Genomic DNA, 55,578 nt, shown 5'->3' with positions numbered 1-55,578 from the left:
CTTCGACTTCGAAGGCCCCCACATGATCATGGAGAGCCGCCAGCTCTTTCCCAGCTCCGGTGGGCCGGTGGAAGGCACCCTGAATACTACTACCACCGGTTTTGGCTGGGCAGTGGTGCGCTACAACACCCTGATCGAGGTGTGCATGCTCACCACCAACGCCCCCATCGACGAGGACACCGTGGTGCAGTACTTCCACGTCTCCTGGCGCAACCCGCAGCGGGACCCGAAGATCGACCGCATCGGCGCGGCCTTCGACAAGGAGGTCAACCGACAGATTGGCGAAGACATCCCCATCTGGGAAAACAAGATCTACCAGCCGCGGCCGCAACTGTGTGACGGCGATGGCCCGATCGCCAAATTCCGCCGCTGGGCGACCCAGTTCTACGATGCACCGGAGGCAGCCGCCTGACGCCATGAATCGACTCGACTTCAGCCAGCCGGGAAACCGTGTACTGGGCAATATCCTGCGCCAGCACGCCAGCCAGATTCCCGAACAGCGATTCCTTGTCACCGAAGATGAGGCGATCACCTACCGCGAGGCCTACGAGAGGGCCTGTCGCCTCGCTGCGGGCCTGCAGGGGCTGGGCCTTGCACGGGATGACCGCGTATGCATTTTCATGGAAAGCTGCCCGGACTTCGTCGTCCTCAGCCTGGCCTGCAACCTGATCGGCGCCCAGTGGATACCGGTCAACACCGACTACCGCGGCGCCTGGCTGCAACAGACGCTGGCGGACAGCGCAGCGAAAGTCCTGGTGACCGACCGCGACCACCTGGCGCATATCGAGGCCCTGGAGACGCGTCCCCCTGCACGCCTGATCCTGCGGGAGGATGACGACGAACACACCAGCCTGGCCGAGCTTGCGGAGCGGGATGCCGGCGCCTTCGAGCCCGCGGCGATCGACCGGGGCGAGGTCGCCTCAGTGATGTGGACCTCGGGCACCACCGGCCGCTCCAAGGGCGTCATGCAGAGCCACAACGCCTGGGTGCGCAGCGCCATCAGTGCTGCGGAGATGGGCGAAGTGCAGGCCGGCGACGTGTTCTACAACTGCATGCCCCTGTACAACTCTGCGGCCTGGGTATCCAGCGTCTACCCCGCCCTGGTCAGCGGCGTCACCGTGGCCATGGACCCGGCCTTTTCTGCCAGCCATTTCTGGGAACGAACCCGCCGTTTTGGCGCCACCCATGTCTTCACTCTGGGCGCCATGCACATGTTCCTGTGGAGTGCTCCCGAAACCCCGGAGGATGCCGACAACCCGGTACGCAGCGCCAACATGGTACCCATGCCCAACGAGATTCATCGCCCCTTCTGCAAACGCTTTGGCATCAAGGGCATCCACCAGGGCTTCGGCCAGAGCGAGATCATGCTACTCACCCGCCGCTACGACGACGGCGAGTGCGAGTTCGTGCCCAACGCCCTGGGAGAACCCGCCCCTGACCTGGAGGTCGCCCTGCTGGATGACAGCAACCAGCCAGTGCCGGTGGGCGAGGTGGGCGAGTTCTGCGTGAAACCGAAGGGCGAGTTCATTTTGTTCAACGGCTACTTCAACAACCCGGAAGCTACCGAGGAAGCCTTTACTGGCGGCTGGTACCACACCGGCGACCTGGGCAAGCAGGATGCCGACGGCAACTATTTCTTCGTGGACCGCAAGAAGGACGTCATTCGCTACAAGGGCCGCAGCGTCTCCTCGGTGGCAATCGAATCCGTGGCACGCAATCACCCCGCGGTGAAGGATGTTGCGGCCTACGGCGTCACCTCGGACGAGCTGGCCTCCGAGCACGAGATCATGCTGGCCGTGGTTCGCAAGCCCGAGTCCCACTGCAGTGAAGAAGAACTGGCCCGCTTTATCAACCGGAATGCGCCCTACTTCTTCGTGCCCCGCTATATCGAGTTTGTCGACGCCCTGCCCATGACACCCACCCAGAAGGTGCGTAAAGTGGCGCTGCGGCAACGCGGCGTCACCCCGGCTACCTGGGATGCCCGGGCCGCCGGATTCCAGGTGGAGCGCTGAGATGCAGAGTATTCAACAGATCGCCCGACGGGCGGGCCCGTCGGACTGGGGCAGTGCCGCGCCGCTGGAAGATATTCGCGGCCAGGTGGCCATCGCCGGGGTTGGCGAGACCCGCTACAGCGGCCCCTCGGACCGCAATGCCAAAGACCTCTGCCTGGAGGCCATCGCCCATGCCATCGAAGATGCCGGGCTGAAGCCAGCGGACATCGATGGATTGATGATCTCCGCCGGCGTCGCCGACCAGGTCACCCCCGAGGATTTTCATGCGCACTTCGGCACGCATCAACCCCTCTGGTTCAGCCAGGAGGGCGGCGGCATGATCTGGGCCGCCACCTCGGCGCACACCGCCGCCCGCGCACTGAAGGCTGGCGAGGCAAGGCATATCGTCAACGTCTTCGCGGTGGACTGGGCCACCCGGCGCGCCGCGGGCACCGGCACCCCCGGCGACTGGCACGCCAGCGAGCCGATGAAGGCACACTTCGAGCTGCCCTTCGGCTGGTTCCCCCAGCCGGTCTACTTCGCCACCTTCGCCCATCGCTACATGCACGAGTACGGGCTGACGCCGGCACAGCTGGCGGCCCTGCCGGTCACCTTTCGCGCGCACGCCAATCGCCATCCCGGGGCGGTGATGCGCGAAAAAACCCTGACCGTCGAGGACTACCTGGGACGCCCCCTGTTGACTGACCCGCTGCGGGTCGAGGACTGCTGCCTGATCTCCGACGGCGGCGCGGCCTATGTCTATACCACGCCCGAGCGAGCCCGGGACTTGCAACAGACACCGGTGATCGTCGAAGGTGTGGGCCGCGGCATTGTCGGCGGCGCCCCCTACATCAGCCAGCAGCGGGACATCACCGCCACGCCGCAAACGTTCTCCGCGCCCTGGGCCTTCGCCATGGCGGACCTGGCACCCGCCGACCTGGACGTGATTGCGGTCTACGACTGTTTCTCGATTACCGCGCTGATGCAGATCGAGGACATGGGCCTTTGCCCGAAGGGGGAAGGCGGCAACTTCATCCAGGACGGACGGCTGCGCTTTGATCGCCCGCGCAGCCAGGGGGGCATCCCCTGCAACACCCACGGCGGACTGCTCTCCCACGCCTATGTACTGGGCATCGCTCACGTGGTGGAGCTGGTGAAACAGCTGCGCGGCAGTGCCGTGAACCAGGTGGAGAACGCCGAACTCGCCGCCTACGCCGGCTTTACCGCCGACGAAGGCTCCACCCTGATTCTGCGCCGAGGCTGACATGCTGCAACCCGATTACGACGACGCACTCACCGGCCCCTTCTGGCGCGCTGCCCGCGAACAGCAATTAGTGATCAGCTGGTGCGACGCCTGTGACCAGGCCGTGTGGTACCCGCAACACGATTGCCCGGCGTGCCGGAGGGGGCTGAGCTGGAAGCCACTGAGCGGGCGCGCCACCCTGCTCTCCTGGAGCGTGGTGCGCATGCCCCTCAACCCGACTTTCAAGACACCCTACATCCCCGCTCTGGTGGTGCCGGAGGAGGCCCCCGGCGCACGGCTGGTCACCCAGCTGGTGGACTGCGAGCCGGAGGCGCTGCGCTGCGACATGGCCCTGCAGGTGTGCTTCCGGAGCCTGGAGCCCAAAGGGGCTGAGCCCTTCGTGGCGCCGGTGTTCTTGCCGACCTGAGGGGATTGGCAGGATTCATCCCTCCGCGGCGAACTCGGGCTGCCCTCAGCTCGTCAGTAGCTGCCGATCCAGCTCCCGCACCAGCGCCGGCTCCAGCGCCATCTCGGCGGCGAGCTGGTCCAGCCAGGCGCGCTCCATCGGGTTCTGCTCGTCGATGATCGCGGCGCTGACCAGGTAGATCTCCCGCCGCGCCTGGGGTGAATCGGCACTGCGGGCGACTGCCGCGGCATCCAGCGGCGCATCAAACTGCTGCTGGATCCAGGCCTGCAGTTCATCGTCGGGGCCCAGCCGCTCGATTTCACGACCGAGCAGTGCGCGCTCCTCACTGTCGATATGCCCGTCCGCCCGCGCCGCCATGATCATGGCCTGCAGGATTTCCAGGCCACGCCGCTCCTGGGCCTGACCCTGCAACTGCTCCAGGGGCTGCCCCTGCCCGGCATCCGGGGCTGTGGGTGCCGTCGCCTGGCCGGCGCCCGACTGGGAGTTCTGCCAGGCCTTCCAGGCCAGCATGCCAACGCCGGCGATAGCCCCATACTTGAGGGCCTTGCCACCCATCTTGCGGCCACGGCGTGAGCCCAGCATCAGCCCCAGGGCACCGCCCCCGAGCAGGCTCTTCATGTCGATGCCGCTGCCGCCAGAGCTCTGTCCACCACCCAGTTGCGAGCCCAGCTGACCCAGCAGGTCCTTGCTACTGCCACCGCCGCCTCCAGAGCCGGACTGGCCACCGGAGGCCTGATTCATAAGCTGGTTCAGGACGGACATCACGTTCATGGGGAATCCTCTGTGTGAGACTGCTGCTTTTGGATCGCGTGGGCGGCCCGGAGGTTCCGCATGCTACGCACGATTCTCGCGATGATGCCAGACGCGGAGCACCACGATAGTCTCCGTATGGCGGGAATAGCGCACGATATAGTCATCAAGTATCAAATCCCTGACAGTATCCGGATCGGGAGCGCGGCTGACCGGTATCCCGAGGCGGGGGAAGTCCACCAGTGCGGCCATGCGCTCCACCAGTTTCGCCGCCACCCTGGCCGCCGCACCGGGGTCGTGCTCGGCAATAAAGTTGCGCAGTCGCCGCAGGTCCTCGACAGCCGGCTCGGAGTAAACCAGCCTCACCCATCGACCTCGGGAGCGGCCTGTTCCTGTTCGGTCCCCCAGCTTCGCAGCCAGTCGTGCACATCCTCGGCATCGACAACACGCCCTTTCGCGACGGCCTCCATGGCCTCCAGGGTTTCCCGCCAGCGTACCTGCTCCTGCTTCTGGCGTTCCAGGTATTCACTAAGCGCCTGATTGATCAACCATCCCTTGCTGCGATCCAGCTTGCCAGCCAGCGCCTCCAGCTCCCGCTCGGTTTCCGGTGAAAGCCGGACTGTGGTTACACTCATGAGCCCACCCAAACTACCATCGAATACAATGTATTAGACCACCGCAGCTAGCGGAGATTCAACCGGGCAGATTGGCCAAATACTCCGCCACCTGCGCCTCGGCCTCCTCGCCAAACAGGATCTCCGCCACCCGCCGCAGCCCCGGGGCCTCGGCGATTTCTTCAGGGCGCAGCACCAGCTCGATCTTCGAGCGCCTGCGCATGAAGTCCGCGAGTTTCACGATCATCTCGCGCTGCGCGGTCAACTCCATCTCGCAGCGGGTGTATTCGGCGCGCCGGAACAGCAGCCGGGCGCAACTGCGATCCTCGCGGATGCGCTCCAGCAGGTGGAAGGCCGCCTGCCCGTAGCGACGCCAGAAGCGCTGGGACAGGGGCTCGGAGGACGCCGGGTCGGTCAGGGCATCGAGCTCCATCAGCCGCGCCTGGCGCAGGAACTCCGCATGCAAGGCCGCCGGCGGCTCGCCATACCAGCTGGCGTCGGGGTCGGGAATGTCGATGCCGAGCTTCGCCAGCGCCACGACCACTTCATCGCCCACGTTCAGGCAGTCCGTCAGCTTGCCACCGAGGATGCTCAGATGCCGCCGCGGCGCGTCCACCTCGATCACGTGCTTGCGCGACAGCTGCACCCAGTCGGTGGTGCCATTCTCACCCCGCACCGCCAGGGGGCGCACGCCGCAGCGCTCGGCGATGATGCTCTCCCGGGTCAGGGGCGGGTCCATGTCCAGCAGGCTGTTGATATTGTGCAGGACAAAGTCGCGATCCTCGTCGGTGACCCCCACCTCGGGAGTGTCGACCCGGGTATCGGTGGTGCCGACACAGGTGCGCGGCCCCATGGGAATCAGGAAGAACAGGCGGCCATCGCTGGCAAAGAAGGTCAGCACGCGGCGGTGTTCGGTGACCCGATCGACAATCAGGTGAATGCCCTTGGACAATACATGGTGATGGTCCGTGGGCACCTGGGCATCGCGATTGAGCGCATCCAGCCAGGGACCGGCGGCATTGACCAGGGCCTTCGCCGCCACGGTAAAACGTTCTCCGGAGATGCTGTCCCGGGCCTCCACCAGCCAGCGGCCATCCTCGTGACGCAGGCTCTCGGCTGCGACGTAATTGGCCGCCACACACCCGTAATCCAGCGCCTTGCGCACAAAACCAAAGACGAAGCGGGCGTCGTTGTCGTATAAATAGCAGTCAGAGTATTCCAGCCCGCCGGCGGCATCGCGGGTATCAATGATCGGCTCACGGGCCTCCAACTGGTGAGCGCTGAGATAGCGCGGTGGACGGGTCTTGAAGCGCCCCATCACCCAGTACAGCAGGCTGCCCAGGAAAATGACCCAGGCGGGCCAGCGGAAGCCCTTCTGGATGGTGGTCAGGAAGCGGATCTCCTTGACCGTGGAGGGGTAGGCGCGCATCAGCTCGTTGCGCGACCGGCACAGCTTGTTGACCAGCAGGAACTCCCAGCTCTCCAGGTACTTGATGCCGCCCCAGGCGAGATTGGAGGACTGGGAGCTGACCCCGCTGGCAAAGTCCGCGCGCTCGATCAGGGCCACCTTGACCCCGCGCCCGGCCAGGGCCGCGGCGGAGACCGCGCCGTTGATACCGCCGCCGATCACCAGCACGTCGAAGGGCTGGCCGGCGAGCCGGGTCAGGTTGGTCTGGCGCAGGGTACTGGTCATGCAAACTCCCCCTTTCGGTCAGGTAAAAGCCGCGTTTACCTGAAACAGCCTATTGCAGATCCAGCCCCACCACCACCGGGTCGTGATCGGAACTGCGGAAGGCATCCTCGGCATACAGCGCTGCCTGGGCACGACGCTTGTAGCGCAGTCGGTAATCGACCAGGTCCGGCTCATCGGCGTTGATGTGCCATACGGCGACACCCCGGACCTGTGGTGCGAGCGACTCGCTGGCCAGGGCGTAGTCCAGGGTGCCCGCCTGACCGTCGTGCACGTAGGTGTAGGCAAGATCACCGAGGTGCGTGGCGAGCAGGTTGTGGTAACCCCCCTCGGCGAGGATCTGCAGCGGATCTTCCCGGGCGTAGGCATTCAGATCTCCCAGGACCAGCACGTCCGGATCGCCGCTGCCGGTGGGGTCGCTGGCCAGCCAGCGCAGAAGCACGCCCGCGGCGGCACTTCGCGTGCCGTTGCAGTTGGCCTGGCCGTCCCCGCGGTCGGGGTCGCCGATGGCGTCGCAGTCGGAGCCCTTGGATTTGAGGTGCAGCACGGCGGCGGTGAAGCGCGCCCCGGCGGGGGTCTCGAAGCTCTGTGCCAGCACCGGGCGGTTGTAGCGATCGCGGAAATCCGGGTCAAAACCATTGTCGAGGATCGCGTGCCCGCCTAGGGGACTGAGCCTGTCCCGACGGTAGATCAGTCCCACACGAATGGCGTCACTGCCCATCACACCGGTGGCTACTGCCGTCCAGACCTCGCGCCCTTCCCGGGCGTTCAGCCCGGCCACCAGGTCCGCCAGGGCTGCCCGATTGTTTTCCAGCTCCACCAGTCCGAGGATATCCGCGTCGACACCGTGCAGCGCCGTCAACAGCTTGGCACGCTGGCGCTCCCACTCCGGGTGGTCGGCCGCACCCCGGCAGTCGCGGCCACCCCGGGACCCGCACACCCGACCCGCCTCGCGCAGGGTGGTGAAATAGTTCAGGACGTTGAAGGTGGCCACCCGCAGCTCACCGGCTACCCGAGGCGGTGACGGGCGCGGATTTCGAGGTGTGTATTCGATCGTCGCGGTCGGGTGGATACGGTAGTGACCAAAAGCCTCGACCAGTACCCCGGTCACGCCGGTGAGCGTGTCCCCGACGCGAAAGCGGTGCTCCAGGGTAAACTCGCCCCCCTCCGGGTGGCGCGGCGGGTCGGGGTTCTGCCGGTGACTGCCGTCGTCCAGCAGAATGCGCGAGAGCTTCAAGCGGTCTCGGCGAGACGCTTGCTCCTCGCTGCCTGGCGCCGCCAGCTGGGTGGGCACATGGGGACGCGTCTCCCCCTGTCCCGGCAGCGCCAGCCAGATTTCCCCGTAGCGGTCGTAATTGGCGTGGCCAGCGATCACCAGTGGCTGGGGCAGGTGTACCCGCATGCCCTCCAGGGCCTCCAGGTCCGCCGTCGACTGCAGGGGGAATTGCAGTCTTCGCGGAGCCGGCAGCACCTGGTCCCGCGCCAGCATCGACACCCGCGCCGCGCTCACCTGGGTCATGCCGGAATACTCCGCGACCGTGCCCAGCACCCGCACCCGGTCACCCACCCGCACATCGACCGTCCCCCGGTTATCAAAGATAAACAGGCCCTCGCTGAGGCCCGCCTGCGGTAGCCGCTCGGCTGCAGCGGTTTCGATGAAAAAGCCCCTGAGGTCACCGCGATCCGGCTGGCCATTGGACTGGAAATCGCCGGTAACCACCCCCTCGACCACCACCTGTTGCCCCTGCAGTGTGGACTCCGCGGCGCTGCCCTGAACGCTGGCAATACGGGTCGCCGGGGCGGCCCAGGCGCCCGCCACTGGAAGGCACGCCAGCACTGGCAGCAAGCATGCAGCCAGCCGCTTGCGCCAGCTCTGCAAACCCGTGTGCGCGGCGAGAGGTTTTCCTGATCGCCAAGCAAAGCCCCGGCGGGTATCCATAGTTATACTTCCCCGATTCACTGTCACGCCGCAGCCGTTATGCTGGGCGACCCAATACCAAGATCGCCCGAGGACACTGCGCATGCGCTACAACATTGACCCTGAGCTCCGCCCCATCCTGGACATGCTGCCCCCCCTTGACCTCAAGGACTACCAGACGGCTCGGGCAGCGATGGATGGCATGGCTGCCCAGATCAACCCGACGATTGACACCAGCGGCGTGATCATCTCGGACCGCAACATCCCCGGCGCCAGCACCGACATACAGGTCCCGGTGCGCATCTACCAGCCGGAAAATGCCAGCGGCAGCGTTCCCGGCCTGATGCACTTCCACGGCGGCGGCTTCGTTTTCGGCAACCTGGAAAGCGAATACGCCATGTGCGTGAACCTGTGTCGCACCCTGGGCATCGTGGTGGTGTCGGTAGACTACCGCATGCCTCCCGAGCACGCCTACCCGGCGGCGGTGGATGACTGCTACGCGGCCCTCTGCTGGACCCACGCCCAGCGGGAAACCCTGGGTATCGACGGCAACCGCCTCGGAGTCATGGGCCAGAGTGCCGGTGGCTGCCTCTCCGCCGTCTGCGCGATCAAGGCCCGCGACCTGGGCGGCCCGCGCATCTGCTATCAATTCCTGGGCATTCCGGTCACCGACGATCGCCTGCAGACCAAGAGCATGCAGGATTTTGTCGACGCGCCCATCTGGTACACCGAGAACGCGCAGCGCAGCTGGGACTTCTACCTCGGCGAGCAATACCAGCGCGGCGCGGATAACGTGCCCGAACTGGCGGCCCCGGCGCGCGCGAAGAACCTGGAGGGCTTGCCCCCGGCCTGCGTGACCGTCATGGAGTTCGACCCCCTGCGGGACGAGGGCCTGGCCTACGCCCAGCGCCTGCTGGACGCCGGCGTGTCCACCGAGATCCACTGCTATCCCGGCACCTTCCACGGTTCCAGCATGGTGACCACTGCGGCGGTGAGCCAGCGCGAGGCGGCGGACATGCTGGACGCCCTGCGCCGCGGCCTCTGCGTCAGCCCGGCCTGAGCAAGCGCCGCCACTGGCGCAGGGCGCCCGTGGCGATGGCGGTGCCGGTCAGGGTTGCCGCCATCCCCAGCCACATCTGCACGGTGACCGTCTCCCCGAGCAGGAGATAGCCCCACAGCAGGGCACTCACCGGCACCAGGAAGGTCACGGTGGAAGCGGCGGTGGCACCGGCGCTGGAGAGCAGCCCGAAATACACCAGCAGTGCGGCGGCGGTACACAGCAAAGCCAGGCCGAGGGCACTGCCCCAGGCAAGAAGGCTCAAACTGCCGGCGGGCCAGAACCAGAGTCCGGGCAGCACCAGCAGGAACGCGGCCCCGGCACTGGTGCCCGCGGCCTGCACGCGCACCGGCAGGTGGGACAGGTGCAGGCGGCTGTAGTTGCCGGCGAAGCCGTAGCTCAGGGTCGCTCCGAGCGCGGCGAGAATAAACCAGCCGTCACCGCCCGCGGAAAAGTCCAGACGGTCGCCGGAGAGAATGGCCACGCCGGCGAAGGCCAGTGCCATGCCCAGGTACTGCTGGCGCAGGATCGGTGTCGCGAACAACAGAGCGCCAAGCAACGCGGTAAACAGCGGCGTGCTGGCATTGATCAGGGAGGTGAAGCCCGCCTCCAGGCGCGTCGTCGCCAGGGCGAGCAGTGAGAAAGGCAGGGCATTGGCCGCCAGCCCCACGACCAGCAGGGGCCAGCGGTGCTGCCAGATCAGGCGCAGGTAGTCACCCCGCAGCAGCAAGGGCAACAACAGCAGGGTACCCAGGCCCATGCGCACGAAGATCAGCGGGACCGGGCCGAACTCCGGCGCGGCGACCCGCATGAAAATGAAGGACAACCCCCACAGGGAGGCGAGAAACAACAGTCGCAGCGTATCGGCGCCAGACATCGGATATCCTTGCGGCAAGCGGGTCTGAGTGGCGTTGCCGCCGGGATGGCCTCCCCCGCAAATACCTTGATTAAAAGAGCGAGAATAACAGCTATGACGGACCAGAGCCTCTATCACCCTCCCCTGATGCCCCATCTGTTGATCGAGGGTCTCAATCGCTACCACGACGAGCCCTGTTTATTCCTGGGCGACAAGGTCGCCAGCTATCGCGATGTGCGCGAGCGCACCAGCCAGATGGTGCAGGCATTGCAGTCCCTGGGCCTCGGCAGGGGCAGCCGGGTGGCCGTGATTTCCGGCAACCGCCCCGAGGTACTCGCCAACATCGCCGCGATGCAGCTGGCCGGCTGCTGCGGCACCCCGCTACATCCCCTGGGCTCGATCGACGATCACGCCTACGTACTGGAAGCCGCGGAAATCGACGCCCTGGTCTTCGACCCCGGCCCCTTCGCTGAGGTAGCTGCGGCCCTGCAGGCCAGAGTACCGGGTCTCAAGCACCTGCTGGCCTTCGGCCCCTGCGAGCAGGGCACGGACTACCTGGCCCTGGCGGACAGTTTCCAGCCGGTTCCACTGGTCGCGCCGGAGGTCCATCCGGAGGACATCTCCTCGATCAATTTCACCGGCGGCACTACCGGCAAGCCCAAGGGCGTGATGAGCAGCTACCGGGTCACCGCGGCGATGACCGCGATCCAGATGGCCGAGTGGGAATTTCCCGACGAGCTGCGCATGCTGATTGCCACGCCCCTGTCCCATGCGGCGGCGGCCTTTTTCATTCCGGTACTGCAGAAAGGCGGCGCTTTCTATGTGATGCAGGGCTTCAGCCCGGATGACTTTTTTGACATGGTGGAGGAGCATCGCATTACCGCCACCATGCTGGTCCCGGTCATGCTTTACTACCTGCTTGACCATCCGCGCAGCCAGAGCGCCGACCTGTCCAGCCTGGAAACCGTTTTCTACGGCGCCTCGCCGATGAGCCCATCCCGCCTGCAGGAAGGCATCGAACGCTGGGGGCAGGTGTTCTACCAGTTCTACGGCCAGTCCGAGGCGCCCATGGTGATTGCCAACCTGCGCCGTGGCGATCACGACCTGGCAAAACCCGAGCGGCTGTCCTCCTGCGGCCGCCCGACCCCCTGGATCCATTTTGCCCTGCTGGACGCGGACGGCAAGCCAGTGCCCCGCGGGGAGGCCGGCGAGATCTGCGTGCGCGGCCCCCTGGTCATGAGCGGCTACAAGGACCTGCCCGAGGTGACTGCCGAAACCTTCGCCGGCGGCTGGCTGCACACCGGCGATGTTGGCCGCCTGGACGAAGACGGCTTTCTGTACATTGTCGACCGCACCAAGGACATGATTGTCAGCGGCGGCTTCAACGTCTACCCGCGGGAAGTCGAGGATGTTCTCTCCCGTCACCCGGCCGTGCAACAGGTGGTCGTGGTCGGCGTGCCCGACGAGCGCTGGGGTGAGGCGGTCAAGGCGGTGGTTGTGGCGAAACCCGGTATTGAGACAAGCGACAACCTGGCGGCGGAACTGCAGCAGGCCGTGAAGGAAGCCAAAGGTTCAGTGCAGACGCCAAAAAGCGTGGATTTTGTCGACGCCATTCCCCTCACCCCGGTGGGCAAGCCGGACAAGAAGGCGGTGAAAGCCCGCTATTGGGGGGACCAGGCGAGGGGGGTCAACTGAAACAGCTGGAGCAGCCACAACCCACCTCCCGCTGGACATTCACCCGGCCAGCGCCGATCATTGGGGGTTTCCGAGCTGTTCTGGACCCCGCATGCTGACACCCAATCCCGAAACCTGGCGCGGCCTCGTCTACCCCTGGTCGCGCAAGGCCAACCCCGAGCACGGCGTTCCCGAGAAGATCGCCGAAGGCGTCTACTGGGTGCGCTTCCCCATGCCCATGTCCCTGGACCACATCAACATCTGGCTGCTCGAGGATGGCGAGGGCTGGACTGTGGTGGATACCTGCCTGGACCTGCCCAAATCCCGCGAGGTGTGGGAAAACCTGTTCGAGGGCTTCCTGCAGGGCAAACCGGTCACCCGGGTGATCTGCACCCACATGCACCCCGATCACATCGGTCTCGCGGGCTGGCTGTGCGAGCGCTTCGGCGCCACACTCTGGATGACCCGCGAGGAATTCCTCATGTGCCGTTCCCTGGTCGGGGACACCGGGCGACCGGCACCCGAGGTGGCCCTGCGCCACTACCGTGCGGCGGGGTTTACCGAGGAGCAGCTGGATGCCTACCGGGAAATGTTCGGTGGCTTTGGCCGCGCGGTGTATCGGCTGCCTGACAGTTTCCGGCGCATCAAGGACCGCGAGACCCTGACCATCGGCGGCCGCTACTGGCAGGTGATTGTAGGCAGTGGACACTCTCCGGAGCACGCCTGCCTCTACTGTCCGGCGCTGAAGCTGCTGATCTCGGGGGACCAGGTGTTGCCGCGGATCACGCCCAATGTCAGCGTGTTTCCCACCGAGCCCGAGAGCGACCCCCTGCAGGAGTGGATCCAGTCCTGCGGCCGCATTCGCGAGATTCTCCCCGACGATCTGCTGGTACTGCCCGCCCATGAGGCCCCTTTCCGTGGTCTGCACGTGCGCCTGACCCAGCTGATCGAGACCCACAAGCGTGAGCTGAACCAGCTCTACGACTATCTCACCGAGCCCAGGCGCGTGGTGGATTGCTTCCCGGCCCTGTTCAAGCGGGAAATCACCGAGGGTCACCTGATGCTGGCGACCGGCGAGACCCTGGCGCACCTGAACTGTCTGCGCAAGCGACAACAGGTGACCCGGGAGACCGATGCCCAGGGTGTAGACTGGTACCGGCAACAGGCGGACTCGATCGCCTACGACTAGCAGGAGGCACAATATGGCGGAGCAGGTAGACCTGGTGATCTTTGGCGGCACGGGTGACCTCTCCACCCGAAAACTGCTCCCGGCCCTGTACCAGCTACATCGCCACGGCCTCGCGGATGACCTGCGGCGCATCGTGGCAACCGGCCGCGCGGAAAAGGATCGCGAGACCTTTCTCAGCGAAGCGCATGCCAATACCCGGCGTTTTGTCCCCACCGAAGATTGGGACAGCGCCGTCTGGGAAAGCTTCTGCCAGCACCTTCACTACCATACCCTGGACGCCGCCGAAGCCCCACACTACCAGTCCCTGCGTGAGCTGCTGGATACCGCCGCAGCCCCGCTACGCCTGTTTTACCTGGCCACCCTGCCCGCCCTCTACGGCGATATCTGTGCACATCTGCAAGAGGCCCGCTGCGTCAGCCCGCAGAGTCGCGTGGTGCTGGAAAAACCCCTGGGGCACGACCTGACCTCCTGTCGCGACATCCACCGTCGTGTTGGCGAGGTGTTCCCGGAGGAAGCCACCTTCCGCATCGACCACTACCTCGGCAAGGAAACCGTGCAGAACCTGCTGGCGGTGCGCTTCGGCAACCCCCTGTTGCAGCCGCTGTGGAACAACAGCTTCGTCGACAACGTGCAGATTACCGTCGCGGAATCCATCGGCGTGGAGGGACGCGGTGACTACTACGCACACACCGGCGCCCTGCGCGACATGGTGCAAAACCACCTGCTGCAGGTACTGTCGATGGTCGCCATGGAGCCGCCGAGCAGCCTGGACCCCTGGGCAATTCGCGACGAGAAGGTCAAGGTGCTGCGCTGCCTGCAGCCAATTACCGCTGCAACCATCAAGGCCTGCAGCGTGCGTGGCCGCTATGACGCCGGGGCGGTGGATGGTCAGGCCGTCAGGGGCTTCCTCGAGGAGGCCGACTTTGAACAGGCCTCGAATACCGAGACCTTCGTCGCCCTGCGCGCCCATATCGACAACTGGCGCTGGGCCGGTGTTCCGTTCTACCTGCGCACCGGCAAGCGCATGAGCCGGCGCTACTCGGAAATCGTCATCGAATTCCGCCGCCCTCCCTTCTCGCTGTTTGCCAACGACCCCAACGAGCTGAGCAACAAACTGGTCATTCGCCTGCAACCGGAGGAAACCATCAGTCTGCACACGCTGAACAAGAAGCCGGGGCTGACCCGCAAGTTGCGCCTGCAGCCGGTGGAGCTGCACTTGACGGAGGACGCCTGGCAGAAGGACCACAGCTACGATGCCTATGAGCGCCTGCTGCTGGATGCCATCAACGGCGACCAGACCCTGTTCATGCGCGGCGACGAAGTGGAAACCGCCTGGCGCTGGGTGGACTCCATCATCGCCGCCTGGGAGGAAACCGGGCAGCCCGTGAAGCCCTATAACGCCGGCACCATGGGCCCCTCCGCTGCCACCGCGCTGGTGGCGGTGGATGGACGCAACTGGTACGAATAGGGGGGCCAATGCGCAAGCACGACTTCAGCCACAGGCTAGAACTCGACCAGTCCCTCGCACGCACTCTCGCCGCAGCCCTGCGCGTGGATCTGGCACAGCAGCCCCGTGTCTCGCTGGCGCTGTCGGGCGGCAGCACGCCGCGCGGCATGCTGCAGCAACTGTCACGGCACGACCTGGACTGGCAGCGCGTGGATATCACGCTGGTGGATGAACGCTGGGTGGCCCCGGACAGCCCGGAGGCCAATGAGCACCTGTTGCGCGAATGCCTCTTGCAGGGCCCAGCTGCGGCCGCACAGCTGTATCCGTTGCTGCGGCCGCAGCACAGCCCGGAATCCGCCCTGCCGGCCCTGGAGGCCATGCTGGCCGGCCTGCCGCGCCCCTTCACCGCGGTGGTGCTGGGCATGGGCGCAGACGGCCACACCGCGTCCTGGTTCCCCGGGGCAGAGAACCTGGCCAGCCTGCTGGACGCGGAAAGCCAGCAGCGCGTGGCCGCCACCCGCCCGGCCTCGGTTCCCCAGGCGCGTGTTACCCTGACCCTCGCCGCGGTACTGGACAGCCGCAACATCCATCTGCACCTGACCGGCATCGACAAGCGCACAGTGCTGGACGACGCCACCGAACTCAAGCTGCCGGTGGCACAGGTCCTGCAGCAGACACATACCCCCCTGCACATCTGGTGGTCTCCCTGACATGACTGATACCCGACTCGACGCCATTACCGACCGGATTCGCGAACGCAGCACCGACTCACGGCGCGCCTACCTGGAGCGTATTGACCGCATGCGACGTCAGGGCCCCCAGCGCGGCAGCCTGTCCTGCAGCAACCTGGCCCACGGCTTTGCCGGCTGTGGCAGCGACGACAAACAGGTTCTGCGTCTGACGGAAGCCGCCAACCTGGGCATCGTCACCGCCTACAATGATATGCTCTCGGCCCATCAACCCCTCGCAAGCTATCCCGACGTGGTCAGAGAGGCCGCGCAGTCCATCGGCTGTACCGCCCAGGTAGCCGGCGGTGTGCCGGCCATGTGCGACGGCGTCACCCAGGGAACGGCCGGCATGGAACTCTCCCTGTTCAGCCGCGACATCATCGCCGCGGCCACCGCGATCGCCCTGTCCCACAACATGTTTGACGCCGCGCTGTGCCTGGGGATCTGTGACAAGATCGTACCGGGCCTGCTGATAGGCGCTCTGAGTTTCGGCCACCTGCCGGTGATCTTTGTGCCCGCGGGCCCCATGCCCTCGGGGCTCGGCAACAAGGAAAAAGCCGCGATCCGCCAGCAGTACGCCGAGGGCAAAGTCGGTCGCGATGCCCTGCTGGAGGCGGAATCGGCCGCCTATCACAGTCCCGGCACCTGCACTTTCTACGGCACCGCCAACAGCAACCAGATGCTGATGGAGGCCATGGGCATCCACATTCCCGGGGCCGCCTTCGAGAATCCGGGCACGCCCCTGCGCGATGCCCTGACAGCCGCCGCGGCCCAGCGGGCCTGCCAGATTACGGCCCTTGGCAGCGAATACACACCGCTGGCCGAGGTGGTGGACGAGAAGGCGATCGTCAATGCGCTGGTGACCCTGCTGGCCACCGGCGGCTCCACCAATCACTGTCTGCACTGGGTGGCCATTGCCCGGGCGGCGGGCATCGTGATCGACTGGCAGGACTACGCTGACCTGTCTGCCATCACGCCACTGGTTACCCGCATCTATCCCAACGGCAGCGCCGATGTAAACCATTTCCACGCGGCCGGCGGCAGCGCCTATGTGATCCGCACCCTGCTGGAAGCCGGGCTGCTGCACGAGGACGTGAAAACCGCCTGGGGCGAGGGCCTGACGCACTACACCCGGGAGCCGAAACTGCAGGACGGTAAACTGGTCTACGTCGAAGGCGCCGCGGTGAGCGCGGATACCAGCGTTCTCCGCCCGGCCCTGGAGCCCTTCTCGCCCGAGGGCGGGTTGCGCCTCCTGGAAGGCAATCTCGGACGGAGTGTCATCAAGGTTTCCGCCGTCGCCGAGGCGCATCACGTCGTGGAGGCTCCGGCCCGGGTCTTCGAGAGCCAGGAAGCGCTGAAGGCTGCTTTCGAGGCCGGCGAGCTGGAGGGCGACCTGGTTGCGGTCGTACGCTTCCAAGGGCCCCGGGCCAACGGCATGCCGGAGCTGCACAAACTGACGCCCTACCTGGGCATTCTGCAGGACCGCGGTTTTCAGGTAGCCCTGGTAACCGACGGTCGCATGTCGGGCGCCTCGGGCAAGGTGCCGGCAGCGATCCATGTGACCCCGGAGGCTCTCGCCGATGGGCCGCTGGCCCGGGTTCGCAATGGCGACATCATCCGGCTCGACGCGCACAAGGGGGAGCTGCAGGCACTGGTGCCCCAGGACGAGTGGCGGACCCGCAAGGCCGCGCGACGCAGTTCACGGGACAGCGAGTTCGGCACCGGACGCGAACTATTCGCCTTCATGCGCGGCGCGGCCGGGGCCGCAGAGTCTGGTGCATCGGTATTCTGGGGCCCGGATTGAACGATGGGCAAGCGCTGGCCAACCACCGGTGGTTGGCCCGGTCACCCCTTGGTTGCGGAGGAACGTGACCTCCCTCAGGGGGTGATGGCCCGCAGTATCGCCAGGGTCGGCTCCCGTTCCAGCAGTTTTGGCACGGGGTAGCCCTCGCACTCCTTGAGCGCCAGATCGGTGAGATAGTCATAGTCTTCGGCCCGCAGCGACTCCGCCTTGTCGGGAATACCGACATCAGACCGCAGCTGTATGACTGCCTCGATAAACTTGCCCGCCAGGCTGTCTTCAGACTCTCCCGGCTGGCCAATACCTGCAAGCTCCGCCAGTTCGGCCAGCGCGGTGCGCGCCGTGTCGCGGCAATACTCCAGCACATGCGGCAGCACCAGGGCATTGGCCAGACCGTGGGGGATCCCGTACTTGCCTCCCAGCTGATGGGCGATTGCGTGGACATTGCCGACGTTTACCTGGTTGATGGCAATGCCGGCATAGTAGGCCGCCAGGGCCATGGACTGACGCGCCTCGCGGTTACTGCCGTCGGCGACGGCATCGCGCAGATTCTGGAAGATCATGCGGGTCGCCATCGCGGCGTGCTCCTTGCGCGTACCGCGGTCCCAGACACAGATATAGGCCTCTATCGCATGGGTGAGCGCATCCATGCCGGTCGCCGCGGTAATCGCCGGGGGCATGCCCAGCAGGAGGTCGGAGTCCAGCGCCACTGCTGAAGGCAGCAGACCGGCACCGGAAATAATCCCTTTTTCATGGGTAACATTGTCTGAGATGACCGAGCCCATGGTGGCCTCGGAGCCCGTGCCAGAGGTGGTGGGGATGGCATAGATCCTCGGCACCTCGTGCCGAACCTTGCCAAAGCCCACCCAGCCGGTGGGATCCTCGGTGCTGCTGGCGGATGCCGCGATGATCTTGGCCGCATCAATCGAGGAGCCACCGCCCACGGCCAGAACCGCCTCGCAGCCCTGGTCCAGCATCACTGCCCGGCCCTCGGCAACCTGGGCATAGGTGGGGTTGGGCTCCACCCCGTCGTAGAATGCCAGCTCCACCGCACTGTCGGCGAAACCGGCCGTCGCGGCGTCCACGACGCCAAGCTCGCGCAGAGGTCGGTCGGTCACCACGAGGAGCTTGCGCACGCCACTGCGGGCAATGTGGCGGCACAGCTCGGCGGCGCTGCCGCTGCCGGTATAGGCCATGTAGGCCGGGCTGGGCCCCAGCCCGGCCAGGGTTTTCATCAGGAAAAGGTTGGTGGCGTGCTTGAGCTTGCGGAATGACATTGATGGCTCCCGTCGCGGGTTTTATGGTTATGATTGCGGCCTGTTTCGGGCAGGTCACAGCAGAGTATGAACATTTCAGGCCCGCGACACCATCCTCGGCGGCGCCGGACCGGGCGCGATTACCAGCGTATCGCGGCCCGCACCCTTGGCCCGGTAGAGCGCTTCGTCAGCCCGCATTAGCAGGGTCTCTACCGACTCCTCGCCCGAGCGTTGGGCAACACCAAAGCTGGCTGTCAGCAGAATCCTGCTACCACCCTCCTCGAGAGGATGTGCACGCATGGCCTCGCGAAGCCGGTCGATCAGGGTGCAGGCATCGGCCTCCTCCCCCGCCAGCAAGACGGCGAACTCCTCGCCGCCGATACGGGCGGAGACTTCCTCGCTGCGCAGGCAACGGGCCAGGGTCCGGGCAAAATGTACCAAAGTGCGATCCCCGACACTGTGACCGTAGCGGTCATTTATCCGCTTGAAAAAGTCCAGATCCGCCAGTACCAGAGTCAGGGGCTGATCCTGGCGGCGCGCCAGCCCGAACAGGCGCCCCGCAAGCTGCATAAACCCTCGCCGATTGCTCATGCCGGTAAGGCTGTCGGTCACTGCCTGCTGGCGCAGGCGCGTGGCAAGATCGGTGGCGAGCAGGAAAATCACCGTCACCCCCATTGCCACGAAGAAAGTCGGCATCAGGGCGAAATTGACCAGGTTGTACAGATCGCGTTGTTCCTGTGTCGCCTCGGTACCAAACTGCAACGCGATCAGTGCGGCGAGCCCCTGGGCGAGCGCGAACAGGAGGTTGACCACGGCCGCGACCTGCTGGGCGAGACGCGGTTCCGGGCCATGACGGAGCAGAATCCAGGCCACGTGGCAGAAAGCCAGGCAGGCAAAGCCCGGCGCCAGTGCCACACGCACATCCATGCGCGGCACGAGCAGGGTAAACAGCACCTGGGCAAGCAACAGCGTCCCCGCTATTGTCACCAGAGCCAAGGGAGAGGAGGACAGCCCCAGGCGGTTGCGATGCCCCACGGCCGCCGTCAGCACCAGCAGGCAGGACAGCGTGTTGACACTGACCCACCACCACTCGTAGCTCGGGGAGAACTCCCGCAGCAGATTGAAGGTGTACTGCAGCGCTGCAAGGACAAAGGCGAGAGACCAGATCAGCGCATGCCGCGGGTGGTCAAACAGGCGCCATCCCAGATAGCACGCTCCGGCAAACACCAGACTCACCACCACCAGTGTCAGCTGCAGCGCTTCTACTGCACTCAGGGGCATGCTCGGAACCTTTGCGGAACTCCGGAAAGACATCGATCATGGCGCAGCCGCACTACAGTTACAAGGCAGTACGTGCGCCGCCGGGCTCGCTGCGCCCGGCGGCGGGATTGTCAGCGGCGCGGACCGCCCCGGGTCCCGGGCCAGCGCGAGCCGGAAATGGTGTCCGCGAAGGGCTTGAAGGCCTCGGGGTCCAGCTTGCCCGCCAGCTTGATCTCCCGGTCGAGGAAGACCGGCCACCACAGGTGTGCGGAGACCTGCTCGCGCATCGGCAGGCGGCTGGCCAGGGGGTCCCAGGGACTGTCGCGCAGCACCAGTTCGCCGTCGACGCGCTCGCGCCAGGCAGTGCCGTAGCGGCTGCGCACATGCACCACGTGAGGCGGAAAATCATAGCCCTGGTCGGGGTCGGGCATCACCCCGACGGCCAGGGAGAACTTGACCCACCACTCGTGCATGTCGAACTCATCAAGGGGCGCGTTCTCGCCGCTGGCGGTACCGCGGAACTCGGCAAAGGTGTAGCCCTGGTGATGGCTGCGCGCGGTCACACTCGGCCCAAGCCGGTAGTAATCGGTGGTACACGGATACTTGGGCTGGCCATTGTGGTCCCGGCTGATAAAGATCGCCGACTCCTGGTCAATGCCGTAGCCCAGGGCGTATTCACCGGCAAGACCGTTGTAGTCCGCATTGACGGTCTGCAGAATCCCGTATTCCGGTTCGTCGGGTACGGGTACCAGATAGAAGGTGAGGTTGACGTGCGGGTCCGCGCCCGGCTCGATACCCGGCGGCAGTATCGCGGCAATCGCTTCCGGGTCGGTGCGGTATACCACCTTCAGCATCGGCCAGTTGAGAATTTCCCCGGGGCTGCCCTGGGGTGCACTGCTGTTCTCGCTCATCTCGCTAAGTCCTTATCGTTAGAAGAAGAAGGGGCGTGCCCTTCGGGTACAGACGTGGGGCGGTGCCCCGGTGCCGGAATCAACCACCCACCATCGGCGGCTCCGGCGTTTTGCGCAACAGGATCATCTCCGCACGATCACGGATTTTCTGCTCGGTTTCAGGGGTGGTGGCCAGCAACCAGAACGCGTCCTGCTCCAGACCCTTGACCGCCATTTCCGCCACTTCGTCCGGGTGCGTGGTTTTCAGCTCAATGCCGTACTCCGCCGCCATGCGCTTCATGTCATCCACCGAGGTAATCCCCGACTCGTTGCCCTCGATCTCCTTTTTCAGAGCTTCGGGGCGCACGCGCCCGGAATTGAACAGGCCGGTTTCCACCACATGGGGGCCGGGGAACAGAGCACTGACCTTCACCGGGCTCTGTGCCGCCTGCACCTGGAAGTGCAGATTCTCGGTGATGGCATGTACCGCCGCCTTGGTAGCGGTGTAAATAGGCGCGTCGGGGTAGATCACCATGGCCCCGTTACCGGAGCCGGTAATCACGAAGTGGGCCGGCTGATTGCGTGCCACCAGCCGTGGCATGAACGCGCGGATACTGTTGATCACACCCCACACGTTCACGTTCATGCACCACTGCCAGTCTTTCTCCGAGTAATCCCACATCGCGCCGCTCTCGCCGGCGCCGATACCCGCGTTGGCGAACACCAGGTCGATCGCACCGAAAGCCTCCTCCGCGGTGTCAGCCAGGGCCTGCAGACTGGCGAGGGCGGTCACGTCGCAGTGCGCCACCCGCGCCTCGATACCTTCCGCCTCCAGATCACGACTGACGGCCTCCATGGCCTCGCGGTCGACATCGCCGATCACGATGCGCGCCCCCCTGCGCCCCAGAGCAAAGGCGAGGGAGCGCCCCACGCCGCTGGCACCGCCGGTGATGACCGCGACCTTGTCCTTGAAATCCTTCATTCAGGCGAGCTCCCTTACATCCACATAGAACTGACGCACCCATTTGCGGTAGAGCACCAGGGTCTTGTCTTCGCGACAGAAAATCGGCTTGTGTTTGTGCACCTTGTTGGCCCAGATCGGGTAGTCGTCCTGGATGCCGGCGATAATTCCGTTCATCACCTCGTCCCCGGCCAGATCCTCGATCTCGCGGCGCACGGTCAAGGTCCAGCGCAACAGGGTGCGGTTGCGATCAATCGGCTGGGCGCTGTTGTACACCACCATCTCGGCACCCGGACCATAGGAGGTGCGCACCGTGGCGAGGCCGGGGCTTTCCACCAGGGAATGCAGCTTGTTGGGGACCGCGGCGTTCTTGGCGTCCAGGTGCAGGTGCAGGTGACGACCGTCCTCGTCTACCGTGACTTCCGAGGGGGGCACGTCCTGCTGACCGTGCACATACTGGAAGTGCACCGGATCGCAGGAGTTTTCCGCGATGTCCTGAATGTGGGCCGGCACCTCGAACTCGGCATAGCGCGGTGGCGTCCACTGGGGGTCGCCCAGTTCCCTGAGCTCGGGCAGCGGCCATTTCGGTGCCAGCCCCTGGGGGTGGAACCAGATATAGACTTCGCCATTGGCTTCCTCGCAGTGCCAGATCCGCACCCGCGCCCGCTCGGGGATCTCGTCGCAATAGGGTATTTCCACGCAGGCCCCCTCGGCGTCGAAACGCCAACCGTGGAAGGGGCAGCGCAGGGTTTCCCCCACCACTCGCCCGTTAACGCCCATGTGCGCACCGAGGTGAGGGCAGAAGGCATCCTGAATCTGGGGCTTGCCCGAGCGGGTGCGGTACAGCGCCAGCTCGCGGTCGAAAGCCTGCACCCGCTTCGCCTCACCCACCTGCAGCTCGTGGCTGCGGGCAACGGAAAACCAGCCCATGGGAAACTCGGGCGTCGTATTGGTCCTGGATTCACAGGGCTCGATGATGGCACTCATGCGGCAACTCCCTTGTCATCAAAGATCGCCGTGGTCGGACCGATGCGGTCGGCCACAGTCTGTAGATAGGCGCGGTCCAGGCCGTACCAGCCGACCGCGTTCTCGCCGAGAATCTTGCGGCCGTCCTCCTCGGGAACCCCGGCGAAAACCTCGCGGTAGTACTCCCGAGTATGCGGCCAGGTGCCCTCCGGATGCGGATAGTCACTGCCCCACATCAACTTGTCGGTGCCCAGGGCCTCGCGGGCATCGATATCGCGACGCGGCACGCAGGAAGCGCCGATGGCGATATTGCGCTGGAAGTATTCGGTGGGCGACATGGACAGGTGGCTGCGGAAATCCCCCAGCTTGGCGGAGAACTGGATGTCGAAGTAATTGTGGTCGAGCAGGCGCAGCCACGGCGGCAGCATGAAGGTAGTGCCACCCTCGGTCATCACCACTTTCAGCCGCGGGTAGCGCTCGAAGACTCCGCCCCAGATCATGAAGGTCAGGGGCCGGTAGAGCCACCACATGACCTCGGAGACGTAGATGCCCATGGCACCCGGCAGTTCATCGGAGCGATCCTCCCGCGGCCATTCCTTGCCGAAATATTCCGGCTGGGGCGCGGGACCCGAGTGGAAATGCACGATCACGCCCAAATCCTGGCAGACCTCCCAAAAGGGATCGTACTTGCGATCGTGGTAGGGGGCCTGGTCGCCCCACATGGTGGGGATCATCACCGCGCGCAGCCCGTTGTCCACGCACCAGCGCACGGCATCTATCGCCTGCTGTACATCCCACAACAGGGGAATCGAGGCCACCCCGATATGCCGAGCCGGGTCGTTGGCGCAGAACTCGGCCAACCAGCGATTGTGCGCCATGGCCCCGGCCCACTGCAGCTCGGGCACAGCGTCCCGGGGGGACAGCCCCAGGCCAGCCCCAAAGGGGGGCGTGTTCATTTCGGTAATACCGTCGGGGAAAATGATTTCCGCCGCGATGCCGTCTTCGGCCAGGACCTTGAGCCTTTCCTGGTAGTCCCAGGCACCGGTCAACTGCTTCTGGATGGGCTCGCGCCAGGCGTCGTTGATTTCCTTGATCAGGAAGCTTTCCTCCGCCTTGGCCGTGAGCTCGACCTGAACCGGGACCGCCATGTCCATGACCTCGTGATACTTGGACTCGACATAGGGTTTGTAATCGGCGATGTGCAGGCCAGCGTGGCAATCGGAGGACACCACGATGAGATGATCAGACATAACGCGCTCTCTGCGATAACTGTGTGACTGGACTGATGTTTAAAGTTATGTAACAAATGTGCAAGTTTGCACATTTGCGAACAAAATAGTTTAATGCGCGCGCAAACGCAACTGCTTCAGGGGAAGAGTTCATGGGTGTAGCCGAGACAGAACCGGGGCGTCGGGAAAAACGACGTCAGGCCACGCGCCATCGCATCGAAGAAGCCGCCTACCATCTGTTTCGCCGCCAGGGCGTGGAAAGCACCAGTATTGAGCAGATCTGCGAAAAAGCCGACGTCGCCCGGCGGACCTTTTATGGCTATTTTCCCAACAAGCATGCGCTGCTCGGCGGGCTCGGCATCTCGCGACTGTACAGCCAGGCCAGCCCCCTGCTCGCCCAGCTGGTGTCCAGCTTTCCGGATACCCACAGCCGCCTGATGGCCATGATCGACTATATCGAGGAGCGCTTCGCCACCTTTGACGAGGTCGACCGCCAACTGATCTTGCTGGCTCCCAGCGTTCTGGCCAGCGACACGGAACAGCAACGGGATATCGCCGACCACGCGCTGACCGCCTTCGCCGAGCTGTTTGCCATCGGCCAGGAAAGCGGCGACATTCCCGCGAACTTCAGCCCGGAAATCCTCGCGGCGATGGTCGTTGGCACACTCAATACACTCACCACCCGCTGGGCCATCGACAGCCGCTACCCGGTCATCGACAAACTGGAGGAAGCGCGGGGACTGTTTTCCGCCGCCGCGGGCTGCCAAACCACCTGATGCACCCATCTGCGCCCGGGGCGCAGATCTTCGAGGACCTCTCACTCCCCTTTGACTCAGGTCAAGGGGACAGCTTGCCTCCGTGACTATACTGGGCTCCTGCAAGCGACCCTCGGGAGCTCCACATGGCATTGCCCCAGTTCAGCCAGCCAGCCCTCTCCAGCCGTGAGCTCTGGAACCTCGACCTGATCCGGCGCCACGACCTGTCCGGCCCGCGCTATACCTCCTACCCCACCGCGGCACAATTCCGCGACGACGTGGAGGAATCGGCCTGGCGTAGCGCGATGGCGCAGAGCAATGCCGGCGGCAAGCCATTGTCACTGTACGTGCATATCCCCTTTTGCAGTACCATCTGCTACTACTGCGCCTGCAACAAGATCGTCACCGCCAACCGCGCGCGAGCAAGCGCCTATCTCGACTACCTGTATCGCGAGATCGAACTGCAGGCGGCCCTCGTCGACACCGATAGACCGGTGCATCAGCTCCATTGGGGCGGAGGCACTCCCACCTTTATCAGTGACGCGGAAATGCGTCAGCTCATGGCCGCCCTGCGCCGACACTTCACCCTGGTGGACGACGAGTGTGGGGAGTATTCGATTGAACTGCACCCGGGCGAGCTTCCGCCCGATCGGCTCTGGCTGCTGCGCGAGCTCGGTTTCAATCGCCTGAGCATGGGGATCCAGGACTTCGATCCCCGGGTACAGCAGGCCGTCAACCGCTTCAACAGCCTGGAGCAGGTGCAGGAGCTGGTCGATGTCGCGAGGCGCGCACAGTTCCGCTCATTGAGCATGGACCTGATCTACGGCCTGCCCCACCAGAGCGCCCGGAGCTTTCAGCAGACACTGGATGCCGTCATTGCCCTGCGGCCGGAGCGCCTGTCAGTTTTCAACTACGCTCACATGCCCAATCTCTTCAAGACGCAGCGCCAGATTGATGCCGAGACCTTGCCGGCACCCGAGGAGAAACTGGCCATCCTGGAGCAGAGTATCGAACAGTTGCTGCATGCGGGTTACGTGTATATCGGCATGGATCACTTCGCCCTGCCCGAGGACGCTCTGGCCCGCGCTGCCGCCGCCGGTGAACTGCACCGCAACTTCCAGGGCTACGCGACTCACGGCAACTGCGATCTGCTGGGCTTTGGTATCTCAGCCATCAATGCTATCGGCGACTCCCACTTCCAGAACCACAAGTCCCTGGCCCCCTACGTCGCCGACCTCGAACGCAAGGCCCTGCCTCTGGCGAAGTGGGTCTCCCTGAGCCGCGAGGACCACCTGCGTCGCGCGGTGATCAACGCCCTGATCTGTCACTTCGCAGTGGACTTCGCAACCCTTGAATCGGAGTACAGTGTGGACTTCCAGCGGCATTTCAGCGCAGAACTGCAGGCGCTTGCGCCACTGGAAAAGGACGGGCTGCTCAGTGTCGACGATCGCGGCATCCAGGTGCTTCCCGCAGGGCGCCTGCTGATCCGTCGTATCTGCATGGTATTCGACGCCTACCAGCAGCAGGGCCGCGAGGAGGCTGCTGCGCCGCGCTTTTCACGCATTATCTGAACAGTTGGCGCGGCCTGCGCTGGCTGAGCCGGGCATACAGATACCCGCCCACTGCGCCCGCAAAACCCTGCAGAAGCAGCCCGCTCCAGTCCCTGGCGGCGGCCAGCGGCCAGACACCCAGCAGCTGCCGCATGATCACGTTGAGCAAAACCAGCGCCGCCAGGCCCGCCAGTGAAAACCAGAGGCTCCGGGAGCCGGGAATCAGGTGTAGCCTGACCAGCGCAGCAGCGGCCGGCATGGCCAGTAGAAAAGCCAGCAGCACCAGTAAAAGGTAGGTACTCGCTAGGCCAAGGAGATCGTGCAGACTGGCGCGAAGGCGCGTTTCCAGATCGACTTCCACCCCCATGACCACCAGGTCGTGCAGAATCACCTGTGTCGCCAGTAGCGATGCCAGCACATAGGCGGCAAAAACAGCGGGGAAAAAAGCCTTCAGCACACGTAGCACGACTCAGCGACCTCGTTCGCAGACCCTGACTATAATGACGGCTCACCCGGCAAAGGAAAAGCCCATGCACATTGTCGAGAAAACGCTGTCACTACTTCTGCTGGCGCTGGTGCTGACCGCACGTCCCGCCTCTGGGCAGCACTACGAATTGGTGACACTGGCGGATGGCCTGCAACACCCATGGTCAGTCGTCCAGTTACCCGACGGCGACTTTCTCGTCAGCGAACGCCCCGGGCGACTTTTGCGTATCGCAGCGGCGGACGGTTCGATTCAGGCAATCCAGGGTGGCCCGGAAACCCTGACCGGCGGGCAGGGTGGTTACTTCGACATTGCCCTGCACCCGCAATTTGAGCACAACGCGCTGGTCTATCTCGCCTATGCCCGAGGCAAGCCCGGCGACAATGCCACCACACTGCACCGTGCGCGCCTCCGGGGCGACGAACTGTTCGAGGGCGAGGATCTGCTGGCGGTTAGTCCACCGAAGACCACCCGGCAACACTACGGCGGTCGTCTGCTGTTTCTCGAAGACGCCACACTGCTGCTGAGCACTGGCGACGGTTTTGATCTGCGCGAACAGGCCCAGTCACTGGACAGTGAACTGGGCAAGGTTCTGCGTGTCACGGATGGCGGCAAACCCTCACCCGGCAACCCCTTTACCCACAGCGGTGCGGAGCGGATATGGACGCTGGGGCATCGCAATCCACAGGGCCTGGCGCGGGATCCCGCCACCGGTACGGTATACCTGCACGAACACGGGCCGCGGGGAGGTGACGAGCTGAATGTATTGACGGCGGGCAACAATTACGGCTGGCCCGCCGTCACCTTTGGCCTGGACTACAGTGGCGCCTTCGTTTCCCCCTTCCAGACTCTGCCCGGCATGACCGAGCCCCTGCATACCTGGACGCCGAGCATCGCACCCTCGGGGATGACCGTGTATCGCGGCGACGCCTTCCCCGACTGGCAAGGTGACCTGCTGGTGGGGGCACTGGTGCCAAAGGAAGTCCGGTTACTGGAGCTGCAGCAGGGCAGGATTACCGCGGAGAAATCGCTGTTCAGAGAGGTCGGCGAGCGTATACGCGACGTTCGCACCGGCAGGGATGGCCTGTTGTATCTACTCACAGACAGCGAGCAGGGCCGCTTGATTCAAATACGCCCCGCCCCGGCGACACGCGCCGGTGCGGGAGAAGACACCCGGTGAGGCCGGAGCATCACGACCGCGAGCCCTGAAGACCGCGGCCGCCCGGACCACGCCCTCAGCTGTTGCTGTCGCCGGACTGGGCTGCGGCTTTGGGCGTTGCCTTGCGCGGAGCACTCTTGCGCACCGGACGCTTGGCCGTTGTGGTCGCGCGCTTGGCAGCTGGCGCCTTGCGTGCGGCTGTCTTCCGCGCGGGCGCCTTGCCAGCAGCGGCCTTGCGTTTGGCAGGCGCTTTCTTCGCCGGTGCCTTTTTAGCGGCAACTTTCTTCGCCGGTGCCTTTTTCACTGGTGCCTTGCGTGTTGCCGACTTTTTCGCGGGAGCTTTACCGGCTGGTGCTTTGCGTGCGGGAGACTTCTTCCCGGCAGCCTTTTTCGCTGCGGCTTTTTTCGCAGGCGCCTTCTTTGCTGCCGTCTTGCGACGCGCCGGGGCTTTGCCGCCCGCTGCTGCCTTCACCTGGCGACTCTTGTTGACTGCCTGTTCGGCAATTGCCGCAGCTTTCTCTGCCGCCTGGGCGCGGCTGGCTTCAAGCGCCAGATCCGCCTGAATAGGCAACAGTTTCTCGGCCGAGGAATAGGCAGACTTGGCCACCTTCGCGACCGCATCCGCGAGTTCCTGCACGTGCTTGACCAGCTCCTCCACCCGCTTGTGGTTGGCGTTGCTGCCTTTCTTCTGCAGATCTGCGCGTGCCTTCTTCAGACGTGCGTTAGCATCACTGTGCTTTTTCCGTGCCTTGGTAAGGTCGGTTTTGACGCGGTTCTGAATTTTCTCGGTTTCCGCAATCAGCTTCTTTTGCAGCTGAGCAACCTTCTTGTTGGCTTGCTCTGCCATTTTGGCGGCTTGCGCCAGTTCCTTTTCCAACATGGGCGTCGACTCCCTGAAATGGGTGGGTACCACTGCAATAGTGTAGGCAGATTCACTGGCCACGCAAATAGCCGCGGGGTTTTTAATCCCCTGCGGCGGTATAAATACCGTCTTTGTTGCGCCCCTCGCCTCATTGAAGTGCATAAACAGGGAAAAACGCACCAACAGAAAACAGCTATCGCGACAGTCCTGTGAGAAATGTTTGCGGCACGCGAAAAAAATTGCGGCTGCGAAACCCTAACGTTTCGCTGTGACGCAACATGCTATTCCGACTGTGCGCGAATCCAGCTGACAATATCGGCGAGGGCGTCGTCATCGGGAAGCGCCGCGGCCATGGAACGCATCTGCCGGCCCGCGCGGTCCTCGCGCAGACGCCCGCGCTGACCTTCACGAAAGGCGTGCAACTGCGCCAGCAGGTACCAGTCGTCACCACCTGCCAGACGCGGCGCATTCAAGGCCAGGTTACCCTGGGCCCGCGGACCGTGACAGGCCGCACAGAATTGGCGGTAAAGCTTGCCTCCCCGTTCGCGATCCCCGGTCACAGTAACAGGCGACACATCGCTGTCCTGATCGGCAATCCAGGCAACCAATTCCGGCCAGGCAGCTTCGGGTGGCAACAACGCAACGCTGCCAGCCATTTGTTGCGCCGCGGCGCTGGCGCCCTCACCTCCACGCCAGCCACGCTGAAACTTTTCCAGCTGCAGCAGCAGTGATACCGGATCGAGGTGATTCAGGCGCGGTGCAGCGAGGGCTCGCTGACCCTGCGCCTGTTCACCGTGACAGGTCGCACAGGGAGCGTAGAGCTCGCTATTTGCCGAAGCACCGCCAACCCACGCAAAACTCAACAAGGCAAGGCGAAAGAAAATCGTCAATCTCATGGCTCTGGGAACATCGTTGGAGGGAAATGTGAATCTAGCAGTTTTTGCTGTGAGGGCCTACAGTGCTGAGTGTCCTGGAGCCCCAAGACAATGATAACGGACTGGGCTAGACTCGCCCTGAGCGGTGTCTCAGTGCGAAGAACACAACTCGAAAACCCTTAAATGGCAATGCACAGGGAATAACAATGGAATACGACCCCCAGCAACACAGCCTGAAATGCCCCAAGTGTGGCCACGGCATGCAGGAAGCCAGCTACGGTGATATCACCATCGACCGTTGCACCGAGTGCGGTGGCCTGTGGTTCGATACCGGCGAGGCCGAGCAACTGAAGGATCGCTACATGGGCGACGTGCTGGACTCCGGTAACCCGCGGGACGGCCGGCGCTGGGACACTGTGGAAGACATCGCTTGCCCGCGCTGCGGCAAGGACATGCAGAAAACCTCTGACCCCAAGCAAAAGCACATCTGGTATGAGTCCTGTGAAGAGCATGGCCTGTTCATGGACGCCGGCGAATTCACCGATTACAAGCACGAAACCCTGCTGGACCTGTTCCGCAGCCTGATCCGCGGCGGCCGCTAAGGCGCCTGCAAAGGGAATGCCCCGCCCTACCCTGTCGCGAGGGGACCGGCTGCTCTATGGCCTTGGCGGCGCGGCACCCGCCGCCAAGGAAGCAGCCTACACCATGTTTGTGCTGCTCTTTTACACCCAGGTACTTGGGCTGGGAGGAACCATTACGGGCGTCATCATCGCCCTGAGCCTGATCTGGGACGGCGTATCCGATCCCCTGGTCGGCTCACTCTCCGATCGACTGCACAGCCGCTGGGGCCGACGCCACCCATTCATGGCCATGAGTGTGCTTCCCCTCGGTCTCGGCTTTGTCGGCCTGTTCAGCCCGCCCGCAGTGATCACCGCCAACACCACCTGGCTGGCAGGCTGGCTGCTGTTCTGGTCGCTCTGGGTGCGCACATTTGTCACCACCTTTGCCATTCCGCACCTGGCGCTCTCGGCCGAAATCACCACCGATTACCACGAGCGCAGCCAGGTGCTCGGGGCCCGGCTGGCGACCATGTTCTTGTTCGCGGTCTTGCTGCCCGCCGCGGGGATGTACTGGATATTTCCGGAAAGCGCCGGTCAGGATGGTCGCTTCGAGGCGGAGAATTACCCGCTCTACGGCGCCCTCAGTTGTCTGGTCGTATGGTTGACCACCAGCCTCAGTACGGTCGGCACCCGGCAGCATGCCCGCAATGCACCGCGAGCGCTGGAGGAGCGTACAACGCTGCTGCAGCTGGGGCGCGACCTCTGGCGCACCCTCGATAACCGCAATTTTCGCTACCTGATTGCCTACGACATGGCCGCCACCGGCGCCTACGGTGTCATCACCAGCTTGAACATGCTGGTCTGGACCTTCTTCTGGAGTTTCAGTGCCTTCCAGGTGTCCATCATTCTCTCGCTACCCAGCCTGCTTGCGGTCGCGCTGGCCACACTCAGCCTCGGGCCGCTGGGTCGCCTTGCCCCCAAGCACCGCCTGGTACAGCTGGCGCTGGCGGGACTGATCCTGAATTGCCTCTGGCTCTATCCCGCGGCCCTGCTCGGCTGGCTACCGGACAGTCCATCACTGCGTTTCTGGCTGAATTTCCTGTTCATGTTTCTTTTCATGTACCTGTTTCTCCTGCGTCTGATCAACAGCACCTCGATCGTTGCCGACCTCACCGATGAGCACGAGCTCGCCCACGGCGTGCGCCAGGAAGGCAGTTATTTTGCCGTCATCAATTTCGTCAGCAAGCTGGCGACGGTTGTCGGCCCGCTCTACGGTGGCCTGGCGCTGGACTGGGTGGGACTGTCAGCCGGCATGCGCCCCGGCGATGTACCGGAGTCTACGCGAGAGGGGCTGGTCTACGCCCTCGGTCTTGGCGTTATTCCTGCACTGTTGCTCGCCCTGCTGGCAATTGCCCGGGTCCACACCAGCGAAGCCAACCTGCGCGCAGTGCAGGCCGCCATAGCCGAGCGGCGTGACACCGAGAGCCGCACCCGCGATGGCAGCCACACCAAGGCTTGAGGCCGGCGGCCACCGGGGCGACAATGCCGGTCTTTATTCCGAGGAGACCCGCCATGAGCGCGCGCACTGACGACGTTCGCATTCACCGTGCCCAGCCCCTGATCACACCCTGGGTGCTGGCGGAGGAATTGCCCCTGCCCGAAGAGGCGGCGGACTTCATTGCCGCCTCGCGCCGGGCCATCGAGGCGGTGCTGTCCGGCGAGGATCGTCGCCTGCTGGTCATCGCCGGCCCCTGCTCGGTACACGATCCCGAGGCTCTGCTCGCATTCGCGCGCGCCTTCAGGGAGGGCTGCCAGGATCTCGGTGATGCGCTGCTGCCGGTACTGCGTGTGTATTTCGAAAAGCCGCGCACCGTTGTCGGCTGGAAAGGTCTGATCAACGACCCGGACCTCGATGGCAGCTTCCACATCAACAAGGGTCTGCGCAGGGCGCGCAAGGTGCTGCTGGATGTTGCCGGGCTGGAGCTTCCCGCAGCCAGTGAATTCCTGGATACCACCTTCGGCCAGTACTACGCGGAACTGGTCAGCTTCGGCGCCATTGGCGCGCGCACGGTAGAAAGCCAGATTCACCGGGAGCTGGCCTCGGGGCTCTCGATGCCCGTGGGCTTCAAGAACGGTACCAACGGCAACATCCAGGTCGCCATCGACGCCATTCGCAGCGCCAGCCACGGTCACTGGTTCCCCTCCCTGACCAAGGAGGGCACGCCGGCCATCCTGCAATCCGCGGGCAACCCCCACGGCTACCTGATCCTGCGGGGCGGGGGCGACAGCGGCCCCAACTATCACGCCGCAGCAGTTCAGCAGGCCGCGGAGGCACTGGCGGCCCACGACCTGCCTGCCTCGCTGATCGTGGACTGCAGCCACGGCAACAGCGAGAAGGATCCGGCGCGGCAGGCCGTGGTAGTCTCGGACCTGTGCGACCAGATTGAGCAAGGCCAGGCAGCCATCCGCGGCGTGATGCTGGAAAGCCACCTGGTGGGGGGAAACCAGCCCCTCGCAGCGCCCGACTCGCTGACCTTTGGTCAGAGCGTCACCGACGCCTGCCTCTCCCTGGCGGATACCTTGCCGCTACTGGAGCAGCTAGCCGCCGCGGTGCGTCGTCGGGCGCGCTGAGCGCGCCAGGGCCATCCAGCTACCAGCTGTAGCCAACCCGGAAACGGTAGGTCTGATCCAGCTCCTCGACCCCATCGGGCGCGCCGCTGTCATACTCGAGCAGGACCTCTGCGGCACCCTCGATACTCATGAACATGGGGAACGACAGGCCCATGATGACATCCAGGATCACCTCATCCGCCTGGTCCAGGTTCCAGATACCGGTGTGGTCCAGGTAGAGTTGAGAGTCACCGCCCAGGATATTGCTGTCAGCGTGGAGCGACCAATTCGCGCCCTGGTAACTTTCGTCCTCGGCGAGGATAAAATTCTCGTCCACGTAGACCAGGCCCGCCTCCGCGGACAGTGTCAGCGCAGGCTCCTCGTAAAACTGCCGGCCCAGGTAGGGACCCACGTAGTAGCGCAGGTCGAGGTCGGCGAACTTGTCCTGTTCGGCCGAGGCGTTGATACCCCAGTAATAGGGGCTGCCGTTGAGGAACTGATCGTACTTGCCCAGCGCGGACCAGTTCTCGGCGTTTTTTACCCCGTTCGCCTCGTCGACCTCGCCATTGATACGCAGGGTATAGCGGTCATCCAGGCTGCGCCAGGTGTTGTCGAGGCGGTAGTCCAGCTCGTCGGTATCCGTGTTGCCACGCTGCATGCCCAGGGCAAAGCTGGCCTGGCCGGTCCAGCGGTAACCCTGCCCCAGCTCCCAGGCCTGCGGGTTGACCAGGGACAAGTCCTCCAACTGATAAGTCCGGCTGCTCGCCACCTCAGTCGGCAACACCAGCTCCCGGTTCTCGACCTGCAGAGCAGGTGTCTCCAGCACCGAGTCGTCAGCCAGCTTGAGCACCGCCGGCCCCTCCGCGGACAGGCTCTCGATCTGGGCCTGCTGCACGCTCAGTGTGCCGGCAAAGCCGGTTTCGATGGTAACAATGCCGCCGCGAACGGCGGTTACCGTGCCCAATATGCGCGAGCCGTCGCGCAGCACAATCTCGTCCTGCGCCTGGGCCAGAGGTATCGACAGACACAGCAGGGACAGTGCGCGGGCGAGGTGGCGGGGGGCGAATCCGGTCATGTCAGGGCCTCATGCTCAAAAACCCGCTATGATAGCGGAATTTCACGGCTTTCGCGGTTCGGAGGGGGCCTCCGCGCCGCAGCCCGCGGTAAAAAAGGAGACAGCAGTGAGTGACAGGGACTACGACCTCTTCGTAATCGGCGCCGGCTCGGGCGGCGTGCGCGCCGCGCGTATGGCAGCGGGTTTTGGCGCCCGCGTCGCCGTGGCCGAAGACCGCTACATGGGCGGAACCTGCGTGAACGTCGGCTGCGTGCCCAAGAAGCTTTACGTCTATGCCTCGGAGTACAGCAAGGCCTTTGAAGACGCCCGCGGTTTTGGCTGGGACAGCGAGATCCCCCCCTTCGACTGGGAAACCCTGCGTGAAAACAAGCGCGTGGAGATTTCCCGCCTGAACGCGATCTATCAGCGTCTGCTGGACAATTCCGGCGCCGATGTCTTCGACGGGCGCGCGCGCATCGTCGACGCCCACACCGTGGCCGTCGGCGAAGCCCGCTACAGCACCGACAGGATTCTGATTGCGACCGGCGGCTGGCCCCATGTACCCGACATTCCCGGGCGGGAGCTGGCCATCACCTCCAACGAAGTTTTCGACCTCGATTATTTCCCGGAGCGCCTGGCCATCGTCGGTGGCGGCTATATCGCCGTGGAGTTCGCCGGTATCTTCAACGGGCTGGGTGCCCAGGTGACCCAACTGTACCGGGGGCCGCTCTTCCTGCGCGGTTTCGACGCCGACATTCGCGCCCACGCGGCACAGGAAATCGTCAAGACCGGTGTCGACCTGCGCTTCGAGACCAATGTCGAGGCAATCCGCCACGGCAGCGGTGGCCTGCTGCTGGAACTCAGTGACGGTTCGACCCTGGAAGTGGACGCAGTGCTCTACGCGACGGGGCGCAAGCCCAACCTGGAAGGTCTCGGCCTGGAGCACGTCAACGTTGCCCTCAGCGAGTTCGGCACCATCGAGGTCGACCAGCACTATCGCACCAGTGAGCCCTCGGTTTTCGCCCTCGGGGACGTCACCGGTGGCATGGAACTGACTCCGGTCGCGCTGGCAGAAGGCATGGCCTTCGCCCGTCGCGAGTTCGGCGGTCAGGAGGCGGAGGTCGACTACGACTTCATCCCCACCGCCGTCTTCAGCCAGCCCAATATCGGCACCGTGGGCTTCACCGAGGAACAGGCCCGGGCGCACTTCGGCCATATTCGCCTGTTCAAATCCACTTTCCGGCCGATGAAGCACACGATCAGCGGGCGCAGCGAACAGAGCCTGATGAAGCTGATTGTCGACAAGGCCAGTGACCGGGTGGTGGGGCTGCACATGGTCGGGCCGGACGCGGGGGAAATCCTCCAGGGCTTTGCCGTCGCCATGCGGGCCGGTGCCACCAAGGCGATGTTCGACAGCACCATCGGCATTCACCCGACGGCCGCGGAAGAGCTGGTCACCATGCGCGAGCCCTGGACCGAGGACTGAGCGAGGGGCTGGATGCGACTGTTCTTTGGCCTGGAGATTCCCGCGAACACGGCGCTGGCGATTGCCGATTGGCGCGAGCGCCAGTTCCCGCCGATGGGACGCCCGGTGCCTGTGGCGAATTTCCACATCACCCTGGCCTTTGTCGGCGAGTGTTCAGAGCCCGCTCTCGACCGACTGTGTCGCGACGTCGACGAGCGCCTGGAGCGGCAGATGCAGCACGGGGCCAGCATGACCCTGTCGCGGGTCGGCTACTGGCCGAAACCGGGAATCTGCTGGCTCGGGCCGTCAGATCCCCCGGTAGCTCTCGAGCAACTGGCGCGGTGCCTGCAACAAAGCGCCCTCGCGGTCGGAGCGCGGCGGGAACGGCGCTCCTACCAGCCACACCTGACCCTGTTCCGCCGCTGCGAGATACCGCCCCCCGCACCCACCGAAGCTGCCGATTTCCGGCTGGGCTGGCACCGTTTCACGCTCTACGAGTCGGTAGCGGGTCGGCAAGGCGTGCACTACCAGCCGCTGGCGGAGTGGCCCCTCGCGCAGGGCGACTGATCCGCCGCGCCGCGCGATCCGACCCGGGCCAACTCGGGGCACAAGGCCGGACCTTGGATTCAGGAGGCCTTGAGGCGCTCCAGGATGGAGGAGAAGTCGCGCTGGCCATTGCCACCGCCCTGGTGCCCCTCGTAGAGCCTGCGCGCCAGCTGGCCCATGGCGTTGTCCACGCCACTGCCTTCAGCCACTTCCATCGCCAACCCGAGGTCCTTGACCATCAGGTCGACCATGAAGCCGGGCTGGTAGCCCTTGCTGGCGGGGGCATTTTCCATCACGCCGGGCCAGGGGTTGTAGACCTCCAGGGACCAGTTGCGCCCGGAACTGGCGAGCATGATATCCGAGAGCACCTTCGGGTCCAGGCCATTGCGGGCGCCCATTTCCAGCGCCTCACAGGTACCGATCATGTGGATCGCCAGCAGCATGTTGTTGCAGGCCTTGGCCACCTGGCCGGCGCCGGCGGGGCCGGCGTGGAAAATGTTCTTGCCCATGTCGGCCAGAATCACCCGGGCTTTCTCGAAACTGGCCGCGTCGCCGCCACACATGAAAGCCAGCGTTCCGGCCGCCGCCGCGGCCACCCCACCGGACACCGGGCAATCCATGAAGCCGATGCCCCGGTCCGCGGCGGCCTCGCCCACCTTGCGGCTGGTTTCCGCATCGATGGTACTGCAGTCGATCACGGTGGTGCTGGCGTCCAGTTTCGCCAGCAGGCCGTCGTCACCCAGGTAGGTGCCGGCAACGTGCTTGCCCGCAGGCAGCATCGAAATCACGTAGTCGGCACCTTCACTGGCCGCGGCGGCGCTTTCCGCCACCGTCGCACCGGCCTCTGACAACTGCTTACATGCCGCTTCAGAGAGATCGAAGACGGCAACCTGGTGACCGGCCTTGATCAGATTGATTGCCATCGGGCCGCCCATATTGCCGAGCCCGATAAATCCTGCTTTTGCCATGTTATTACCTCGTTGTTTACAGGTCCGCCAGGGGATTTTCCGGCCAGGGCGGCGTGAAGAAGGCGTCCAGCAAATCCTGCGGCACATCGCGGGAGCGCTGGAACTGCCAGGCGGGCTTGCGGTCCTTGTCGATCAGCAGGGCTCGCACGCCCTCGGCAAACTCGGGGTGCCGCACCACGTTGGTCGCCAGCAGGATTTCCGCCTGGAAGACCTCGCGCAGGGAACTGTGCCGGGTTTCCCGCAACTGGCGATGAATCCACAGGGCAGCCAGCTTGGAACCGTGGGCCAGGCTGTCCCTCGCCTTGGCCAGCCAGGGGTCATCCGTGTGCTGGGCGAGAATGTTGTCGATGATCTCGTGGACACTGTCGCCGTCGCAGAGTGAACCGATGCGCCCCATGTGCGGCTCCACCTGCCCGCCCGGAAGCGAAGACAGGCTCTGCTCGGCGAAGGGACGCAGGACATGGCGCACCAGGCCGTGATTGGCGAGTGCGTCATCCGCCAGCCACTGCTGGGCCTGCAGCCCCTTCAGCACCGCATCCCGGTGCTCGCTGGCGATAAAGCGGTCGGCAAGGCCGGTGTAAAGGGCGTCCGCGGCATTGATCGAAGCCCCGGTCAGTGCGAGGAACTCCCCCGAGCGGCCCGGCATGTGGTTGAGGAACCAGCTGCCGCCGACGTCCGGGAACAGGGCAATGGTGATTTCCGGCATGGCAATGCGCGTGGATTCCGTCACCACCCGGTGACTACAGCCGGCCATGACCCCCAGGCCACCCCCCATCACAATACCGTTGCCCCAGCACACGATCGGCTTGGGGTAGGTATGCAGGGTGTAGTTCATGCGGTATTCCCGGGTAAAAAAGGCCTCCGCGTATTCGCAGGGCCCGCCCGGGGTGGCGATGGCCGAGCGGTATAGCGCCTGCACGTCGCCACCGGCGCAGAAGGCCTTTTCGCCGCTGCCCTCGATAAAGACAGCGGCCACCGCATCGTCCTCTGCCCAGCGATCCAGCTGGTTCTGCAGCAGGTCGACCATATCCAGGGTCAGGGAATTCAGGGTGCCAGGCACGTTCAGGGTAACCCGGCCAACCTTGCCGGTTTTGGCCGGCAATTCTGCGAAAACTATCGCGTCGTCTGACATCAAACTCTCCTCTACTGGCGTTGCGTGCTCAGCGATTCTTCCACTCGGGTTTGCGCTTTTCCAGGAAGGCATTCACGCCTTCGCGCTGGTCCTCGGTGGAGAACAGCTCCACGAACAGCTCACGCTCTCCCTGCAGACCATCGGCAATGGCCTTGTCCCGGGCGGAATGAATCAGGCGCTTGCAGCGGCCAATGGAGGACGGGCTCTGCTCGCCCACCTGCTCGGCCAGGGCCAGGGCCTTGTCCAGGGCCTCGCCCTTGCCGACCACTTCCTCGACCAGGCCAATGCGCTCGGCGGTGGCGGCATTGATGCGCTCGCCACAGAGGATCATGCGCTTGGCCCAGCCCTCGCCCACCAGCCAGGACAGGCGCTGGGTGCCACCCGCGCAGGGCAGCAGACCGACTTTGGCTTCCGGCAGGGCCATCTGCGCCTGCTCCTCGGCAATGCGGATATCACAGGCCAGGGCGACTTCCAGACCGCCGCCCATGGCAAAACCATTCACCGCGGCGATGGAGACACCGCGAAAATCCGCGAGGGTTTCAAAGGCCTCACCAAAATAGCGCGCCATCTCGTCAGCGGTTTTCGGGTCGCCGTCGGCAAACAGCTTGAGGTCGGCGCCCGCGGAGAAGAATTTCTCGCCGGCACCGGTCAACACCAGGGCATAGACCTCGGGGTTTTCATTCAGCTTGCCCACCAGGTCGCGCAGGGCCGGCAGGCTCTCCACGTCCCAGGTATTGGCGGCGGGGTTGTCGATAGTCACCAGCGCGGTGTGTCCGCGCAGTTCAACCTTGATCTTGTCACTCGTGCTCAGGCTCATTTTATAACCTCCAGGGCGCCTTCCATCAGCAGTCGTCGCGCCACGATGACGCGCATGATTTCATTGGTTCCTTCCAGGATCTGGTGTACGCGGGTGTCGCGCATGTGCCGTTCCATGGGGTATTCGCGAATGTAGCCGTAGCCGCCGAGCAGTTGCAGCGCATCGTTGCATACCTGAAAGCCCACATCGGTGGCGAAACGCTTGGCCATGGCGCAGTAGGTCGTCGCCTGCGGGTCGGCGCTATCGAGCTTGAAAGCCGCCAGGCGCACCATCTGCCGCGCAGCCACCAGCTCGGTGAGCATGTCGGCCAGCTTGAACTGGGTCGCCTGGAAGTCGGCGATGGCGCTGTTGAACTGGCGCCGCTCCTGGACGTAGTCCGCGGCTTCCTGCAGGGCCTGCTGCGCGGTACCGATACTGCAGGTGGCGATATTGATGCGACCGCCGTCGAGGCCCTCCATGGCAATGGCAAAGCCCTGCCCTTCCTCGCCCAGGCGATTGGCCACCGGCACGCGCACATTGTCGAAGCTGACCATGCGCGTGGGCTGGGCATTCCAGCCCATCTTTTCTTCCTTCTTGCCGTAGCTGACACCCTCGGCATCGGCGGGGATGGCCATTGCCGTTACCCCCTTGGGGCCCTCGGCACCGGTGCGCAACATGACCACCAGCACATCGGTCTCGCCGGCGCCGGAGATGAACACCTTGCTGCCGTTGACCAGATAGTCTTCACCATCGCGCTTGGCGCTGGTACGCAGCGACGCGGCATCGGAGCCGGCGCCCGGTTCGGTTAGGCAATAGGAGGCCAACTTGCTGCCCATCACCAGGTCCGGGCACCACTGCTCGATCAGCGCTTCACTGCCGTACTTGCCGATCATGCTGGTGGCCATGTTGTGAATGGTCATGAAGGCCGCGGTGGTGGTACACCCCCGGGCCAGCTCCTCCACAATCAGGCTGGCGTCGAGGCGACTCATGCCCAGGCCGCCGGCCGTTTCCGGGGTGTACATGCCCATGAAGCCCAGCTCGCCGGCGGCGGCGAAGGCCTCCTTGGGAAAGATCGCCTCGGCATCCCAGCGCGCCGCGTTCGGCGCCAGCTGCTTTTCCGAGAAGGCCCGCGCGCTGTCGACGAAGGCCTGCTGTTCTTCGGAAACCGAAAAATCCATGCTCCGACCTCCTAGAAGCGGTTCATGACTTTGCCGAAGAGAACCTCGTCACTGGGGATCTCCTTGGTCTTGGCCAGCGGCTTGGACACCCAGGTCTCGTTGATCAGGTCGCGCCAGGTGATGTTGTGGTTGATGCTGTTGCCGCCCCAGGAGCCACAGCCCAGGGAAAAGGTCTGTCGCATGCCGTTCCACAGGTTGCCGCTGTTGGAGGCCGCCTGGGGCTGGTTCACCATCACCCGCGAGGTCTTGGTGCCCAGGGCCAGCTTGAGAATGTTGTCGTCGTTCTTCGAGTAGATCCCGCAGCTGTGCCCCTGCCCCTGGTAGGCCTGGATACGGTTGGTCAGCGCGATCGCCTCGTCGATGTCCTTGATCTTGTAGAGGGCCATGGTCACGGTCAGTTTCTCGCCGGAAAAGGGGTAATCCGGCCCGGCACCCACCTCGGGCACGATGAAGAACTGCTTGCCCTCGGGCAGATCGATTCCCGCGCGGCCGGCAATCGTGGTCGCGCGCTGGGCGACGATCTGGGCATTCAGGTGCCCGTCCACCCAGATCACGTCCTGCAGCTTCTGCTTGTCATCACCCTCGATGATGTAGCCGCCCTCGTGCTTGAGCTTCTCGACAAACTCGTCGTAGATGGACTCGAATACCAGCACCGAGTTGTCGGAGGAGCAGGAGGCCGCCAGGTCCAGGGTCTTGGAAATGCGGATCTTCTCCGCCGCCTCATCCAGGTCGGCGGTGTCGTCGACGGTGATCACGGCATTGCCCACACCCACGCCGAGAGCCGGGGTGCCGGAGGAATAGGCCGCACTCACCATGGCCTCGCCACCGGTGGCGAGAATGCGGTCGCACTGACGCATCAACTCGTTGGTCTTGTCCAGGGAGGGAACGTCGATGCTCTGCACCAGGTCCGCCGGGGCGCCCATGGCGACAATCGCTTCGCGCATGTAGTCGCAGATCATCTTGTTGGTCAGCTTGGCACGCGGGTGCGGCGCGATGATGATGGCATTGCGTCCCTTGACCGCGGAGATGGCCTTGATCACCGGCGTCGCCTCCGGATTAGTCGAGGGCGACAGTGCGCCAATCACGCCCACCGGCTTGGCGATCTTGATGATGTTGCGCACCGGGTCTTCCTCGATCACACCCACCGACTTGTCATCGATGATGTCCAGCAGGGTCGCCCGCGTCTTGCGGTGGATCTTGAGGAATTTGCCGTCGTAGTTGCCGAGCTGGGTTTCCTCCACCGCGAACTGGGCAATTTTCTCCGAGACGTCTTCCCGGGCCACGGACCAGACCATGGCGGTGATGAGCTCGTCGACCTGTTCCTGGGTATAGTGCTCTATCGCAGCCTGCGCCGCCCGGGCGCGCGCCATCATCTCGGCGATTTCCTGCTGGACTTCGTTGTTTTCCTGAGTTTCCTGCACCTTGGCCATGATTCACACTCCTGTCGTGCTACTTGCGGGTCGGGATCCCGCCCACAACAGACTATAGACGGGATTTTTATAATGGCAGGGCAGACTACCCGGGCACAGGAGCGGGTCAAAGGGACGAAATTGCGATCAATATGGACTATATTGCTGCCATGAAAACCATAAACACCCCGCAACAGGACTCCAGGCCATGAGTAGTCCCTCACAATGGTCACTTCCCGAGCAGGGGGTGCGCTTCCTGACGCCGGTGTTCATGCTCGAGCAACTGCACCGGCACCCCCTCACCCGGGACTGCTACCCCACCGCCATGGGCTACTATCCGGCGGCACGGGGGCACCGCATGCGGCGCAGGCGCCACGACGACAACCTGCTGATCTACTGTGTCGAGGGTCACGGCCGCCTGCGCGCCGCCGATCAGCGACTGTCGGTCGGCCCAGGGGACCTGCTGCTGTTGCCCCAGGGCCTGCCCCACAGCTATGCGGCGGACAGCGCGCAACCCTGGACGCTCTACTGGGTGCACTTCCAGGGCGTCAGTTCGCGGGTTTTCATGGAGTACCTGGGCTATCGGGACAACCGCCTGGTTATCCCCGTGGGCCTCGCTCCCGGCCTGAGCGCAGCCTTTCACAGTCTACTGGCGGTGAGTCGCACGGGTTACAGCAGCAAGGCCTTCATCAACGCGGCCAACCACTGCCGGCACCTGTTCACCCAGTTTGCCCTGGAAGCCAACCGGCAGCGGGCTACTCACGCCAGCGGCCTGGACCTGGAAGCGATTCAGGCGACCATGCGGGACAACATCCATGCCAGCCTGGAGCTGGAGCAACTGGCGGCCGTGGCGCATTTGTCCAAGTACCACTTTGCCAGCCGCTACAAGGCGCTCACGGGTTACTCGCCCATCCAGCATTTCCTGCACATGAAGATGGAATACGCCTGTCAGTTGCTGGACAGCTCGGACCTGCCGGTCAAGGCGATTGCGGCCGCCGCGGGTTACAGCGACCCGCTGTACTTTTCGCGCCTGTTCCGGCGCACCGTGGGGATGTCGCCGCGCGCCTACCGCAGCTCGGTACGCAAATAGCAGTAGCCCGCCCCTCAGCCCCTGTCGCGATAGACCTCGGGGTTGAAGCAATGGGGCATGGCTTCGCCGTTCAAGGCGGCGATGGCATTGTTTGCCGCCATGTCCGCCATCCGTGCGCGGGTGGCCGCGGTCGCACTGCCTATATGTGGCGCCAGCACCACGTTAGGGAGTGCGAGCAGGGGGTTATCCGCAGGCACCGGCTCTTCCTCGAAGACGTCGATGCCGGCGGCATACAGCTGACCCTGGCCCAGGGCTTCGGCCAGGGCATGCTCATCGACAATGCCACCCCGCGCCGTATTGACCAGCACGGCACCGGGCTTCATGGCCGCGATACGCCCGGCGCCGAGCAGACCGCGTGTCTCGTCAGTCAGGGCCAGATGCACACTGAGGAAATCCGACTCGGCCAGCAGTTCCTCCAGGCTGACGGCGGTCACCCCGGGCACCTCCCGCGGGCTGCGGTTCCAGGCCAGCACGCGCATGCCGAAGGCAGCCGCCCGGCGCGCCACCGCCTGCCCAATCGCCCCCAGGCCGAGGACACCCAGGGTGGCGCCGCTGACATCCTTGCCGGTGAAGAAGTCGGGTGACCAGCGATTCTCCCGCCGCCACGCGCCCTGGCGCACAAAGCAGTCTGCCTCGCTGATGCGGCGCGCCGCCGCCAGCAGCAGGGCAAAGGCCGTATCCGCGGTAGTCTCCACCAGCACCCCCGGGGTATGTCCCAACGGGATCCCGCGGGCATTGAGGGCACTCACATCGACATGATCCACCCCCACCGACATGCTGGACACGAAGGTCAGGTCGGGGCTGGCTTCGATCAACTCGCGGGAAACCTGGTCGGTAAGGAGGCACACCAGTCCGTGGCAGCCCGCCAGCTCCTCGCGCAGTGAATCGGCGGGCATCAGGCCAGGGCCAAGCCAGACATTTACGTCGGCCAGCTCGGAGAGGGCGTGGATACGCTCGCCGGGCAGCGTATGGGTAACCAGAATCTTCTTGCGCATCACCAGAGCATACCCCAGGCCTGCATCCTGACAACAGAGGCAGCTTGGGATTACCATGGCTGCCCACTGACTTTCCAGCCGACAGGCATTCGCCATGAGTGACAGCAACACGCCCCTGAACGGGGATCTGAGCCAGCGCATCGTCATGCGCCCGGAGCACCTGAGCTGGACACCCAGCCCGGGCAGGCACGTCCTGCGCAAGCGCTTCCACCGGGTGGGGGCCCAGGAGTCCGGCCAGGTCACCTCCCTGGTGCGCTACGAACCGGGTGCAAACTTCCCCGCGCACGACCACCCCCAGGGCGAGGAAATCCTGGTCCTCGAGGGGGTCTTTTCCGACGAGCACGGCGACTGGCCCGCCGGCAGTTACCTGCTCAACCCCGAGGGCTTCACGCACCAGCCTTTTTCTCGAGACGGCTGCCTGCTGTTCGTCAAGCTGCGCCAGTTTCCCGGTGCCGACCGCGAACATGTGGCCGTCGACACCCGGGCGCGCCCCTGGCAACCCTCGGTGAAGAAAAGCGTAAGCTGGAAAAAACTCTACGCCCAGGAGCCCTACACCGACTTCATGCGCCTGGAGGCCTGGGATACCCCCGCCGAGCTGGGCCGCATCAATTTCCCCCAGGGCGCCGAGCTGCTGGTCCTCAAGGGGAGCTTCAGCGATGCCCGGGGAAGCTACGGCCTGCACACCTGGCTGCGGATTCCCGCCGGCGGATCCCTGGAGCCGACCAGCAATGACTATTGCGAGCTCTATATCAAGGAGGGAGGCTTCAGTTACCTGCGCGCGGGCTGATTCCCTGGCCCAAGATGCAGCCGCATACGATATTGATCATATAAGTAAAATCATATATGGTGCCTTCGGAATATGGAGGCCCCATGAAAAAACGCGTGCTGTTTCTCTGCCGCGGCAACTCTGCCCGCTCGCAGATGGCCGAGGCCATGCTTCGCCATATTGCCGGCGACCGCTTTGACGTCTGCAGCGCCGGCACCGACCCCGAGGAGATAGATCCTCGCACCCTGCAGGCACTGCAGGATTTCGGCGTGGACACACAGGGTCTGCATTCAAAATCGCTCGAGGGCCTGGCCAAACAGCACTTCGACTACGTCATCAGCCTCTGCGACAAGGCGCATCGCGATTGCCGCCACTGGCCAGAGAGTGGCGTGGTCATGGCCTGGGACTTCCCCGACCCCCGGGTCAGCCTCGACCTCAGAGCGTTCAAGCATACCCTGCAGGAAATCAGCGAACGGCTGCGCCTTTTTGTGCTGGTCAACAGCAAGCAGGTCGGCACCACCCTCAAGGCTCTGCAGCCGCTGACCTTCTACAAGGCACTGGCCGACCAGACACGCCTCCTTAGCCTGCTGCTGATCGACGGGGAAGGCGAGCTGTGCGTCTGCGAGCTGATGGCCGCCCTGGAGCTGCCGCAACCGCATGTTTCCCGTCACCTGGCGCAGTTGCGCAAAAGCGGTGTGCTGGCGGATCGACGCCAGGGGCAGTGGGTCTATTACCGCCTGCACCCCCACCTGCCCGACTGGATGCGCGAGGTGCTGGGCCTGACCCGGGAGAACAGCACATCACTGTTACAGGCGCCCCTGGCGCGACTGCAGGGCATGACCGATCGTCCTCGGGACGGCGGCCGGCTATGCGATGAAACAGCCGAGACATAGGCCATGACCCCGGAATTACCCAACCTCGATCGCAAACAGTTCAGGCATCCCTGCAGCCAATCGCTGCTTCAACCTGGCCCCGAGCATCCGCCGCGCATCCTTCTGCTCTACGGATCCCTGCGCAAGCGTTCCTTCAGCCGCCTGGTGACGGAGGAGGCGGCGCGGCTGCTGCAGGCCATGGGTGCGGAAACCCGCACCTTCAACCCCGCGGGCCTGCCCCTGCCGGACGAAGTGGAGGCGGATCACCCGAAGGTGCAGGAGCTGCGGGAGCTGGTGCAGTGGTGCGAAGGCATGGTGTGGTGTTCCCCCGAGCGCCACGGCGCCATGACCGGGGTCATGAAGGCGCAAATTGACTGGATTCCCCTCAGCCTGGGCGCGGTGCGTCCCACCCAGGGCAAGACCCTGGCGGTGATGCAGGTCAGCGGTGGATCCCAGAGCTTCAATGCGGTGAACCAGCTCCGGGTCCTCGGTCGCTGGATGCGCATGATCACCATCCCCAACCAGTCCTCGGTGGCCAAGGCTTTCCTGGAGTTTGACGACAACGACCGCATGAGACCCTCGCCCTACTACAATCGCATCGTCGACGTGATGGAGGAGCTGACGAAGTTTACCCTGCTGACCCGCGGCTGCAGCGAATACCTGACGGACCGCTATTCCGAGCGGGTGGAAAGTGCCGAACAGCTTTCGGCCCGGGTCAATCAGCGCGCCATCTGAGGGGCCGCAAGGTATGGGAATTTTCGAACGTTACATGAGCCTTTGGGTCGCGCTGTGCATTCTCGGCGGCGTAGGCCTGGGCAACCTGGTGCCCGGGCTGTTTGCGGCAGTCGCCGGCCTGGAGTTCGCGCACGTCAACCTGGTGGTGGCGGTCTTCATCTGGGTCATGATCTACCCGATGATGGTGCAGATCGATTTTGCCGCCATCAAGGATGTCGGCAAACGCCCCAGGGGGCTGCTGCTGACCCTGGTGGTCAACTGGCTGATCAAGCCCTTTACCATGGCGGCCCTCGGCTGGCTGTTTTTCCGGGTGCTGTTCGCGGACTGGGTGGACCCGCAAAGCGCGGGAGAGTACATCGCCGGGATGATTCTGCTCGGTGTCGCGCCCTGCACGGCGATGGTGTTCGTGTGGAGCCATCTGACCAAAGGCGACCCCAACTACACCCTGGTGCAGGTGTCGGTAAACGACGTGATCATGGTGTTTGCCTTTGCACCGATTGCCGCCTTTCTGCTCGGGGTCAGCGATATCCACGTACCCTGGGAAACCCTGCTGCTGTCGGTGTTGCTGTACGTGGTGCTGCCCCTGGTCGCTGGCGCCTGGACCCGGCATCGGCTGGAGCGCCAGGGTGACGGCGAGCGCTTGCAGAGCTTCCTCCACACCCTCAAGCCCTGGTCGATTCTCGGCCTGCTGGCGACTGTCGCCCTGCTGTTCGGCTTTCAGGCGCAGACCATCATTGCCCAGCCCCAGACCATCGGGCTGATTGCAATACCACTGCTGGTGCAGAGCTACGGCATTTTCATCATCGCCTATGCGGCGGCGTACTGCTTGCGCCTGCCCCACAACGTGGCGGCGCCGGCCTGCCTGATTGGTACCTCGAATTTCTTCGAGCTGGCGGTGGCGGTGGCCATTTCCCTGTTCGGCCTGCACTCCGGCGCGGCCCTGGCCACCGTGGTCGGGGTGCTGGTGGAGGTGCCGGTGATGCTGTCCCTGGTGGCGATAGCCAACCGCACGCGGCACTGGTTTCCGGCATCGCAGGCAGGGCAGAGCTGATCCCGGCGGTAGAGGACGTTCTTCTGCTGCCTCGATTGCGTGCGCGATCCTTCTGTTAGCGTGCTGCGTGAATGCTTTTCTGTTGCAAAGGAGTATCGGCAATGGCTCTGAAAATCGGCATCAATGGCTTTGGCCGCATGGGGCGCCTGACCCTGCGGGTGCTGTTTGAACACCGTGATGTAGAGGTCCTGCAAGTCAACGATCCCGCCGGTGACGCCGCCACTCTGGCGCATCTGCTCAACTTTGACTCGGTGCACGGTCGCTGGCAGCACGAGGCGGTCGCCGAGGGCAACAGCATGCGCATCAATGGCGCGCGCATCGCGGTGAGCCACAACCGGGCGATCGCGGACACCGACTGGAGCGCCTGCGACCTTGTCGTTGAGGCCTCGGGCAAGATGAAGACCAAAGCTCTGCTGCAGGCCTACCTGGACCAGGGCGTGCAGCGGGTGGTGGTCACCGCGCCGGTCAAGGAGGAGGGGGTGCTCAACGTGGTGATGGGGGTCAACGACCACCACTACGACCCGGCTCGGCATCGCATCGTGACCGCGGCCTCCTGCACCACCAACTGCCTGGCGCCGGTGGTCAAGGTGGTCCACGAGGCACTCGGCATCCGCCACGGCTCGATCACCACCATCCACGACCTGACCAACACCCAGACCATTCTCGATGCGCCCCACAAGGACCTGCGCCGGGCGCGAGCCTGCGGCATGAGCCTGATTCCCACCACTACCGGCTCCGCCACCGCCATCACCCAGATCTTCCCGGAGCTGCGGGGAAAGCTGAACGGTCACGCCATTCGGGTACCGCTGGCCAATGCCTCGATTACCGATTGCGTGTTCGAGGTGGCACGGGAAACCACTGCCGAGGAAGTCAACGCCCTGCTGAAGGCCGCTGCCGACGGTGAGTTGCAGGGCATTCTCGGTTACGAGGAGCTGCCGCTGGTGTCGATCGACTACCGCAGTGACCCGCGCTCCAGCGTCATCGATGCCCTGTCCACCCTGGTGGTCAACGGCACCCAGGTGAAGATCTACGCCTGGTACGACAACGAGTGGGGCTACGCCAACCGCAGCGCGGAGCTGGCCCTCAAGGTGGGGCGCGGCTGAGATGCTGGCCCGCCTCGCCCCGGAGCTGCGCCAGTACCTGGTGGTCACCGGCAACTACTGGGCCTTTACCCTCACCGACGGCGCCCTGCGCATGCTGGTGGTGCTGCACTTCCACGGTCTGGGCTACTCACCGCTGGAAATTGCCCTGCTGTTCCTGTTCTACGAGATCTTCGGGGTGGTCACCAACCTGCTGGGGGGCTGGCTGGGAGCGCACGTCGGCCTCAACCGCACCATGCAGGTGGGCCTGATCCTGCAGGTGCTGGCGCTGGCGATGCTACTGGTGCCGGCCGCCTGGCTTACCGTGCCCTGGGTAATGGCCGCCCAGGCGCTGTCGGGTATCGCCAAGGACCTCAACAAGATGAGCGCCAAGAGCGCCATCAAATTACATGTGCCAAAGGACGCCCAGGGCACGCTGTACAAGTGGGTGGCCCTGCTCACCGGCTCCAAGAATGCCCTCAAGGGGGCGGGCTTTTTCCTCGGCGGCGTGCTGCTGATGACCCTCGGCTTTGCCGGCGCTGTGGCCGCCATGGCGGTGGCCCTGAGCCTGGTCTGGCTGCTCAGTCTGCTACTGCTGAAACAGGAACTGGGGCGCGCGAAACAGAAACCCAGGTTCCGCGACCTGCTGTCCAAGAGCCCTGCCATCAACGTGCTCTCGGCGGCGCGGCTGTGCCTGTTCGGCGCCCGGGACGTCTGGTTCGTGGTGGCCCTGCCGGTCTTCCTGTCCCAGTCCCTGGGCTGGAACCACAGTCAAACCGGGGGTTTTCTGGCCCTGTGGGTGATCGGCTACGGGCTGGTGCAGGCCCTGGCGCCGCGCATCACCGGCAGTGCCGGCAGAGGCGTGCCCGACGGGCGCGCCGCGACGCGCTGGGCGGCGCTGCTCACCCTGCTGCCCGGGGCCATTGCCCTGGGATTGTGGTGGGGCATGGACCCGGCGACCGCGCTGGTCGGCGGTCTGCTGCTGTTCGGCGCTGTGTTCGCGGTCAACGCCTCCCTGCACAGCTACCTGATCGTCAGCTACGCCGACCGCGACGGGGTATCACTGGATGTCGGCTTCTACTACATGTCCAACGCCCTGGGACGACTGCTGGGCACCCTGCTCTCGGGCTGGCTGTTCCAGTGGGCGGGCCAGGGCAGCGCAGGGCTGCAGGCCTGCCTGTGGGTCTCCGCTGCCCTGCTGTGCCTGGCGACCCTGATATCCCGCGGCCTGCCGACGCGTCCCTGCGGCAGCGCTAGATCGTGAAGCCGCCGTCCACGACAATGCATTCACCCGTGGTATAGCTGGCGGCATCGGAGACCAGGTAGAGGACGGCCCCGGCCATTTCCTCCGGCTCCGCGTGGCGCTTCATGGGAATCTTGTCCATGGCCATGGCGTAGATGTCGTCGTTCTCGAACAGTGCACCGGCAAACTTGGTGCGGGTCAGGCCGGGGATCAGGGCGTTGCAGCGGATCCCCAGGGGCGCGCACTCCCGGGCGAAGGCCTTGGTCATGTTGACCACCGCCGCCTTGGTAATGCTGTAGATGCCCTGCATCGGGCCCGGCTGCAGGGCATTGATGGAGGCGGTATTGACGATCACCCCGCTGCCCTGCTCGCGCATCAGCTTGCCCGCCTCCACCGACATGAAGAAGTAACCGCGGATATTCACGTCGACGGTTTTCTGGAAAGCTCCAAGGTCAGTGTCGAGGATGTGGCCGAAATAGGGGTTGGCGGCGCCGTTGTTGACCAGGATATCCAGTCGGCCGTGACGTTCGCGCACCGCGGCAAAAAGTGCCGCGATATCCTCCAGGCGACCGACATTGCAGGCCATGGCCTCGGCCTCGCCACCTCCCTCGCGAATACTGGCGGCCACCGCCTCGCAGTCCTCCAGCTTGCGGCTGGAGACAATCACCCGGGCACCCTGCTCCGCCAGCAGGCGGGCGATGGACTCGCCGATACCCCGGCTGGCACCGCTTACCAGGGCCAGGCGGCCGCTCAGATCAAACACTTGCGTGGACATGACAGATCTCCTTGTATTGTCACTTATCGTTATGGGTAAAGCCCGGTTCGTCTCAGCGCGCCGGCGATGTTGCCGGCGTCGGCGGCGCCCCCAGCGCCCAGGACAAGTAGATCGCGACAATCAGCACGATCCCCAGCCAGGCGGCCTGGTAACCGAAGAGGCTCAGGTTGGCACCGGTCATCAGCGGCCCCACCACCCGCCCCCAGGAAGCCGCCGATGCCGTCGTCCCCAGCATCCGCCCACGCAGTGCCTGGGGCGTGCGCTGGCTGGTGATGCTGTTAAGCAAGGGCATGCACAGCGTGGAGCCGGACAGGGCCAGGTAGATCGCCGCCAGCATTGACAGCTTGCCGCCGGCGAACAAGGCCAGCAGCAACCCGCAAAGCAGCAGGCTGATGCAGGCTCGCAGCAACCGCCACTCCCCCACCACACGCACCAGCAGGCCCAGCAGCCCCCCCTGCAGCAGCACCATGATCGCTCCCTGGACACCAAACACGATGCCCACTTCCCGGGCGCCCCAGCCCAGCATGTCACCCAGCCACAAGGGCACCAGGTAGGTCAGTGAGCTGACGGCGGCGGCGTGCAGCAGAAACTGGAAGACCAGCAAACGGTTGCCGGTCTCCCGCAGCATTTTCAGCAACGAGTGACGGACACCGCGACGGTGGGCCGCCCGGCTGGCCGCGCGATGCTCGGCGCCCACGGATTCCTCGAGAAACAGGCCGGCGGCCAGGATGGCCAGCAGTGACATGCCCCCCGCAAACAGGCAGGGCAGCGTGAAACTGTCGTCACCGCCGGCCAGCAGGCCACCCAGCAGAGGTCCCAGCACCAGTCCCAGCCCAAAGGCTGCGCCAATCTGTCCCATGCCCCGGGCGCGGCGCTCGCCGGGGGTCAGATCCGCCATCATGGCCGATGCCACCCCCAGGTTGCCGGCCATCAGCCCGGCAAAGGCACGCGCGGCATAGACCATCCACAGCTCGCTGGCGAGGGCGAGTGCAACGTAGGCCAGTGCCCCGCCCGCCAGGCAGATCATGATCACCGGCTTGCGCCCGAGGCGGTCCGACAGGCGCCCCCAGTAGGGCCCCGACACGCCGGAGAAGACCGCGTAGGTGATGATGATCAGGGCGATATCCAGCTTGCCGGCGCCCAGTTGCGGCGACAGGAAGGGCAGGATGGGAATCACGATGCCGAAACCGATCAGGTCGATAAGCACGACGCCAAACAGCACCGCTGCCCGGGCGCGGTAACCGCGGGAACTCGTTGCCGCCTGAGTCACTGATCCTGCCAGCGCTCGACGCGACCGCTATCGATATCGAAAAGATCCAGGGCGCGCCCCACGGTCTGGGTCACCATGTCATCGAGGCTGGCGGGACGGGCATAGAAGGCGGGCACCGGGGGCGCAATGACCGCGCCCATTTCGGAGAGCTGCGTCATGGTGCGGAGGTGCCCGACATGCAGGGGGGTTTCACGAACCATCAGCACCAGGCGCCGGCGCTCCTTGAGCACCACGTCCGCCGCGCGGGTCAGTAGCGTGGAGGTCACACCCGTGGCGATCTCCCCCATGCTGCGCACCGAACAGGGGGCAATCAGCATACCGGCGGTCAGAAAAGAGCCGCTGGCAATGCTGGCCCCGACGTGTTTCACCGGGTGCACCACCGAGGCCAGGGCGTGGATGTCCGCTGTGGTCAGATCGAGCTCGTAGTGCAGGGTGAGTTCCGCGGAGCGGGTCATCACCAGGTGGGTCTCCACCCCGCTGTCGCGCAGCAACTCGAGTGCCCGCACGCCATAGACGATGCCGGAGGCACCACTGATGCCGACGATGATGCGCTGGGCCATGGACTTGCCTGTGGCAGAAAAAGACCCGCACACTTTACCAGCCGGACAGCCAAGTTTCACCGGGCTGCCCGGCTTGCGCCCCGATCCCTCAGAAGTGCAGGCGCAGGCCCGCCTCCACGGAACGGCCCGCCTCCGGCGCCACATCGCGCAGGAAGGAGGTGCTCAGGCGGATCTCCTCGTCGCCCAGGTTGTGACCGGCGACGAAAAGCACCAGCTCGCGACCGCCCAGTGGCAGCCGATAGTCCAGACCGAGATCCCAGCGGGTGTAGCCGGCGGTATCCGACTCATTCAGCCCACTGCGTTTCTGCGCCGCCGCATCGAGCACGCGGGTCCACAGCTCCAGGCGCTCACCGCTCCAGCTCAACTGGCCACCGATGCGACGCGGAGGCAGGCGGGGAATGTCCTCGCCACTATCCAGCTCGCCGCGGATGATATCGCCACTCAGGCCCGCGCGAACCACGCCGCCCGCCAGGCTCCCGAGTTCCAGGCTGCCACTGACTTCCACGCCGTGGAACCGCGCCCCCTCCTGGTGATAGGCCAGCACCGGTATCTCGCCCACCTCGGCACCGGTATTCACCAGCGTGATGTAGTCGGCAAAGTCATTGTGGAACACCGTCACTTCGACCTCGCTGGTGTCGCCGTGCCAGTGCAGGGCAAGGTCCACGTTCCGGGATACCTCGGTGCCCAGATCGGGATCACCCAGTTCGATGGCCGCGGTCGCGGCGTGCTCGACCCAGGTATCCGGCCCGGCGTTGTCCACATTGGAGAACAGCTCCTCAATCGAGGGCGCCCGCTCGGAGCGTGCCAGGGAGAGCCGCCATTGCAGGGATTCGGTCTGGTTCCAGAGTGCGGAGACAGAGGCGCTTACAGAGGTGAAGCTCTCCTCGCCGGCCCTTGCGGCATCCGGGTCCCGGCGGTCGCGATCGAGTCGCAAGCCACCCTCCAGGGTCCAGTTGTCCCAGTGGTAGTCCTCGACCAGGAAGATACCGATGTCGCGGCTGCGGGTGCGGGGAATGAAGGCCTCCTCGCCCAGGGCACTGAAGGTACCGTGACGGGCCTGCAGACCCAGCGCGCCGTGCAGCTCCCCCAACGGGTTGTGCACCATTTCCAGGCGCCCTTCCCAGGTCTCGTTACTGTAGAGGGTGCCAATTTCCCCGCTGCCCTCGATCTCGGCATGTTCGTAGTCGGTGTAGGTCAACCTGGAGCGTGCGAGGGCAAAACCCGGCAAGGGGTTTTCCAGCTCCATGGCGAGGTCATAGCGGGTCTGCTCGACATCCAGCAGGATGTCGCCGTGATCATCGGTCTCAACCGTGTGCTCATCATGCGCCGCTTCGCCATGCTCATGGTGAGCGACTTCATCTTCACCATGCGCCTCCTCCTCGTGATCACCGTGGTCGTGACCGGCGTGGGCTCCAGAGGGAATGCCATAGGTGTTTTCCAGCCGGCTCACCGCCAGGCCGACGAAGCCACCGGTGAAATGGTAGCTGCCGCCGGTGGTGAGCTGGCGGGTGAGTCCGGCGGTGTTGCCAATATAGCCCTCGGTGGTTTCCGCATCGGCATGCTCGTCGTCCCCGTGACCCTCGTCGTGACCCTCGTGCTCGTGATCTTCGTGAGCCTCCCCGTCACGCCCTGCGCTTCCCGGGATATCCAGGTCATTCCAGTCCCGGTAGAGGGCGTCCACGTGCCAGGCAAAGGTGCCGTTGCCGCCATCCAGGCGCAACAGACTGGTGTCCATGTCCGAGGCGCCGTCGTGGCGCAGCTCGAGGCCACCCTCCACGCCCTCGATGGGCCGGCGCGGGATGCGATTGTCGATCACATTCACCACGCCGCCAATGGCGCCGGCACCATAGAGCAGCGTGGAGGGACCGCGCAGCACCTCCACCGAGTCGGCCAGCAGTGCCTCGACAGACACGGCGTGGTCGGCGCTGACATTCGCGGCATCGGCGCTGCTGGTGCCGTTCTGCAGGACACTCACCCGCGGGCCCTGCTGCCCGCGAATCACCGGCTGCCCGACACCGGGACCAAAGGAGGCATTGGCGATCCCGGGCATGTCGCCCAGGGTGTCGCCGATGGTGGCGCCGGCGATGCGCGCCAGGGCATCGCGATCCAGGGCGGTTACCGGCAGGGCCGTTTCCGCCTCCTGCTTCTGCAGGGGTGCGGTGACCAGCACGTGTTCAACGGTGTGGGGCGCTTGCGCCCAGGCATGGGCGCTGGCAACCGCCAGCGCAACAGGCAGGTAAGTCTTCATTCTCTACTCCTGAACAAAAGGGGTTTGACATGTGGCGGTTCAGGAGAAAGCTGGCGGGGCCCTCGCTTGCCGGGGACTGTACTCGAAGCGAAGCGGTGCCGGTGTCGGGGCAAGTGGCAGCAGGAACGTGCGCCAGGATGCAAACAGCAGCGGCAGGGCGCTGGCCGGTGCCAGCGGTGCGTGGCCGTGGCACAGGGCGCAGTCAGCGGCCAGGTCCGCGGGCAGGTGCACGTGGCCGGACTCAATGGCCTGGAAACCGACCAGCAACAATGCCACAACCAGCGCCAGGGCGCGGGTCGAGCGGGGCATGTGTCGGGTCAGAGGTCGCATCGGGTCAGGAGTGTTGAAAACCACATGCTATATTAGCGCATGTGCTGTCCGGAGGGGATTCATTCGTGCCCGATTTTACCGCCCTGTTGCAGACCACATGGCCCGCCCTGCTGACAGTGGCGCTGGTGCTGACCGGTGTGCTGCTGGCCCGCCTGGCGGCATTGCGCGGGCCCCAGGGCACCGACAGCATCGTATTTCAGCTGGCGGTCTGGCTGATCGTCTCCGCCGGCATCATCGCCCTGGTGGTGGTGCTGCCCATCAGCGACGAAACCCAGGGCCAGGTGCTCAGCCTGCTCGGGGTGCTGCTGTCGGCGATCATCGCCCTCGCCTCCACCACCTTCGTCGCCAATGCCATGGCGGGAGTGATGCTGCAGATTACCCATCCCTTCCGACCGGGGGACTACGTGCGGGTCAACGAACTCTTCGGCCGGGTGACCAAACGCGCATTGCTGAACACCCAGATCCAGAGTGAAATGCGCGACCTGGTGACCCTGCCCAACCTGCTGCTGGTCACCGAGCCCTTCACGGTGCTGCACCGGGAAGGCACCATCATTTCCGCGGATGTGTCGATCGGCTACGACCAGCCCTACACACGCATCCAGGAGCTGCTGCTCGCGGCCGGTGAGGACGCCGGCCTCACGGAGCCCTTCGTGCTGGTCCAGGAATTGCTCGATCACGCGGTCGTCTACCGCGCCTGCGGCTTCCTCGAGGACATGAAGCATCCACTGACCGCGCGCTCCAACCTGCGCAAGAAAATTCTCGAACAACTGCACGGCAATCAGGTGGAAATCGTGTCACCGGGTTTCGTCTACCAGCGGCGGGTGGATGCGGAGCAGCGCGTGATGCCGGAGCAACCGGTATTGCACAGCGGCGAGAATCCCGACCCACAGGACACCCCGGAGGAGAAGATCTTCGACAAGGCGGAGGAAGCAGCCAGCGTGGAGGAGCTGCGCGTACAGCGCGAGCAGCTCCACGAAGACCTGAAGGCGGGTCGGGAACAACTCAAGCAGGCCGCTCCCGAGGAGAAGGCGGCGCTGGAAAGCCGCATTGCCGAACTGGAACGCCGCGAGGCCTGGCTGATCGGGCAATTGGAGCGGGAAGCCGAACGCGAAAACTAGCCCGACTCTGACCGCAGGCTACAGATCCACCTCGCGCTGGAAGTCCGCCTCGATGCGCTGTTGCAACTCGAAACGCCTCCCCCCCTGCAGGCGCTG

The 55,578-nt window shown here is 64.7% G+C and carries 54 protein-coding genes (2 of these 54 cut by a window edge); 26 read left to right on the top strand and 28 right to left on the bottom strand.

Annotated elements, in window-relative coordinates; translation table 11 throughout:
• The 4 genes in view from ACYVGS_RS06035 to ACYVGS_RS06020 are tightly spaced (at most 4 nt apart) and all read left to right on the top strand, a layout consistent with a single transcriptional unit that may run on beyond the window.
• On the top strand, window positions 1-412 hold the 3' end of the coding sequence (locus ACYVGS_RS06035) for a Rieske 2Fe-2S domain-containing protein (protein ID WP_460587764.1). It extends 545 nt beyond the left edge of the window; only the last 412 of its 957 coding nucleotides appear in the window; its start codon lies off the left edge, out of view; it ends in the stop codon at window positions 410-412.
• Window positions 413-416: 4 nt separating this feature from the next.
• Window positions 417-2,012, top strand: a complete 1,596-nt coding sequence (locus ACYVGS_RS06030; RefSeq protein WP_460587763.1) for an acyl-CoA synthetase family protein — start codon at window positions 417-419, stop codon at window positions 2,010-2,012.
• Window position 2,013: 1 nt separating this feature from the next.
• Complete coding sequence (locus ACYVGS_RS06025) at window positions 2,014-3,255, top strand: thiolase family protein (RefSeq protein WP_460587762.1); 1,242 nt, start codon at window positions 2,014-2,016, stop codon at window positions 3,253-3,255.
• Between the two features lies 1 nt (window position 3,256).
• Window positions 3,257-3,661: a Zn-ribbon domain-containing OB-fold protein gene (locus ACYVGS_RS06020; protein WP_460587761.1), complete on the top strand. Its 405-nt coding sequence runs from the start codon at window positions 3,257-3,259 to the stop codon at window positions 3,659-3,661.
• A gap of 45 nt (window positions 3,662-3,706) precedes the next feature.
• Here the strand turns inward: ACYVGS_RS06020 and ACYVGS_RS06015 are convergent, their stop codons facing one another.
• The 5 genes from ACYVGS_RS06015 to ACYVGS_RS05995 all read right to left on the bottom strand — a co-directional run bounded on the left by ACYVGS_RS06015 (window position 3,707) and on the right by ACYVGS_RS05995 (window position 8,534).
• Complete coding sequence (locus ACYVGS_RS06015; protein WP_460587760.1) at window positions 3,707-4,432, bottom strand: tellurite resistance TerB family protein; 726 nt, start codon at window positions 4,430-4,432, stop codon at window positions 3,707-3,709.
• 63 nt (window positions 4,433-4,495) lie between these two features.
• Complete coding sequence (locus ACYVGS_RS06010) at window positions 4,496-4,777, bottom strand: type II toxin-antitoxin system RelE/ParE family toxin (RefSeq protein ID WP_460587759.1); 282 nt, start codon at window positions 4,775-4,777, stop codon at window positions 4,496-4,498.
• Entirely contained in the window at window positions 4,774-5,046 is a 273-nt protein-coding gene (locus tag ACYVGS_RS06005; RefSeq protein WP_460587758.1) for a CopG family ribbon-helix-helix protein, read from the bottom strand. Before ACYVGS_RS06005 ends, ACYVGS_RS06010 begins: the two co-directional genes overlap by 4 nt.
• A gap of 58 nt (window positions 5,047-5,104) precedes the next feature.
• Window positions 5,105-6,718, bottom strand: coding sequence for a glycerol-3-phosphate dehydrogenase/oxidase (locus ACYVGS_RS06000; protein ID WP_460587757.1), 1,614 nt, complete (start codon window positions 6,716-6,718; stop codon window positions 5,105-5,107).
• A 49-nt stretch (window positions 6,719-6,767) separates the two neighbouring features.
• Complete coding sequence (locus tag ACYVGS_RS05995; protein WP_460587756.1) at window positions 6,768-8,534, bottom strand: ExeM/NucH family extracellular endonuclease; 1,767 nt, start codon at window positions 8,532-8,534, stop codon at window positions 6,768-6,770.
• 202 nt (window positions 8,535-8,736) lie between these two features.
• On the opposite strand from ACYVGS_RS05995, the gene ACYVGS_RS05990 reads away from it, so the two are divergent.
• Window positions 8,737-9,693 carry an alpha/beta hydrolase gene (locus ACYVGS_RS05990; RefSeq protein WP_460587755.1) on the top strand — a complete coding sequence of 319 codons (957 nt, stop codon included), beginning with the start codon at window positions 8,737-8,739 and terminating at the stop codon, window positions 9,691-9,693.
• Here the strand turns inward: ACYVGS_RS05990 and ACYVGS_RS05985 are convergent.
• A complete protein-coding gene (locus ACYVGS_RS05985) occupies window positions 9,680-10,567 on the bottom strand; it encodes a DMT family transporter (protein WP_460587754.1) in 888 nt (295 codons plus the stop codon). The genes ACYVGS_RS05990 and ACYVGS_RS05985 overlap by 14 nt on opposite strands.
• A gap of 93 nt (window positions 10,568-10,660) precedes the next feature.
• On the opposite strand from ACYVGS_RS05985, the gene ACYVGS_RS05980 reads away from it, so the two are divergent.
• From ACYVGS_RS05980 to edd, 5 genes are all read left to right on the top strand, one after another.
• Window positions 10,661-12,241, top strand: a complete 1,581-nt coding sequence (locus ACYVGS_RS05980) for an AMP-binding protein (protein ID WP_460587753.1) — start codon at window positions 10,661-10,663, stop codon at window positions 12,239-12,241.
• 91 nt (window positions 12,242-12,332) lie between these two features.
• Window positions 12,333-13,409 carry an MBL fold metallo-hydrolase gene (locus ACYVGS_RS05975; RefSeq protein WP_460587752.1) on the top strand — a complete coding sequence of 359 codons (1,077 nt, stop codon included), beginning with the start codon at window positions 12,333-12,335 and terminating at the stop codon, window positions 13,407-13,409.
• 13 nt (window positions 13,410-13,422) lie between these two features.
• Window positions 13,423-14,877 (top strand): glucose-6-phosphate dehydrogenase, encoded by a 1,455-nt coding sequence (gene zwf, locus ACYVGS_RS05970; RefSeq protein ID WP_460587751.1) that lies wholly within the window; start codon window positions 13,423-13,425, stop codon window positions 14,875-14,877.
• Between the two features lie 8 nt (window positions 14,878-14,885).
• The gene (gene pgl, locus ACYVGS_RS05965) at window positions 14,886-15,566 is read left to right on the top strand and encodes a 6-phosphogluconolactonase (RefSeq protein WP_460587750.1); all 681 of its coding nucleotides are present in this window, start codon (window positions 14,886-14,888) and stop codon (window positions 15,564-15,566) included.
• Between the two features lies 1 nt (window position 15,567).
• The gene (gene edd, locus ACYVGS_RS05960) at window positions 15,568-17,388 is read left to right on the top strand and encodes an IlvD/Edd family dehydratase (RefSeq protein ID WP_460587749.1); all 1,821 of its coding nucleotides are present in this window, start codon (window positions 15,568-15,570) and stop codon (window positions 17,386-17,388) included.
• A 74-nt stretch (window positions 17,389-17,462) separates the two neighbouring features.
• Here edd and ACYVGS_RS05955 read toward each other — a convergent pair whose 3' ends face one another.
• From ACYVGS_RS05955 to ACYVGS_RS05930, 6 genes are all read right to left on the bottom strand, one after another.
• The gene (locus ACYVGS_RS05955; RefSeq protein WP_460587748.1) at window positions 17,463-18,662 is read right to left on the bottom strand and encodes an iron-containing alcohol dehydrogenase; all 1,200 of its coding nucleotides are present in this window, start codon (window positions 18,660-18,662) and stop codon (window positions 17,463-17,465) included.
• Window positions 18,663-18,737: 75 nt separating this feature from the next.
• Window positions 18,738-19,922 carry a GGDEF domain-containing protein gene (locus ACYVGS_RS05950; protein ID WP_460587747.1) on the bottom strand — a complete coding sequence of 395 codons (1,185 nt, stop codon included), beginning with the start codon at window positions 19,920-19,922 and terminating at the stop codon, window positions 18,738-18,740.
• A 110-nt stretch (window positions 19,923-20,032) separates the two neighbouring features.
• Window positions 20,033-20,812 carry an acetoacetate decarboxylase family protein gene (locus ACYVGS_RS05945; protein ID WP_460587746.1) on the bottom strand — a complete coding sequence of 260 codons (780 nt, stop codon included), beginning with the start codon at window positions 20,810-20,812 and terminating at the stop codon, window positions 20,033-20,035.
• A gap of 79 nt (window positions 20,813-20,891) precedes the next feature.
• Window positions 20,892-21,773, bottom strand: coding sequence for an SDR family oxidoreductase (locus ACYVGS_RS05940; protein ID WP_460587745.1), 882 nt, complete (start codon window positions 21,771-21,773; stop codon window positions 20,892-20,894).
• A complete protein-coding gene (locus tag ACYVGS_RS05935) occupies window positions 21,774-22,739 on the bottom strand; it encodes a Rieske 2Fe-2S domain-containing protein (protein WP_460587744.1) in 966 nt (321 codons plus the stop codon). It abuts the gene before it with no gap.
• The gene (locus ACYVGS_RS05930) at window positions 22,736-23,968 is read right to left on the bottom strand and encodes an amidohydrolase family protein (protein ID WP_460587743.1); all 1,233 of its coding nucleotides are present in this window, start codon (window positions 23,966-23,968) and stop codon (window positions 22,736-22,738) included. The genes ACYVGS_RS05935 and ACYVGS_RS05930 overlap by 4 nt, the downstream gene beginning before the upstream one ends.
• A 131-nt stretch (window positions 23,969-24,099) precedes the next feature.
• Here ACYVGS_RS05930 and ACYVGS_RS05925 point away from each other — a divergent pair, with 131 nt between their 5' ends.
• Both ACYVGS_RS05925 and hemN read left to right on the top strand, forming a co-directional pair.
• Window positions 24,100-24,723 (top strand): TetR/AcrR family transcriptional regulator, encoded by a 624-nt coding sequence (locus ACYVGS_RS05925; protein ID WP_460587742.1) that lies wholly within the window; start codon window positions 24,100-24,102, stop codon window positions 24,721-24,723.
• Window positions 24,724-24,848: 125 nt separating this feature from the next.
• On the top strand, window positions 24,849-26,273 hold the full coding sequence (gene hemN / locus ACYVGS_RS05920; protein ID WP_460587741.1) for an oxygen-independent coproporphyrinogen III oxidase: 1,425 nt from the start codon (window positions 24,849-24,851) through the stop codon (window positions 26,271-26,273).
• On the opposite strand, the gene ACYVGS_RS05915 is transcribed toward hemN, so the two are convergent.
• A complete protein-coding gene (locus tag ACYVGS_RS05915) occupies window positions 26,266-26,718 on the bottom strand; it encodes a hypothetical protein (RefSeq protein ID WP_460587740.1) in 453 nt (150 codons plus the stop codon). The genes hemN and ACYVGS_RS05915 overlap by 8 nt on opposite strands.
• A 64-nt stretch (window positions 26,719-26,782) precedes the next feature.
• Here ACYVGS_RS05915 and ACYVGS_RS05910 point away from each other — a divergent pair, with 64 nt between their 5' ends.
• Window positions 26,783-27,916, top strand: coding sequence for a PQQ-dependent sugar dehydrogenase (locus tag ACYVGS_RS05910; protein WP_460587739.1), 1,134 nt, complete (start codon window positions 26,783-26,785; stop codon window positions 27,914-27,916).
• 55 nt (window positions 27,917-27,971) lie between these two features.
• Here ACYVGS_RS05910 and ACYVGS_RS05905 read toward each other — a convergent pair whose 3' ends face one another.
• Together ACYVGS_RS05905 and ACYVGS_RS05900 are read right to left on the bottom strand one after the other, a co-directional pair.
• On the bottom strand, window positions 27,972-28,775 hold the full coding sequence (locus tag ACYVGS_RS05905) for a hypothetical protein (protein WP_460587738.1): 804 nt from the start codon (window positions 28,773-28,775) through the stop codon (window positions 27,972-27,974).
• Window positions 28,776-29,038: 263 nt separating this feature from the next.
• Window positions 29,039-29,653, bottom strand: coding sequence for a c-type cytochrome (locus ACYVGS_RS05900; protein ID WP_460587737.1), 615 nt, complete (start codon window positions 29,651-29,653; stop codon window positions 29,039-29,041).
• 185 nt (window positions 29,654-29,838) lie between these two features.
• Between ACYVGS_RS05900 and ACYVGS_RS05895 the strand changes: the two genes are divergently transcribed.
• Genes ACYVGS_RS05895 through ACYVGS_RS05885 form a run of 3 tightly spaced genes read left to right on the top strand, consistent with a single transcriptional unit; the run spans window position 29,839 to window position 32,823 of the window.
• Window positions 29,839-30,234 (top strand): TFIIB-type zinc ribbon-containing protein, encoded by a 396-nt coding sequence (locus tag ACYVGS_RS05895; RefSeq protein ID WP_460587736.1) that lies wholly within the window; start codon window positions 29,839-29,841, stop codon window positions 30,232-30,234.
• Between the two features lie 16 nt (window positions 30,235-30,250).
• On the top strand, window positions 30,251-31,711 hold the full coding sequence (locus tag ACYVGS_RS05890) for an MFS transporter (RefSeq protein ID WP_460587735.1): 1,461 nt from the start codon (window positions 30,251-30,253) through the stop codon (window positions 31,709-31,711).
• 53 nt (window positions 31,712-31,764) lie between these two features.
• A complete protein-coding gene (locus tag ACYVGS_RS05885; protein ID WP_460587734.1) occupies window positions 31,765-32,823 on the top strand; it encodes a 3-deoxy-7-phosphoheptulonate synthase in 1,059 nt (352 codons plus the stop codon).
• Between the two features lie 19 nt (window positions 32,824-32,842).
• On the opposite strand, the gene ACYVGS_RS05880 is transcribed toward ACYVGS_RS05885, so the two are convergent.
• Window positions 32,843-33,877 carry a DUF481 domain-containing protein gene (locus tag ACYVGS_RS05880; RefSeq protein WP_460587733.1) on the bottom strand — a complete coding sequence of 345 codons (1,035 nt, stop codon included), beginning with the start codon at window positions 33,875-33,877 and terminating at the stop codon, window positions 32,843-32,845.
• Window positions 33,878-33,983: 106 nt separating this feature from the next.
• Between ACYVGS_RS05880 and gorA the strand changes: the two genes are divergently transcribed.
• Window positions 33,984-35,342 carry a glutathione-disulfide reductase gene (gene gorA / locus ACYVGS_RS05875; RefSeq protein WP_460587732.1) on the top strand — a complete coding sequence of 453 codons (1,359 nt, stop codon included), beginning with the start codon at window positions 33,984-33,986 and terminating at the stop codon, window positions 35,340-35,342.
• A gap of 12 nt (window positions 35,343-35,354) precedes the next feature.
• Window positions 35,355-35,888, top strand: a complete 534-nt coding sequence (gene thpR / locus ACYVGS_RS05870) for a 2'-5' RNA ligase family protein (protein ID WP_460587731.1) — start codon at window positions 35,355-35,357, stop codon at window positions 35,886-35,888.
• A 59-nt stretch (window positions 35,889-35,947) separates the two neighbouring features.
• Here thpR and mmsB read toward each other — a convergent pair whose 3' ends face one another.
• The 5 genes from mmsB to ACYVGS_RS05845 are packed head-to-tail and all read right to left on the bottom strand — an operon-like array spanning window position 35,948 to window position 41,371.
• Window positions 35,948-36,835, bottom strand: a complete 888-nt coding sequence (mmsB, locus tag ACYVGS_RS05865) for an HIBADH family dehydrogenase (RefSeq protein WP_460587730.1) — start codon at window positions 36,833-36,835, stop codon at window positions 35,948-35,950.
• Between the two features lie 16 nt (window positions 36,836-36,851).
• On the bottom strand, window positions 36,852-37,967 hold the full coding sequence (locus tag ACYVGS_RS05860; RefSeq protein ID WP_460587729.1) for an enoyl-CoA hydratase/isomerase family protein: 1,116 nt from the start codon (window positions 37,965-37,967) through the stop codon (window positions 36,852-36,854).
• A gap of 28 nt (window positions 37,968-37,995) precedes the next feature.
• Window positions 37,996-38,784 (bottom strand): enoyl-CoA hydratase, encoded by a 789-nt coding sequence (locus tag ACYVGS_RS05855; protein WP_460587728.1) that lies wholly within the window; start codon window positions 38,782-38,784, stop codon window positions 37,996-37,998.
• Window positions 38,781-39,941, bottom strand: a complete 1,161-nt coding sequence (locus tag ACYVGS_RS05850) for an acyl-CoA dehydrogenase family protein (protein ID WP_460587727.1) — start codon at window positions 39,939-39,941, stop codon at window positions 38,781-38,783. Before ACYVGS_RS05850 ends, ACYVGS_RS05855 begins: the two co-directional genes overlap by 4 nt.
• Window positions 39,942-39,952: 11 nt before the next feature.
• The gene (locus ACYVGS_RS05845; RefSeq protein WP_460587726.1) at window positions 39,953-41,371 is read right to left on the bottom strand and encodes an aldehyde dehydrogenase family protein; all 1,419 of its coding nucleotides are present in this window, start codon (window positions 41,369-41,371) and stop codon (window positions 39,953-39,955) included.
• A gap of 187 nt (window positions 41,372-41,558) precedes the next feature.
• Between ACYVGS_RS05845 and ACYVGS_RS05840 the strand changes: the two genes are divergently transcribed.
• Window positions 41,559-42,440 carry an AraC family transcriptional regulator gene (locus ACYVGS_RS05840; RefSeq protein WP_460587725.1) on the top strand — a complete coding sequence of 294 codons (882 nt, stop codon included), beginning with the start codon at window positions 41,559-41,561 and terminating at the stop codon, window positions 42,438-42,440.
• Window positions 42,441-42,454: 14 nt separating this feature from the next.
• On the opposite strand, the gene ACYVGS_RS05835 is transcribed toward ACYVGS_RS05840, so the two are convergent.
• Window positions 42,455-43,435 carry a 2-hydroxyacid dehydrogenase gene (locus ACYVGS_RS05835; RefSeq protein WP_460587724.1) on the bottom strand — a complete coding sequence of 327 codons (981 nt, stop codon included), beginning with the start codon at window positions 43,433-43,435 and terminating at the stop codon, window positions 42,455-42,457.
• A gap of 94 nt (window positions 43,436-43,529) precedes the next feature.
• Here ACYVGS_RS05835 and ACYVGS_RS05830 point away from each other — a divergent pair, with 94 nt between their 5' ends.
• The 6 genes from ACYVGS_RS05830 (at window position 43,530) to arsJ (ending at window position 49,202) form a co-directional block, all read left to right on the top strand.
• Window positions 43,530-44,222, top strand: coding sequence for a cupin domain-containing protein (locus ACYVGS_RS05830; protein WP_460587723.1), 693 nt, complete (start codon window positions 43,530-43,532; stop codon window positions 44,220-44,222).
• An 83-nt stretch (window positions 44,223-44,305) separates the two neighbouring features.
• Window positions 44,306-45,094 (top strand): metalloregulator ArsR/SmtB family transcription factor, encoded by a 789-nt coding sequence (locus ACYVGS_RS05825; RefSeq protein ID WP_460587722.1) that lies wholly within the window; start codon window positions 44,306-44,308, stop codon window positions 45,092-45,094.
• Window positions 45,095-45,097: 3 nt separating this feature from the next.
• Window positions 45,098-45,808, top strand: coding sequence for an NADPH-dependent FMN reductase family protein (arsH, locus tag ACYVGS_RS05820; RefSeq protein WP_460587721.1), 711 nt, complete (start codon window positions 45,098-45,100; stop codon window positions 45,806-45,808).
• A gap of 13 nt (window positions 45,809-45,821) precedes the next feature.
• The gene (gene arsB, locus ACYVGS_RS05815) at window positions 45,822-46,859 is read left to right on the top strand and encodes an arsenic resistance protein (protein WP_460587720.1); all 1,038 of its coding nucleotides are present in this window, start codon (window positions 45,822-45,824) and stop codon (window positions 46,857-46,859) included.
• Between the two features lie 101 nt (window positions 46,860-46,960).
• On the top strand, window positions 46,961-47,962 hold the full coding sequence (locus tag ACYVGS_RS05810) for an aldehyde dehydrogenase (RefSeq protein WP_460587719.1): 1,002 nt from the start codon (window positions 46,961-46,963) through the stop codon (window positions 47,960-47,962).
• A 1-nt stretch (window position 47,963) separates the two neighbouring features.
• On the top strand, window positions 47,964-49,202 hold the full coding sequence (gene arsJ / locus ACYVGS_RS05805) for an MFS transporter (RefSeq protein WP_460587718.1): 1,239 nt from the start codon (window positions 47,964-47,966) through the stop codon (window positions 49,200-49,202).
• Here arsJ and ACYVGS_RS05800 read toward each other — a convergent pair.
• From ACYVGS_RS05800 to ACYVGS_RS05780, 5 genes are all read right to left on the bottom strand, one after another.
• Window positions 49,192-49,956 carry an SDR family oxidoreductase gene (locus ACYVGS_RS05800; protein ID WP_460587717.1) on the bottom strand — a complete coding sequence of 255 codons (765 nt, stop codon included), beginning with the start codon at window positions 49,954-49,956 and terminating at the stop codon, window positions 49,192-49,194. The genes arsJ and ACYVGS_RS05800 overlap by 11 nt on opposite strands.
• A 52-nt stretch (window positions 49,957-50,008) precedes the next feature.
• Entirely contained in the window at window positions 50,009-51,226 is a 1,218-nt protein-coding gene (locus ACYVGS_RS05795) for an MFS transporter (protein WP_460587716.1), read from the bottom strand.
• A complete protein-coding gene (locus ACYVGS_RS05790) occupies window positions 51,223-51,786 on the bottom strand; it encodes a UbiX family flavin prenyltransferase (protein WP_460587715.1) in 564 nt (187 codons plus the stop codon). The genes ACYVGS_RS05795 and ACYVGS_RS05790 overlap by 4 nt, the downstream gene beginning before the upstream one ends.
• Before the next feature lie 88 nt (window positions 51,787-51,874).
• Window positions 51,875-54,034 (bottom strand): TonB-dependent receptor, encoded by a 2,160-nt coding sequence (locus ACYVGS_RS05785; protein WP_460587714.1) that lies wholly within the window; start codon window positions 54,032-54,034, stop codon window positions 51,875-51,877.
• Between the two features lie 39 nt (window positions 54,035-54,073).
• Window positions 54,074-54,343, bottom strand: a complete 270-nt coding sequence (locus ACYVGS_RS05780) for a hypothetical protein (protein ID WP_460587713.1) — start codon at window positions 54,341-54,343, stop codon at window positions 54,074-54,076.
• Window positions 54,344-54,429: 86 nt separating this feature from the next.
• On the opposite strand from ACYVGS_RS05780, the gene ACYVGS_RS05775 reads away from it, so the two are divergent.
• Entirely contained in the window at window positions 54,430-55,482 is a 1,053-nt protein-coding gene (locus tag ACYVGS_RS05775; RefSeq protein WP_460587712.1) for a mechanosensitive ion channel family protein, read from the top strand.
• An 18-nt stretch (window positions 55,483-55,500) separates the two neighbouring features.
• Here the strand turns inward: ACYVGS_RS05775 and ACYVGS_RS05770 are convergent, their stop codons facing one another.
• Window positions 55,501-55,578: the final stretch of a hypothetical protein gene (locus ACYVGS_RS05770; protein ID WP_460587711.1), read on the bottom strand. 261 nt of this gene lie beyond the right edge of the window; only the last 78 of its 339 coding nucleotides appear in the window; the start codon falls outside the window, past its right edge — the gene reads right to left on this strand; it ends in the stop codon at window positions 55,501-55,503.

The organism is Haliea atlantica (assembly GCF_054779855.1).
Note: the sequence above shows the minus strand (reverse complement) of the source record. Positions and strands in the feature narration are given on the sequence as shown.

Excerpts from the sequence above, each read along its gene's own strand:
- ACYVGS_RS05980 (WP_460587753.1), top strand. The coding sequence starts at position 10,661 with ATGACGGACCAGAGCCTCTATCACCCTCCCCTGATGCCCCATCTGTTG.
- ACYVGS_RS05800 (WP_460587717.1), bottom strand. The coding sequence starts at position 49,956 with ATGTCCACGCAAGTGTTTGATCTGAGCGGCCGCCTGGCCCTGGTAAGC.
- arsB (WP_460587720.1), top strand. The coding sequence starts at position 45,822 with ATGGGAATTTTCGAACGTTACATGAGCCTTTGGGTCGCGCTGTGCATT.
- ACYVGS_RS05910 (WP_460587739.1), top strand. The coding sequence starts at position 26,783 with ATGCACATTGTCGAGAAAACGCTGTCACTACTTCTGCTGGCGCTGGTG.
- edd (WP_460587749.1), top strand. The coding sequence starts at position 15,568 with ATGACTGATACCCGACTCGACGCCATTACCGACCGGATTCGCGAACGC.
- ACYVGS_RS05835 (WP_460587724.1), bottom strand. The coding sequence starts at position 43,435 with ATGCGCAAGAAGATTCTGGTTACCCATACGCTGCCCGGCGAGCGTATC.
- ACYVGS_RS05860 (WP_460587729.1), bottom strand. The coding sequence starts at position 37,967 with ATGTCAGACGACGCGATAGTTTTCGCAGAATTGCCGGCCAAAACCGGC.
- ACYVGS_RS05930 (WP_460587743.1), bottom strand. The coding sequence starts at position 23,968 with ATGTCTGATCATCTCATCGTGGTGTCCTCCGATTGCCACGCTGGCCTG.
- ACYVGS_RS05810 (WP_460587719.1), top strand. The coding sequence starts at position 46,961 with ATGGCTCTGAAAATCGGCATCAATGGCTTTGGCCGCATGGGGCGCCTG.
- arsJ (WP_460587718.1), top strand. The coding sequence starts at position 47,964 with ATGCTGGCCCGCCTCGCCCCGGAGCTGCGCCAGTACCTGGTGGTCACC.
- ACYVGS_RS05940 (WP_460587745.1), bottom strand. The coding sequence starts at position 21,773 with ATGAAGGATTTCAAGGACAAGGTCGCGGTCATCACCGGCGGTGCCAGC.
- ACYVGS_RS05840 (WP_460587725.1), top strand. The coding sequence starts at position 41,559 with ATGAGTAGTCCCTCACAATGGTCACTTCCCGAGCAGGGGGTGCGCTTC.
- ACYVGS_RS05855 (WP_460587728.1), bottom strand. The coding sequence starts at position 38,784 with ATGAGCCTGAGCACGAGTGACAAGATCAAGGTTGAACTGCGCGGACAC.
- ACYVGS_RS05825 (WP_460587722.1), top strand. The coding sequence starts at position 44,306 with ATGAAAAAACGCGTGCTGTTTCTCTGCCGCGGCAACTCTGCCCGCTCG.
- ACYVGS_RS06005 (WP_460587758.1), bottom strand. The coding sequence starts at position 5,046 with ATGAGTGTAACCACAGTCCGGCTTTCACCGGAAACCGAGCGGGAGCTG.
- ACYVGS_RS05990 (WP_460587755.1), top strand. The coding sequence starts at position 8,737 with ATGCGCTACAACATTGACCCTGAGCTCCGCCCCATCCTGGACATGCTG.
- ACYVGS_RS05780 (WP_460587713.1), bottom strand. The coding sequence starts at position 54,343 with ATGCCCCGCTCGACCCGCGCCCTGGCGCTGGTTGTGGCATTGTTGCTG.
- ACYVGS_RS06015 (WP_460587760.1), bottom strand. The coding sequence starts at position 4,432 with ATGAACGTGATGTCCGTCCTGAACCAGCTTATGAATCAGGCCTCCGGT.
- arsH (WP_460587721.1), top strand. The coding sequence starts at position 45,098 with ATGACCCCGGAATTACCCAACCTCGATCGCAAACAGTTCAGGCATCCC.
- ACYVGS_RS05885 (WP_460587734.1), top strand. The coding sequence starts at position 31,765 with ATGAGCGCGCGCACTGACGACGTTCGCATTCACCGTGCCCAGCCCCTG.
- ACYVGS_RS06030 (WP_460587763.1), top strand. The coding sequence starts at position 417 with ATGAATCGACTCGACTTCAGCCAGCCGGGAAACCGTGTACTGGGCAAT.
- ACYVGS_RS05975 (WP_460587752.1), top strand. The coding sequence starts at position 12,333 with ATGCTGACACCCAATCCCGAAACCTGGCGCGGCCTCGTCTACCCCTGG.
- ACYVGS_RS05845 (WP_460587726.1), bottom strand. The coding sequence starts at position 41,371 with ATGGCCAAGGTGCAGGAAACTCAGGAAAACAACGAAGTCCAGCAGGAA.
- zwf (WP_460587751.1), top strand. The coding sequence starts at position 13,423 with ATGGCGGAGCAGGTAGACCTGGTGATCTTTGGCGGCACGGGTGACCTC.
- thpR (WP_460587731.1), top strand. The coding sequence starts at position 35,355 with ATGCGACTGTTCTTTGGCCTGGAGATTCCCGCGAACACGGCGCTGGCG.
- ACYVGS_RS05985 (WP_460587754.1), bottom strand. The coding sequence starts at position 10,567 with ATGTCTGGCGCCGATACGCTGCGACTGTTGTTTCTCGCCTCCCTGTGG.
- ACYVGS_RS05785 (WP_460587714.1), bottom strand. The coding sequence starts at position 54,034 with ATGAAGACTTACCTGCCTGTTGCGCTGGCGGTTGCCAGCGCCCATGCC.
- ACYVGS_RS05935 (WP_460587744.1), bottom strand. The coding sequence starts at position 22,739 with ATGAGTGCCATCATCGAGCCCTGTGAATCCAGGACCAATACGACGCCC.
- pgl (WP_460587750.1), top strand. The coding sequence starts at position 14,886 with ATGCGCAAGCACGACTTCAGCCACAGGCTAGAACTCGACCAGTCCCTC.
- ACYVGS_RS05950 (WP_460587747.1), bottom strand. The coding sequence starts at position 19,922 with ATGCCCCTGAGTGCAGTAGAAGCGCTGCAGCTGACACTGGTGGTGGTG.
- ACYVGS_RS05880 (WP_460587733.1), bottom strand. The coding sequence starts at position 33,877 with ATGACCGGATTCGCCCCCCGCCACCTCGCCCGCGCACTGTCCCTGCTG.
- ACYVGS_RS05790 (WP_460587715.1), bottom strand. The coding sequence starts at position 51,786 with ATGGCCCAGCGCATCATCGTCGGCATCAGTGGTGCCTCCGGCATCGTC.
- ACYVGS_RS05945 (WP_460587746.1), bottom strand. The coding sequence starts at position 20,812 with ATGAGCGAGAACAGCAGTGCACCCCAGGGCAGCCCCGGGGAAATTCTC.
- ACYVGS_RS05955 (WP_460587748.1), bottom strand. The coding sequence starts at position 18,662 with ATGTCATTCCGCAAGCTCAAGCACGCCACCAACCTTTTCCTGATGAAA.
- ACYVGS_RS05900 (WP_460587737.1), bottom strand. The coding sequence starts at position 29,653 with ATGAGATTGACGATTTTCTTTCGCCTTGCCTTGTTGAGTTTTGCGTGG.
- ACYVGS_RS05905 (WP_460587738.1), bottom strand. The coding sequence starts at position 28,775 with ATGTTGGAAAAGGAACTGGCGCAAGCCGCCAAAATGGCAGAGCAAGCC.
- ACYVGS_RS05830 (WP_460587723.1), top strand. The coding sequence starts at position 43,530 with ATGAGTGACAGCAACACGCCCCTGAACGGGGATCTGAGCCAGCGCATC.
- ACYVGS_RS05925 (WP_460587742.1), top strand. The coding sequence starts at position 24,100 with ATGGGTGTAGCCGAGACAGAACCGGGGCGTCGGGAAAAACGACGTCAG.
- ACYVGS_RS06000 (WP_460587757.1), bottom strand. The coding sequence starts at position 6,718 with ATGACCAGTACCCTGCGCCAGACCAACCTGACCCGGCTCGCCGGCCAG.
- hemN (WP_460587741.1), top strand. The coding sequence starts at position 24,849 with ATGGCATTGCCCCAGTTCAGCCAGCCAGCCCTCTCCAGCCGTGAGCTC.
- ACYVGS_RS05890 (WP_460587735.1), top strand. The coding sequence starts at position 30,251 with ATGCCCCGCCCTACCCTGTCGCGAGGGGACCGGCTGCTCTATGGCCTT.
- ACYVGS_RS06025 (WP_460587762.1), top strand. The coding sequence starts at position 2,014 with ATGCAGAGTATTCAACAGATCGCCCGACGGGCGGGCCCGTCGGACTGG.
- ACYVGS_RS05850 (WP_460587727.1), bottom strand. The coding sequence starts at position 39,941 with ATGGATTTTTCGGTTTCCGAAGAACAGCAGGCCTTCGTCGACAGCGCG.
- ACYVGS_RS06020 (WP_460587761.1), top strand. The coding sequence starts at position 3,257 with ATGCTGCAACCCGATTACGACGACGCACTCACCGGCCCCTTCTGGCGC.
- ACYVGS_RS05895 (WP_460587736.1), top strand. The coding sequence starts at position 29,839 with ATGGAATACGACCCCCAGCAACACAGCCTGAAATGCCCCAAGTGTGGC.
- mmsB (WP_460587730.1), bottom strand. The coding sequence starts at position 36,835 with ATGGCAAAAGCAGGATTTATCGGGCTCGGCAATATGGGCGGCCCGATG.